This window comes from Chryseobacterium sp. HNCC26DJ241 (assembly GCF_057180505.1).
Window position 1 is genome coordinate 1 of record NZ_JBXUGL010000005.1, and the last position, 57,671, is coordinate 57,671.

General features: G+C 33.0%; 54 protein-coding genes and 3 tRNA genes (1 of these 57 running past the window's edge). 37 read left to right on the forward strand and 20 right to left on the reverse strand.

What is annotated here, in order from left to right:
- Positions 1–509: shikimate kinase (locus tag AC2A1C_RS04615; RefSeq protein ID WP_484023879.1), on the reverse strand; the 509-nt coding region annotated here is incomplete at its 3' end.
- A 95-nt stretch (positions 510–604) separates the two neighbouring features.
- Here AC2A1C_RS04615 and AC2A1C_RS04620 point away from each other — a divergent pair.
- From AC2A1C_RS04620 to AC2A1C_RS04630, 3 genes are all read left to right on the forward strand, one after another.
- Positions 605–677, forward strand: a tRNA-Lys gene (locus tag AC2A1C_RS04620).
- A 38-nt stretch (positions 678–715) separates the two neighbouring features.
- Positions 716–798 (forward strand) — tRNA-Leu (locus AC2A1C_RS04625).
- 45 nt (positions 799–843) lie between these two features.
- Positions 844–916, forward strand: a tRNA-Lys gene (locus tag AC2A1C_RS04630).
- 146 nt (positions 917–1,062) lie between these two features.
- Here the strand turns inward: AC2A1C_RS04630 and panC are convergent.
- Entirely contained in the window at positions 1,063–1,911 is an 849-nt protein-coding gene (panC, locus tag AC2A1C_RS04635; RefSeq protein ID WP_484023881.1) for a pantoate--beta-alanine ligase, read from the reverse strand.
- 197 nt (positions 1,912–2,108) lie between these two features.
- On the opposite strand from panC, the gene AC2A1C_RS04640 reads away from it, so the two are divergent.
- From AC2A1C_RS04640 to AC2A1C_RS04680, 9 genes are all read left to right on the forward strand, one after another.
- Positions 2,109–2,900, forward strand: coding sequence for a glycogen/starch synthase (locus AC2A1C_RS04640; protein ID WP_484023883.1), 792 nt, complete (start codon positions 2,109–2,111; stop codon positions 2,898–2,900).
- Positions 2,900–4,462: a DUF4270 family protein gene (locus AC2A1C_RS04645; protein ID WP_484023885.1), complete on the forward strand. Its 1,563-nt coding sequence runs from the start codon at positions 2,900–2,902 to the stop codon at positions 4,460–4,462. The genes AC2A1C_RS04640 and AC2A1C_RS04645 overlap by 1 nt, the downstream gene beginning before the upstream one ends.
- 23 nt (positions 4,463–4,485) lie before the next feature.
- A complete protein-coding gene (gene glmS / locus AC2A1C_RS04650; RefSeq protein WP_484023887.1) occupies positions 4,486–6,339 on the forward strand; it encodes a glutamine--fructose-6-phosphate transaminase (isomerizing) in 1,854 nt (617 codons plus the stop codon).
- 107 nt (positions 6,340–6,446) lie between these two features.
- A complete protein-coding gene (porK, locus tag AC2A1C_RS04655) occupies positions 6,447–7,862 on the forward strand; it encodes a T9SS ring complex lipoprotein PorK/GldK (RefSeq protein ID WP_484023889.1) in 1,416 nt (471 codons plus the stop codon).
- Between the two features lie 46 nt (positions 7,863–7,908).
- Positions 7,909–8,592 carry a type IX secretion system motor protein PorL/GldL gene (porL, locus tag AC2A1C_RS04660; RefSeq protein WP_484023891.1) on the forward strand — a complete coding sequence of 228 codons (684 nt, stop codon included), beginning with the start codon at positions 7,909–7,911 and terminating at the stop codon, positions 8,590–8,592.
- Positions 8,593–8,639: 47 nt separating this feature from the next.
- Positions 8,640–10,214: a type IX secretion system motor protein PorM/GldM gene (gene porM, locus AC2A1C_RS04665; RefSeq protein WP_484023893.1), complete on the forward strand. Its 1,575-nt coding sequence runs from the start codon at positions 8,640–8,642 to the stop codon at positions 10,212–10,214.
- Positions 10,215–10,247: 33 nt separating this feature from the next.
- Positions 10,248–11,354, forward strand: coding sequence for a type IX secretion system ring subunit PorN/GldN (porN, locus tag AC2A1C_RS04670; RefSeq protein ID WP_484023894.1), 1,107 nt, complete (start codon positions 10,248–10,250; stop codon positions 11,352–11,354).
- Between the two features lie 53 nt (positions 11,355–11,407).
- Positions 11,408–12,442: an NAD(P)/FAD-dependent oxidoreductase gene (locus AC2A1C_RS04675; RefSeq protein ID WP_484023896.1), complete on the forward strand. Its 1,035-nt coding sequence runs from the start codon at positions 11,408–11,410 to the stop codon at positions 12,440–12,442.
- A gap of 154 nt (positions 12,443–12,596) precedes the next feature.
- Positions 12,597–12,773, forward strand: coding sequence for a histone H1 (locus tag AC2A1C_RS04680; RefSeq protein ID WP_484023897.1), 177 nt, complete (start codon positions 12,597–12,599; stop codon positions 12,771–12,773).
- A gap of 152 nt (positions 12,774–12,925) precedes the next feature.
- On the opposite strand, the gene AC2A1C_RS04685 is transcribed toward AC2A1C_RS04680, so the two are convergent.
- From AC2A1C_RS04685 to AC2A1C_RS04710, 6 genes are all read right to left on the reverse strand, one after another.
- On the reverse strand, positions 12,926–13,873 hold the full coding sequence (locus tag AC2A1C_RS04685) for a transketolase family protein (RefSeq protein WP_484023898.1): 948 nt from the start codon (positions 13,871–13,873) through the stop codon (positions 12,926–12,928).
- A gap of 15 nt (positions 13,874–13,888) precedes the next feature.
- Positions 13,889–14,740: a transketolase gene (locus AC2A1C_RS04690; protein ID WP_484023899.1), complete on the reverse strand. Its 852-nt coding sequence runs from the start codon at positions 14,738–14,740 to the stop codon at positions 13,889–13,891.
- 151 nt (positions 14,741–14,891) lie between these two features.
- Positions 14,892–16,328 (reverse strand): sodium:solute symporter, encoded by a 1,437-nt coding sequence (locus AC2A1C_RS04695; RefSeq protein WP_484023901.1) that lies wholly within the window; start codon positions 16,326–16,328, stop codon positions 14,892–14,894.
- Positions 16,329–16,521: 193 nt separating this feature from the next.
- Positions 16,522–17,097 carry a TMEM175 family protein gene (locus AC2A1C_RS04700; RefSeq protein WP_484023903.1) on the reverse strand — a complete coding sequence of 192 codons (576 nt, stop codon included), beginning with the start codon at positions 17,095–17,097 and terminating at the stop codon, positions 16,522–16,524.
- Positions 17,097–17,630: an NADPH-dependent FMN reductase gene (locus AC2A1C_RS04705; protein WP_484023905.1), complete on the reverse strand. Its 534-nt coding sequence runs from the start codon at positions 17,628–17,630 to the stop codon at positions 17,097–17,099. Before AC2A1C_RS04705 ends, AC2A1C_RS04700 begins: the two co-directional genes overlap by 1 nt.
- 76 nt (positions 17,631–17,706) lie before the next feature.
- Positions 17,707–18,606 (reverse strand): pirin family protein, encoded by a 900-nt coding sequence (locus AC2A1C_RS04710; RefSeq protein WP_484024052.1) that lies wholly within the window; start codon positions 18,604–18,606, stop codon positions 17,707–17,709.
- A 115-nt stretch (positions 18,607–18,721) separates the two neighbouring features.
- On the opposite strand from AC2A1C_RS04710, the gene AC2A1C_RS04715 reads away from it, so the two are divergent.
- Together AC2A1C_RS04715 and AC2A1C_RS04720 are read left to right on the forward strand one after the other, a co-directional pair.
- Positions 18,722–19,495, forward strand: coding sequence for a HipA family kinase (locus AC2A1C_RS04715; RefSeq protein WP_484023906.1), 774 nt, complete (start codon positions 18,722–18,724; stop codon positions 19,493–19,495).
- Entirely contained in the window at positions 19,482–19,865 is a 384-nt protein-coding gene (locus AC2A1C_RS04720) for a DUF3037 domain-containing protein (RefSeq protein ID WP_484023907.1), read from the forward strand. The genes AC2A1C_RS04715 and AC2A1C_RS04720 overlap by 14 nt, the downstream gene beginning before the upstream one ends.
- A 53-nt stretch (positions 19,866–19,918) precedes the next feature.
- Here AC2A1C_RS04720 and AC2A1C_RS04725 read toward each other — a convergent pair whose 3' ends face one another.
- A complete protein-coding gene (locus AC2A1C_RS04725) occupies positions 19,919–22,711 on the reverse strand; it encodes a TonB-dependent receptor plug domain-containing protein (protein WP_484023909.1) in 2,793 nt (930 codons plus the stop codon).
- A gap of 105 nt (positions 22,712–22,816) precedes the next feature.
- Positions 22,817–25,159 carry an ATP-dependent helicase gene (locus AC2A1C_RS04730; protein WP_484023910.1) on the reverse strand — a complete coding sequence of 781 codons (2,343 nt, stop codon included), beginning with the start codon at positions 25,157–25,159 and terminating at the stop codon, positions 22,817–22,819.
- A 118-nt stretch (positions 25,160–25,277) separates the two neighbouring features.
- On the opposite strand from AC2A1C_RS04730, the gene secG reads away from it, so the two are divergent.
- Entirely contained in the window at positions 25,278–25,628 is a 351-nt protein-coding gene (secG, locus tag AC2A1C_RS04735) for a preprotein translocase subunit SecG (RefSeq protein WP_484023912.1), read from the forward strand.
- A gap of 53 nt (positions 25,629–25,681) precedes the next feature.
- Here secG and AC2A1C_RS04740 read toward each other — a convergent pair whose 3' ends face one another.
- Positions 25,682–26,545: a glycosyltransferase family 2 protein gene (locus tag AC2A1C_RS04740; RefSeq protein ID WP_484023913.1), complete on the reverse strand. Its 864-nt coding sequence runs from the start codon at positions 26,543–26,545 to the stop codon at positions 25,682–25,684.
- Positions 26,529–27,140, reverse strand: coding sequence for a recombination mediator RecR (gene recR / locus AC2A1C_RS04745; RefSeq protein ID WP_484023915.1), 612 nt, complete (start codon positions 27,138–27,140; stop codon positions 26,529–26,531). The genes AC2A1C_RS04740 and recR overlap by 17 nt, the downstream gene beginning before the upstream one ends.
- A gap of 116 nt (positions 27,141–27,256) precedes the next feature.
- On the opposite strand from recR, the gene AC2A1C_RS04750 reads away from it, so the two are divergent.
- The 8 genes from AC2A1C_RS04750 (at position 27,257) to AC2A1C_RS04785 (ending at position 31,818) form a co-directional block, all read left to right on the forward strand.
- Entirely contained in the window at positions 27,257–27,583 is a 327-nt protein-coding gene (locus tag AC2A1C_RS04750) for an ArsR/SmtB family transcription factor (protein WP_484024054.1), read from the forward strand.
- A 52-nt stretch (positions 27,584–27,635) separates the two neighbouring features.
- Positions 27,636–28,091, forward strand: a complete 456-nt coding sequence (locus tag AC2A1C_RS04755; RefSeq protein ID WP_484023916.1) for a DUF6428 family protein — start codon at positions 27,636–27,638, stop codon at positions 28,089–28,091.
- Position 28,092: 1 nt separating this feature from the next.
- A complete protein-coding gene (locus tag AC2A1C_RS04760) occupies positions 28,093–28,221 on the forward strand; it encodes a hypothetical protein (RefSeq protein ID WP_484023918.1) in 129 nt (42 codons plus the stop codon).
- 3 nt (positions 28,222–28,224) lie between these two features.
- Positions 28,225–28,647 carry an arsenate reductase ArsC gene (locus tag AC2A1C_RS04765; RefSeq protein WP_484023920.1) on the forward strand — a complete coding sequence of 141 codons (423 nt, stop codon included), beginning with the start codon at positions 28,225–28,227 and terminating at the stop codon, positions 28,645–28,647.
- Positions 28,648–28,725: 78 nt separating this feature from the next.
- On the forward strand, positions 28,726–29,331 hold the full coding sequence (locus AC2A1C_RS04770) for an LURP-one-related family protein (RefSeq protein WP_484023921.1): 606 nt from the start codon (positions 28,726–28,728) through the stop codon (positions 29,329–29,331).
- A gap of 78 nt (positions 29,332–29,409) precedes the next feature.
- On the forward strand, positions 29,410–30,852 hold the full coding sequence (locus AC2A1C_RS04775) for an aminoacyl-histidine dipeptidase (protein ID WP_484024055.1): 1,443 nt from the start codon (positions 29,410–29,412) through the stop codon (positions 30,850–30,852).
- 26 nt (positions 30,853–30,878) lie between these two features.
- Positions 30,879–31,541 carry a hypothetical protein gene (locus AC2A1C_RS04780; protein WP_484023923.1) on the forward strand — a complete coding sequence of 221 codons (663 nt, stop codon included), beginning with the start codon at positions 30,879–30,881 and terminating at the stop codon, positions 31,539–31,541.
- Positions 31,525–31,818, forward strand: coding sequence for a hypothetical protein (locus AC2A1C_RS04785; protein WP_484023924.1), 294 nt, complete (start codon positions 31,525–31,527; stop codon positions 31,816–31,818). The genes AC2A1C_RS04780 and AC2A1C_RS04785 overlap by 17 nt, the downstream gene beginning before the upstream one ends.
- Before the next feature lie 27 nt (positions 31,819–31,845).
- On the opposite strand, the gene AC2A1C_RS04790 is transcribed toward AC2A1C_RS04785, so the two are convergent.
- A complete protein-coding gene (locus AC2A1C_RS04790) occupies positions 31,846–32,178 on the reverse strand; it encodes a 2Fe-2S iron-sulfur cluster-binding protein (RefSeq protein WP_484023926.1) in 333 nt (110 codons plus the stop codon).
- Positions 32,179–32,201: 23 nt separating this feature from the next.
- Entirely contained in the window at positions 32,202–33,254 is a 1,053-nt protein-coding gene (locus AC2A1C_RS04795; protein WP_484023928.1) for an NAD(P)/FAD-dependent oxidoreductase, read from the reverse strand.
- 151 nt (positions 33,255–33,405) lie between these two features.
- On the opposite strand from AC2A1C_RS04795, the gene AC2A1C_RS04800 reads away from it, so the two are divergent.
- Positions 33,406–34,176 carry a DUF3108 domain-containing protein gene (locus tag AC2A1C_RS04800; RefSeq protein ID WP_484023930.1) on the forward strand — a complete coding sequence of 257 codons (771 nt, stop codon included), beginning with the start codon at positions 33,406–33,408 and terminating at the stop codon, positions 34,174–34,176.
- A 106-nt stretch (positions 34,177–34,282) separates the two neighbouring features.
- On the forward strand, positions 34,283–36,724 hold the full coding sequence (locus AC2A1C_RS04805) for a DUF5916 domain-containing protein (RefSeq protein WP_484023931.1): 2,442 nt from the start codon (positions 34,283–34,285) through the stop codon (positions 36,722–36,724).
- Between the two features lie 238 nt (positions 36,725–36,962).
- Here AC2A1C_RS04805 and AC2A1C_RS04810 read toward each other — a convergent pair whose 3' ends face one another.
- The 4 genes from AC2A1C_RS04810 to AC2A1C_RS04825 form a co-directional block, all read right to left on the reverse strand.
- Positions 36,963–37,601 (reverse strand): response regulator, encoded by a 639-nt coding sequence (locus AC2A1C_RS04810; RefSeq protein WP_484023933.1) that lies wholly within the window; start codon positions 37,599–37,601, stop codon positions 36,963–36,965.
- Positions 37,598–39,172: a sensor histidine kinase gene (locus tag AC2A1C_RS04815; protein WP_484023934.1), complete on the reverse strand. Its 1,575-nt coding sequence runs from the start codon at positions 39,170–39,172 to the stop codon at positions 37,598–37,600. The genes AC2A1C_RS04810 and AC2A1C_RS04815 overlap by 4 nt, the downstream gene beginning before the upstream one ends.
- A gap of 237 nt (positions 39,173–39,409) precedes the next feature.
- On the reverse strand, positions 39,410–40,420 hold the full coding sequence (gene pheS / locus AC2A1C_RS04820; protein ID WP_484023936.1) for a phenylalanine--tRNA ligase subunit alpha: 1,011 nt from the start codon (positions 40,418–40,420) through the stop codon (positions 39,410–39,412).
- Positions 40,421–40,636: 216 nt separating this feature from the next.
- A complete protein-coding gene (locus AC2A1C_RS04825) occupies positions 40,637–41,287 on the reverse strand; it encodes a YceI family protein (RefSeq protein ID WP_484023938.1) in 651 nt (216 codons plus the stop codon).
- Positions 41,288–41,367: 80 nt separating this feature from the next.
- On the opposite strand from AC2A1C_RS04825, the gene AC2A1C_RS04830 reads away from it, so the two are divergent.
- Positions 41,368–42,306, forward strand: a complete 939-nt coding sequence (locus tag AC2A1C_RS04830; protein WP_484023939.1) for a sulfate/molybdate ABC transporter ATP-binding protein — start codon at positions 41,368–41,370, stop codon at positions 42,304–42,306.
- A 244-nt stretch (positions 42,307–42,550) separates the two neighbouring features.
- On the opposite strand, the gene AC2A1C_RS04835 is transcribed toward AC2A1C_RS04830, so the two are convergent.
- A complete protein-coding gene (locus AC2A1C_RS04835; protein ID WP_484023941.1) occupies positions 42,551–42,883 on the reverse strand; it encodes a zinc ribbon domain-containing protein YjdM in 333 nt (110 codons plus the stop codon).
- A 100-nt stretch (positions 42,884–42,983) separates the two neighbouring features.
- Between AC2A1C_RS04835 and AC2A1C_RS04840 the strand changes: the two genes are divergently transcribed.
- The 11 genes from AC2A1C_RS04840 to AC2A1C_RS04890 all read left to right on the forward strand — a co-directional run bounded on the left by AC2A1C_RS04840 (position 42,984) and on the right by AC2A1C_RS04890 (position 57,104).
- Complete coding sequence (locus AC2A1C_RS04840; RefSeq protein ID WP_484023943.1) at positions 42,984–44,189, forward strand: RsmB/NOP family class I SAM-dependent RNA methyltransferase; 1,206 nt, start codon at positions 42,984–42,986, stop codon at positions 44,187–44,189.
- 387 nt (positions 44,190–44,576) lie between these two features.
- Positions 44,577–46,247 carry an asparagine synthase B gene (gene asnB, locus AC2A1C_RS04845; protein ID WP_484023944.1) on the forward strand — a complete coding sequence of 557 codons (1,671 nt, stop codon included), beginning with the start codon at positions 44,577–44,579 and terminating at the stop codon, positions 46,245–46,247.
- Positions 46,248–46,390: 143 nt separating this feature from the next.
- Positions 46,391–47,266, forward strand: coding sequence for a carbon-nitrogen hydrolase (locus AC2A1C_RS04850; protein ID WP_484023946.1), 876 nt, complete (start codon positions 46,391–46,393; stop codon positions 47,264–47,266).
- Between the two features lie 41 nt (positions 47,267–47,307).
- Positions 47,308–47,679, forward strand: coding sequence for a four helix bundle protein (locus AC2A1C_RS04855; protein ID WP_484023947.1), 372 nt, complete (start codon positions 47,308–47,310; stop codon positions 47,677–47,679).
- The gene (locus AC2A1C_RS04860; protein ID WP_484023949.1) at positions 47,663–48,751 is read left to right on the forward strand and encodes an agmatine deiminase family protein; all 1,089 of its coding nucleotides are present in this window, start codon (positions 47,663–47,665) and stop codon (positions 48,749–48,751) included. Before AC2A1C_RS04855 ends, AC2A1C_RS04860 begins: the two co-directional genes overlap by 17 nt.
- Positions 48,752–49,026: 275 nt before the next feature.
- On the forward strand, positions 49,027–51,858 hold the full coding sequence (gene polA / locus AC2A1C_RS04865) for a DNA polymerase I (protein ID WP_484023950.1): 2,832 nt from the start codon (positions 49,027–49,029) through the stop codon (positions 51,856–51,858).
- Between the two features lie 39 nt (positions 51,859–51,897).
- Positions 51,898–53,223, forward strand: a complete 1,326-nt coding sequence (locus tag AC2A1C_RS04870) for an AbiH family protein (protein WP_484023952.1) — start codon at positions 51,898–51,900, stop codon at positions 53,221–53,223.
- Between the two features lie 61 nt (positions 53,224–53,284).
- On the forward strand, positions 53,285–53,557 hold the full coding sequence (locus AC2A1C_RS04875) for a YciI family protein (RefSeq protein ID WP_484023954.1): 273 nt from the start codon (positions 53,285–53,287) through the stop codon (positions 53,555–53,557).
- On the forward strand, positions 53,558–54,421 hold the full coding sequence (locus AC2A1C_RS04880) for a glycosyltransferase family 2 protein (RefSeq protein ID WP_484023956.1): 864 nt from the start codon (positions 53,558–53,560) through the stop codon (positions 54,419–54,421).
- The gene (locus AC2A1C_RS04885; protein WP_484023957.1) at positions 54,406–56,064 is read left to right on the forward strand and encodes an amidohydrolase; all 1,659 of its coding nucleotides are present in this window, start codon (positions 54,406–54,408) and stop codon (positions 56,062–56,064) included. The genes AC2A1C_RS04880 and AC2A1C_RS04885 overlap by 16 nt, the downstream gene beginning before the upstream one ends.
- The gene (locus AC2A1C_RS04890) at positions 56,061–57,104 is read left to right on the forward strand and encodes a hypothetical protein (protein ID WP_484023958.1); all 1,044 of its coding nucleotides are present in this window, start codon (positions 56,061–56,063) and stop codon (positions 57,102–57,104) included. Before AC2A1C_RS04885 ends, AC2A1C_RS04890 begins: the two co-directional genes overlap by 4 nt.
- 181 nt (positions 57,105–57,285) lie before the next feature.
- Here the strand turns inward: AC2A1C_RS04890 and AC2A1C_RS04895 are convergent, their stop codons facing one another.
- On the reverse strand, positions 57,286–57,671 hold the end of the coding sequence (locus AC2A1C_RS04895; protein ID WP_484023960.1) for a lipopolysaccharide biosynthesis protein. The gene runs 1,093 nt beyond the window's last position; the window shows 386 of its 1,479 coding nt (coding positions 1,094–1,479); its start codon lies beyond the right edge, outside the window; the stop codon is at positions 57,286–57,288.

Genomic DNA, 57,671 nt, shown 5'->3' on the forward strand with positions numbered 1-57,671 from the left:
GGAAGTTTAGAAATAATTTCCTCTACAATTTCTTCTGGAGTTTTATTATCTGTGTCGATAATGATTTTTGCTTGATTATAAAAAACGTTTCTTTCAAAGAGATGTTTTGCTACAAATTCAGGAAGTTGGTCATTTTCAATATGAGCAATGAGTGGTCTTTTTGCCTTTTGTCTAAGAAGCCTTTCCGTCAGTGTCATAACAGAGGCTCTTAGAAATATGCTTATAGAATTTTCGTTGATTAGTTGGATATTATCATAATAAACAGGAGTGCCACCACCTACACTGATTACAGTTGATTTTTCATTTTTCAAAATCTCTTCCAGCAAGTCTTTTTCTTGCTTTCTAAAGTAGATTTCTCCTTTTTTTTGGAAAATTTCTGTGATACTTAGCTGATGTTTATCAGTTATTGCTTTATCCAGATCAATTAATTTAAAATCGAGCTCTTTGCTTAAAATTTTGGAAATGTGGGATTTACCACTTCCCATGTATCCAATAAGAGAAATAAGCATGTTTATTTTTTTTTACAAATTTCTAAAAAAATTTTGAGAATTTAAAAAAAGCCTTATCTTTGCACCACTTTAAAACAAAGCATAATTGTTTTGGAGACCTGGTAGCTCAGCTGGTAGAGCAATACACTTTTAATGTATGGGTCCTGGGTTCGAATCCCAGCCAGGTCACATAAAGAAAAATCCGTAAATCTTTACGGTTTTTTTTTGCCTGCGTGGTGAAATTGGTAGACACGCCATCTTGAGGGGGTGGTTTCCTAAGGATGTGCTGGTTCGAGTCCAGTCGCAGGCACGATAAAATATATTTTAATTATTAATTTTTAATTACTAATTAGAAGACCTGGTAGCTCAGCTGGTAGAGCAATACACTTTTAATGTATGGGTCCTGGGTTCGAATCCCAGCCAGGTCACTTTCAAAAAATTTTTCATATTAATATTTTGTGATTTGGTGTTCGAAGATTTTCTTTTAAAGGAAATCTTCGATTTTTTTTTAGGAAAAAGCTAAAAAAAGACTGTCTCACCTTGGAAACAGTCTATAGTTTTTGGAATTTCTTTATTAGTCTAGATGTATATTATCAATAAGACGCACTTCATTTACAAAAACAGCTATGAATGCGCAATAGTTCTGATCTTTGTAAAAGAAATCGGTTTCTTTTAGATCCTTTTCGTTGGCAATAATAAAATATTCAAGTTCCATATCTTTTAGATCTTTGAAAATTTCATTCACCCTTTTATTAATTTCAGGAATTGTAATAATTCTAAACCAATCGTTTACTTTATTTAAAGTTTCATGGATTATTTTTGCCGCCTTTCGTTGGTCTTTTGAAAGTCTTTCATTTCTGGAGCTCATTGCAAGCCCGTTTTCTTCACGATAAATGGCAACTCCGTGTATTTTTATTGGAAGACGAAGTTTTTCTACCATTTTTTTGATAATAGCCAACTGCTGAAAATCTTTTTCTCCGAAATAAGCATTGTCTGGTTTTACTTGTCGGAATAATTCTTCTACTACAGTTCCAACTCCATTAAAATGTCCCGGACGAAATTTTCCTTCCATTTCGTTTTCCAAACCATCAAAATCATATTCTTTACTTTTTAATCCATCCGGATAAATATCGGAAACCTTTGGAATATATACAGCATCTACAAGTCCTGACTTTTCAAGAATTTTAAGATCTGTTTCCACATCGCGCGGATATTTTTCAAAATCCTGACTGTTGTTGAACTGGGTAGGATTTACAAATATGGAAGAAATGACCAAATCATTTTCTTTTCGGGCATTTTCGTAAAGAGAAATATGTCCCTGATGAAGAGCACCCATTGTTGGAGCAAATCCGATTTTTTTACCCATTTCCTTATTTCTTTCAATGTAATCCTGCAGAGGTTTTTTACTTCTGAATACTTCCATAAACTAAAACATTATCTGATGACGTAAAAGTATAAAAAATCCTTTCAGATTTTAAAAGTGAATCGAAAATAATTTTTGAATCTATGCTGTAACTCATAAAAATTGTTAATTGGAAAATAATATTGTAAATTTTTGTAATTTTGCAATCCTAAAGCGTTTGCATATTAAGATGTAAACATAGAAGAAAAATACAATCTATGCCGAATCAGAAGATTTTATACATCACCACCGAGATGTTTCCGTATCAGGAAGAAAGTAATATGGCGAAAATGGTGAATAAAATGGCTCTAAAAATGCATCAGGAAGGTAACGATGTGAGAGTTTTTATGCCGAAGTTTGGACAAATCAGTGAAAGAAAGTTCCAGCTTCATGAAGTAATACGCCTTTCCGGAATGAATATTATTATTAATGATCTGGATCAGCCATTAATTATTAAAGTAGCTTCTCTTCCGGGCGAAAGACTTCAGGTCTATTTTATTGATAACGAAGAATATTTTAAAAGAAAGCAATATTATAGAGATGAAGAAGGAAACCTTTTTGAAGATAATGCTGAAAGAGCTGTATTTTTTGCAAGAGGTGTTTTGGAAACAATCAAAAAATTGAACTGGGTTCCGGATATTATTCACCTTAATGGATGGATGTCTTCTTTTATCCCGGTCTATCTAAAAAAATTCTATAAAAACGATTATTATTTTAATAATACAAAACTTGTATTATCGGTATACAATGAAGAAGATGCACAACTTGATGAAAAAATTGCGGAAATTCTAAAGTTTGATAATATTGAGGATATTCAGGCGTTAAGTAATCCGGGATTTAGAAGTTTTGTCTCAGAAAGCATGGATCTGGTAGATGCTATTGTGAAAGGCGATGAGTTTTTGGAAAAAGAGTTGGATGAATCGTATAAAAATGCAGATGTTCCAAAATTTGAATATAAAGATGCAGATTCTATCGGGCAAGTGTATAATACAATAGAACAATTAAATTAATGATAAAAAATATTAAAAATTTCTTCAATATTACTTCTGCCCTTGTTTTAGGTAGTATTATGTTGTTGAACTGTGAACCGGATGCAGATACTCTCGGTTCTCAATTTTTTACGGGTGCTGAAGGTGTAGATGCATCATATCCACTTATTGCTTATAATTTTGATAATCACGATTCCATTCGCTCAGATGCGGCTAGATTGGACAGTGTAGTTTTAGGAGCTTTTACTGAACCACGGTTCGGGATGCAAAAGGCAGATTATGTTACTCAGGTTCGTCTTTCTGCTTATGATCCGGATTTTGGGGATAATCCTGTTTTGGATTCTGCTGTAATGGTAATAAAGCCATCTTATTATACAGCTGCGGATTCTATTACTACAACTACTACAGAAGATTATACTTATAATGATGCATCCAATACAAATGTGGCTGCTAAAAAAGTAGTAACTAACTATAAAGTTAAGAAATATGGGAAAGCCAAGATAGGTGGAAACGCTACGGTTTTCAATATTAAAGTAAATGAAGTAAATGACTTTCTTGGTGCAGCTACTGATAAAGTATTATCAAATAAAACTGTGACAGTTGGAAATGTAATCGGATCCAAACAATTTAAAGGAAGTATTACCTCGGTTAAAATTACAAAAGATTCTGATGGTTCTGAACTTTATAATAGAGATGCTAATTTGAGAATCCCATTAGATTCTACTTTCTTTCAAAATAAGATCATAAAAAAAGAAGATGCTCCGGAATTGGCAGATGCGGCATCTTTTATCAGATATTTTAAAGGTTTGAAAATTTCTGTTCAGGAAAATGATGGATATTTGTTTAAATATACTCCTAATTCTGTAGAAATTAATTTGTATTACAAACAAGATAAAGTAGAAGGTACAACTACAACCCGTGTTTCAAAGGTTTATGCCTTGAGTTTGGGATCTTCTAACACGCACTTTTCTCAATTTACTTATGACAGACCAGCATCATTTTTACCTACTAATGATGTCGTAAATGGAGATGATAAATTATTCCTGCAAGGAATGGGTGGTCCAGGTGCAGGTTTTAGAATTCCGGCTACTACAATTGCTTCTTTGAAAAGTAAATTCCAAAATGATAAAATCGGAATTATTTCTGGAAAAATCAGAATTTATACTGACGAAAATCCTTTGAATACTACTTATGCTAAACCTAATTACTTTGTAGTTCGACAAAAAGATTTATATACTTTCCTTACGGATATGTCGACTTTGGCTAGTTCCGGTTTGTATAATTTGATAAAGTCATATAATTTGAGCAGCAATCAAACATATTACGATATAGGGATTACCCAGACATTGAAAAATATTATTGAAAAAAATGAAGAAAACAAAGATATTATTATCAATGTAGGGAATTATACCTATGATAATGCAGGTAATCTATTGGGAGGTTATTTCCCTAATATTGCCCAAAATTATAATACAAGATCTTATACGCCGAATAGAGCAGTATTTTTAGGCACAATTACTAATACTGGAGATCCTTTATATAGTAAAGGAGCAAAACTTTTAATTACATACGGACAAAAATAAAATAACAAATACAGAATATAAATATGTGTGGAATAGTTGGTTACACAGGTTTTCAGGATGCTTATGAAGTGGTAATTAATGGATTGAGAAGGTTAGAATATAGAGGATATGACAGTGCAGGAATTGTACTGGATAAAGAAAATAGTGATTTTAAAGTTGCCAAAACAAAAGGTAAAGTAGATGATTTAGTCGCTATTTCCAAAGATATGAAAGGAACAGCTCATGTCGGAATGGGGCATACAAGATGGGCTACACATGGAGTTCCGAGTGACAGAAATTCGCACCCGCATATCTCCAATAATGGAAAGATAGCATTGGTACATAATGGTATTATCGAAAATTACGACACCATTAAAATCATGCTTACAGAAAAAGGGTATACTTTCAAATCTGAAACGGATACTGAAATTCTCGTAAATCTTATTGAATATTTTATGGATGTTAATCAGGAAACTGATTTCCCATCTGCTGTAAGATATGCATTGAATGAAGTATATGGAGCTTACGCTATTACTGTGATGCATGATGATTTCCCGGGAGTTTTGGTTGTTGGGAGATTAGGCTCTCCTTTAGCAATAGGTTTGGGCGATAAAGAATATTTTATTGCTTCAGATGCTTCTCCTTTTGTAGAATTTACAAAAGAAGCTGTTTATCTGGAAGAAGGACACATGGCTACGATCTCTTTAGAAAATGGTGTAGATATCCGAACGATTAAAGATAATGAAAAGATAGTCCCTGAAGTTCAGGAATTGAAATTTAGCTTGGAGCAAATTGAAAAAGGAGGCTATGAGCATTTCATGTTAAAAGAAATTTTTGAGCAGTCAAAATCTATTCATGACACATTGAGAGGAAGATTATTAGTAGATGAAGGTATTATTAAAATGGCCGGAATCTGGGATCACCTTGAAAAAATAAATAATGCTAAAAGGATTATCATAATTGCATGTGGAACTTCTTGGCACGCAGGTTTGATAGGAGAGTACCTTATTGAAGAATTTGCAAGAATTCCGGTGGAGGTAGAATATGCTTCGGAATTCCGATACAGAAATCCAATTATTACAGACAAAGATGTAGTGATTGCTATTTCACAATCTGGAGAAACAGCAGATACAATGGCGGCTCTAAAATTAGCCAAAGAAAAAGGAGCATTCATTTACGGAATTTGTAATGTTGTAGATTCTTCAATTGCAAGAATTACAGATGCAGGTTCTTATACACATGCCGGTCCTGAAATCGGAGTAGCTTCTACAAAAGCATTCACAGCACAGCTTACAATTTTATCTCTTATAGCACTTAAATTAGGAAAGCATAATGGAAATTTGAGTAATCAAGAGTTTATGAGATTGATTACAGAATTAGATAATATTCCTAAAAAGGTAGAAGAAGTTCTAAATGCAACGCATGAAATCACCAAAGAAATTGCAAAAGATTTTATAAATGCTCAGAATTTCCTTTATTTAGGAAGAGGCTATAATTTTCCTGCAGCATTAGAAGGTGCATTAAAGCTTAAAGAGATTTCATATATCCACGCAGAAGGATATCCTGCAGCAGAAATGAAGCATGGTCCAATTGCTTTAATTGATGAGAATATGCCAATTGTTATTATTGCTCCTAAACAAGGACATTATGACAAAATTGTGAGTAATGTTCAGGAGATCAAAGCCAGAAAAGGAAAAGTAATAGCAGTAGTTAATAAAGGAGATGAGCAGGTAGCTTCTATGGCAGATTATGTGATTGAGTTTCCTGAAACATCAGAATGCTTTTCACCAATATTAGCTTCTATTCCATTACAATTGTTAGCATATTACATTGCAGTATATAGAGGAGCCAATGTAGATCAGCCGAGAAACTTAGCAAAATCAGTTACTGTGGAATAATTTTTCTGCTAAAACAAAATAATTTAAAAAAAAATACGTTTTGCAAAAAAAATGACATTTGTTCATTGAAAAAATTATATATTTACCGCTTAATTTCAAAAATCAGCATGAAAAGGATATTTCTTGTAGTATTATCAGCCGCTTTTTTAGTATCATGTTCCAAAGGTGGAAAGTCCGGATCTGGAAAACCGGGCTCTAAAGGAGAGCTAATTCCCAGAAAAAAATCAAAGTCTTTTGTAGCCGAAAGACCTTACGGTATGGTTGCAATTCCGGCAGGATCATTTGTTATGGGGATGGCAGACACAGACTTTACCAATACCCCGGAAAAAGCAAATCTTAAAACTGTTACTGTTTCTTCATTTTTTATGGATGAAAGTGAAACTACTAATGCTGAGTATCGCTTATTTGTAGAATATGTAAGAGACTCCATAGCTAGATCTCTTTTAGCTGAAGCAGCAGGAGATGGAGGTTCTGATGGAAATGGGACTGGAATTGGTGACTACGCTTATGCTTCTAAAAAAGCTGGAGAAGAGAAAAATGCTTACCAGGAATTTATGGAGAGCAAAGGAGGAAGAGATGGTTATGACCCCTCTAAGAAATTGGATTGGAGTGTTCCTTTGAAATGGAAAACTTCTGATTATCCTGATGTTCAGTATGCAGAAATTTTAGAATCCATGTATTTGCCTTCTGATCAAAGAATTAATAATGAAAGAGTTATAGATTCACGTAAGCTATTATATTCTTATCAATGGGAAGATGTAGAAACTGCCGTTAAAGATAAATCAAGAGGTACAAACTATCTGAAAAAAGAAAGTATTGCTGTATATCCGGATACTACGGTTTGGGTTAAAGATTTTAATTATGCATATAACGAGCCTCTTTACGATGGATATTTCTGGCATAGCGCTTATAATAATTATCCTGTTGTAGGAGTTACTTGGGATCAGGCAAGAGCATATTGTAATTTTAGATCAAAACTAAAATCTGATTATAATGAATCTCTGAAAAAGAAAAAGCAAAAACCAATGGCTTTCCGTCTACCAACAGAAGCTGAATGGGAATATGCGGCAAGAGGTGGTAAAGAAAATGCAACTTATCCATGGGGCGGACCTTATTTACAAGATGACAGAGGTTGCTATCTCGCAAACTTTAAGCCTAAAAGAGGAAATTATATAGAAGATGATAAAAAAGGAACGTATACCTACACATCTCCTATAAGATCTTTCCCTAAAAATGGATATGGTTTATATGATATGGCTGGAAATGTAGCAGAATGGACAGAATCTCCATACAATAATTCAACTTATGAGTTTTCTTCTACACTTAATCCATATCTTTCAAATCAAGCATATAGAGATCCTAAGAAAAGTGTAAGAGGTGGTTCTTGGAAAGATGTAGGATATCTTTTAATGACGGGTTACAGAGATTACGAAATGAAAGATTCTGCAAGAAGCTATATCGGTTTCAGAACTGTACAGGATATTCCTGAAGGATCTGCAAAATTAAAAAGAAGAACAAAATAAAAAAGACTATATAAAATAATTATTAACGATTTAAAAAATTTAAAACATGTTTAAAACTAAAGAGGCGTGGATGAATTTCGCGTATTCCTTCGGAGCAGCTATTGTAATTCTTGGTGCACTTTTCAAACTTACACACTGGCATTTCGGATTCATTACTGGTAACGTTGCACTTGCAGCAGGTCTTATCACAGAAGCAATTATTTTCTTAATTTTTGCCTTCGATCCACCAAAAACCGAGGAATCTTATGCTTGGGAAAATGTTTACCCTGAGCTTTTAGACAAAGATGCTAAACCAAATCCAAGACATTCTACTAGTATGCAAATTGCTGAAGTGAAAGAAGTGGAAAGCTCTTTATCAGATAAATTAGATAAAATGTTAGAAGATGCAAAACTTGATGTAGGTTTATTTGAAAGACTTAGAACAGGAATTGATAAATTTTCAAACTCAGTAGATCAGATCAATCAAACAGTAGATGTTTCTGCAACTACCCATAAATATAATGAGCAATTGAATAAAGCTGCTCAGCAAATGGAAAACATCAATGCATTGTATGCTTTACAGTTAGAGCATGGAAAAGCTCAATCTGAATATAGCAAAAAATATGTAGAAGATCTTCAAAAATCTGCATCTCAGTCAGAAAAATTCAATGAGGAACTTCTAGGTTTAACTTCTAACCTCAATAATCTTAATAGAGTTTACGGCGGTATGTTGAACGCGATGAAGTCTTAATTTCCGGACATTTTAAATATTTATAATTATTAAAAAAATTTATTAGAATGGCACAAGGAAAACAGACACCACGTCAGAAGATGATCAACCTGATGTATCTCGTCTTCATTGCAATGCTTGCAATGCAGATCGACCAGGAGATCATCCGTTCATATAACGATACCAATCAGTCTCTTACAGATACCAGACAATTGGTAGAATTTAAAAATGACAAAATTTTTGAAAGAACTTTACAGGCTAAAGCTCAATCTTCTCCAGATACTTATGCAACACCATTGCAAAATTATGGAGTTTTGAAGCAAAAAACGAATGACTTAATTAGCTTTATTGAAGGAATCAAAGGCAACCTTAAAAAAGGTGCAGAATACGATGATAAATTAAATGTAGAAGATAATTTTGCAGCATTAAACAATACTGAACCTTCTTCATCTACATTCTTTAATGATTCTAATGAAAACTCTCCATCTAAAACTTCGTTAGACCTGAAAAAGAAAGTTGAAGATTTGAGAAAATATATTGCAGATACATTCGGACCTCAACCTGAAATGAAAGACGTTGTTAAAAGAGCAAATGCAACATTAGTTACAGATTTTCCAAAAGGTGAAAAAAGAAATAATAAAGACTGGCTTCAGTATAAATTTTACGGTCAGCCTCTTATTGCGGCTTTGTCTAACCTTGAGGTAATAGAATCAAGTGCAAGAAACGTACAATCCGATGCATTGGTAATGATGCTTCAGGAAAAAGTGGATGCAGATATTAAATTTAACGCGTTTGAAGCTATTGTTTCTGCTCCAACTGTTACACTTCAAGGAGAACCAGCATTAGCTAAAGTTGTAATTGGTACGTATGCAAGTACAATTCCTGGATTATCTATTTCTGGAGTTGATAAAGTTGAAAATGGAATGGGATATAAAACGCTTAATACTTCTGGTATTGGTGCACAAACATTTAGTGGTAATATTACATTTAGCGATGCTAATGGTAAACCAATTAGTTTACCGTTTACTCACACCTATAATGTAATTGCCGGTAAAGAAACGGTTGCATTTGAAAGTGGGGCTCTTCTTTCTGCAGATAAGATGCAGGTTTTATATAGAGGATTACCAAACCCAATTTCCGGATCTATTTTAGGTGCTGATAATACACAAACATCACTTTCTGCTTCAGGTGCATCAGTTTCCAAAGCAGGAAATGGTAAATGGACGGTAACTCCTGGAGCTGGAGCAACTTCTACTCTTACTATTTCAGGAAAAGGACCTAAAGGTCAGGCGATATCTCAAGCGTTTACATTCAGAATCAAAAATGTACCACCACCAGTTGGACAAATTAGAGGAGAATCTGTTGTAAGTATGCCTGCTTCTTCTGTTCCTAATCAAACTGTAACAGTTGCAATGCCTGATTTCGACTTCCCGGTATCATTTACAGTTAATAGCTTTATGTTTAAAGTTCCAGGTAGAGCAGCAATGGTTGTAAATGGAAGTTCTATGAGTTCTGTAGCTCCATTGATGAAGAATGTAAGAAGTGGAGATATTGTATCTGTATACAATATTAGTGCAACGGCAACCGGTCTTGGAAATCAAGTTTTAAAAAGAATACCACCGATTGTAATAAACGTTCAATAATTACGTTATAATCATATTTAAGTTTCTATAAAGATGAAAAAGATATTAATTCTGTTTTTGGCTTTAAGTTTTTTAGGAGCTAATGCTCAAACTAAAAAGAAAAAATCTAGAAAGAAAAAAGCAAAGACGACAAAAACTGTTAATGCAGCAGCTGAAAATACAGATGCTAATGCCGCTAATACGACAAATGTAGACGCTCTGGTTGATGCATATGCAAAACCTGCTGTTGAGGAAGATCCAGGTGAACCTATTAATTCTCTATCTATTTTGAATGCAAAATCGCCTTCATCTTTTAGAAAATATAGAGATATGAACGTAATCAAAAAAGGAGATTCTTTGGTTTCTGTTAAAACAAAACCATTAGATTATGGATTCATTAATGATAAAGATATTTTGAAGAGTATTGTAGTTTGGGAAATTATTGATTTGAATGATAAAATCAATCAGCCTATTTATCATAATGAGGATGGTTTGGTTTCCCAAAATAAATCTCTATATCAGACTCTTTTTGATGCAATTATGGATGGAAGAATTAAGGAGGTTTATGATGATGAATTATTCCAAATTAAAATTGCTCCAGATCAAATATCAAAAAGAATTGTTTATGAAACCATGAACAATGCGGGAGTTGATAAAAGAAATGAATTAGGTAGAGAATTGACTCCGGATGAAGCAAAAGAGTATATTGATCGATATGAGGTAAAGACTGAAAATGTAAAACTCATCAAAGTGAAAGGTCTTTGGTATATTGATAGGAGAGATGGACAAATGAAGTACAGACTTTTAGGAATTGCTGCAATGGGTAAAGATCCTACAACAATGGGACAAGTTGGACCTGATGGACAACCTCTATTCACAGATGATGCTATGATTGATCTTTTCTGGGTTTGGTATCCTAGTGCAAGAGAAGTATTAGCAAATACTGTGGTTTTCAACAGCAAAAACCTAGCTTCTGATATTACATTTGATGATATTCTTAATGCAAGAAGATTTTCATCCATCATTTATAAATCTGATAATGGTTTGGGTAATGGTGTTATTAAGGATTATATTCCTAGTGACGCAGATGCGCAGCTTGAAGAGAGTGATCGTATCAAGAATCAAATTCTTCAGATGGAAAATGATATGTGGAACTATTAAAAATTATTTTGATAATATCCTAAATCCTGAGTATTTTTACTCAGGATTTTTTTATGAAACATATAGATTACATTATTGTAGGTGATGGCTATGCAGGATATTTTTTTGCTCATCAACTTATCAAGAACCGAAAAACTTTTCTTCTATTTTCCGGAACATCAAGATCAGCTTCTCGTGTTTCGGCGGGGATTATCAATCCGGTTGTTCTAAAGAAGTTTACTACTTTTTGGCTTGCTCAGGAGCAGCTTGATTTTTTGAAAAAAACTCTTTCTGAGATTGAGGTGTATACACACAGAAATTATTTGATTTCTGAGACTGTTCATAGGGTTTTCCATGATGAGAATGAAAAAAAATTGTGGTTGAAGAAATCTTACGATGAAAAATTGTCTCCATTTTTGAGTGACGAATTTCAATCATTTTCTACTATTAATAATCCATTTGGTACAGGAGAAGTAAAGCAATCGGCGAGATTGGATGTGCAGAATTTTTTTAAGGATTTTGAATTTTTTCTAAATGAAAATGGCTTATTAATTAAGGAAGATTTTAATTATGAATTTTTGCAACCATTAGAGAATGTCTATAAAGATATACATTTTGAAAAAGTGGTATTTTGTGAAGGAATAAATGTAATACAGAATCCATTTTTTTCGGATATTCAGTTGAGTCCAAATAAAGGTCATCATTTAAAATTAAAACTCTCAGAAAAATTAGAAAATAATGTTACTTTTAAAAAGAAACATTTTCTTTTTCCGCTTGACGATGAAACTTATTATTATGGAGGAACTTATGATCGTGAAAAAACAGATAATGGTATAGATGAATCTGCTGTAGAACAATTGCTGAATGGTTTGTCCGAAATATACTCACCATCATTTGAAGTAGCTTCTATTGAATATGGTTTCCGCCCTACAGTGAAAGATAGAAGACCAATTTTAGGAGAACATTCTCAATTTAAAAATTTGTATGTATTTAATGGTTTGGGAGCAAGAGGGATTTTAAATGGTTGTTACTTTTCTAAAGAACTTTTTGATCTTATTGAATATGGAAAATCTTTATCACCGGAAGTAGATATTAGAAGATTTAATTAGATAATTCCAATGATAAAGTTTATTTTTGTCTGGTATTTTTTTTCATTTTTAAATATTAGAAAAAATATGAAAGTTTAGTGTATATTTATGAATGAAATTCTATATAATAGTTTATATTTGCAACCTATTTTTATCAATTTAAATAATAAAATTTATGAAAGAACTAGTCGAAAAAATCAACGCAGAATTTGAAGCTTTTACAAAAGAAGCTTCTCAACAGGCAGAAAAAGGAAATAAAGCTGCCGGAACAAGAGCAAGAAAATCAGCTTTGGAATTAAGCAAATTGTTTAAAGAATTCCGAAAAGTGTCTGTAGAAGAAGCTAAGAAATAATTTTAATCCCTGTTTCCAAGAAGCAGGGATTATTTTTTACAATAAAATATGTGAGAGAATAAAAATTGAACATTATAGTTTCAGTTGCTTTCAGATAACATACAAAAAAATCCTCAAAAAGAGGATTTATTATATTTCTCATTAAAGAATCATTACTTTTCCAAAATTCTTTTAACAGCATCTTTCACTGCAAAAGAATCTATTTTATATTTGTGCATCAATTCTTCAGGAGTTCCGGATTCACCAAAAGTATCTTGAACTGCTACAAATTCCTGTTTTGCAGGATGTTTTCTTGCCAGTAATCCTGAAACAGATTCTCCTAAACCTCCAATATAGTTATGTTCTTCTGCTGTTACTACTTTTCCGGTTTTAGCTACAGATTTTAAAATAATTTCTTCATCTAAAGGTTTAATGGTATGAATATTTATCACTTCACAAGAAATACCTTCTTTTTCCAATTCATCGGCTGCGACTAAAGACTCCCAAACCAAGTGTCCTGTTGCTATAACTGTTACATCATTTCCTTCCTGAAGCAATATACCTTTACCTATTTCAAAAGGCATATCTTCCGGAATAAAAACCGGAACTACCGGTCTTCCAAAACGAAGATAAACCGGGCCTTCAAATTCTGCTATAGCTAATGTTGCCGCTTTTGTCTGATTATAATCACAAGTATTGATAACCGTCATTCCCGGAAGCATTTTCATAAGTCCGATGTCTTCCAAAGTTTGGTGCGTTGCTCCATCCTCACCCAAAGTAAGACCGGCATGAGAAGCACAAATTTTTACATTTTTTCCAGAATATGCTATAGATTGACGAATCTGATCATAAACACGACAAGTAGAAAAATTAGCGAATGTTCCGGTGAAAGGAATTTTTCCATTGATGGTTAATCCGGCTGCAATTCCCATCATATTGGCTTCTGCAATTCCCACCTGAATGAAACGTTCCGGAGCTTTTTCAATAAATTTCTCCATTTTCAGAGAACCGATTAGGTCAGCACAAAGAGCCACTACATTAGGGTTTTTATCGGCAAGTTCAGCAAGTCCTGCTCCAAAACCACTTCTTGTATCTTTTTTTTCAGTATATGTATATTTCATTTTTTTGCTTTAAGATTAGTAATCATCCGGAGCTTCCAGATAAAGTTGCTTCAATCCATTTTCCAATTGCTCTGCATTAGGCGCTTTTCCGTGCCAAGCATGAGTTCCCATCATATAATCTACACCAAATCCCATTTCGGTATGAAGAATAATGGCAACTGGTTTTCCGTTTCCGCTTTCTGATTTTGCCTTTTCCAGAATCGCGATTACTGCTTCCAGATCATTTCCATTTTTCTCTTCCAGAACTTTCCATCCGAATGCTTCCAGCTTAGCGTGAAGATCACCTAAAGAAAGAACCTTATCTACATCTCCGTCTATTTGACGATTGTTATAATCTATGGTTGAAATGAGATTGTCTACTTTATTGTGAGCTGCGAACATTAACGCTTCCCAAATTTGCCCTTCTTGTAATTCTCCATCGCCATGAAGTGAAAATACAAGATTTTTGTCTCCATTCAATTTTTTTCCAAGAGCAGCACCTATAGCAACGGATAAACCTTGTCCCAAAGATCCGGATGCAATACGAACTCCAGGTAAACCTTCATGCGTAGTTGGATGTCCTTGAAGTCTGGTATTTAATTTTCTGAATGTTTTCAGTTCTTCCACAGGAAAAAATCCGAAACGTGCAAGAGTGGAATAGAAGACAGGCGAAATATGCCCGTTGGAAAGAAAGAATAAATCTTCGTTTTTACCTTCCATTGCAAATGGAAGTTTATATTCCATCACTTTTCCATAGAGTGCTGTAAAGTATTCTGTACAGCCAAGACTTCCACCAGGATGTCCCGAATTTACAGCGTTTACCATTCTTAAAATGTCCCTTCGGATTTGCTTTGTAAGGGATTTCAGCTCTTCAATATTTTTACTCATTAAATTTGATTTAAGGTTTCGCGAAAATACAATTTTTTGGTGGTTTTATAAAATGAAAAATTTCGTTATAAATTGTCGAAATCATTAGCAATCATATCTATAGTGTTGTAAATATCTCATAAAAATAAATCCGGCATTTAGCCGGATTTGCTTATTTTTTTCTGATAAGCCAAAGACCTATAAATGTGAGTAAACCATTCACGATCAATAGTTCCAAACCTATTTTAAAATTTCCGAAGATATTTTCCTGATATTTATCTATAAAGAAAGAAATTACAGGTGCAGTAATACAAACAAAAGGAACCAGCTTATCATGGATATTATATTTTGTAAATATTCCAAAAGCAAAAAGCCCGAGAAGAGGCCCGTATGTAAATCCGGCAAGTTTCAGAATCAGTCCGATCATGGAATTATCATTGATAATTTTAAAAATAATAACCATAACCAGGAATGAAAGAGCGACTATCAAATGTACATTTTTTCTGAATTTTTCCTTTTTCTTATCACTCCATTCTTTTTCTTTTAATCCAAAGACGTCAATACAAAGAGACGAAGTAAGTGCTGTCATTGCTCCATCTGCACTTGGAAATAAAGCGGAGATCAAAGCAATAATAAAAATAATGGAAATGAAAGGAGGCATATGATTTAATGCAATATCAGGAAAAAGTTGATCTCCGGAACTTGCTACATTTTCACGTACTCCGTATAAATGTAATAATCCTCCCATATAAAGGAAAAGTGAAATCACACCTAATAAAATAAATCCGAGAGTGACCATATTTTTTTGGGAATCTTTCAATTTTGTTACAGAAAGACTTTTTTGCATCATTTCCTGATCAATCCCTGTCATAGTAATAGTGATAAAAGCTCCAGCCAAAACTTGCTTAATAAAAAAACTTTTATCGTTAAAGTCTGTTCCGAAAATTTTGGTGTACCCTTTTTCGCTCATTGCGGTTATGCTTTCTCCCACATTCAGGTCAAGATGATTCAGCATATAGAAAGTACAAATAATAAGACCTAAAAGCATACAACTGGTCTGCAAAGTATCTGTCCATACAATGGTTTTTACACCGCCTTCATAGGTGTAAAGAATGATCATTGCAAGGATAACTAATGTTGTGATAATAAAAGGAACACCTAAACTTTCCAGTATTGTTGTTTGCAAAATATTTACTACCAAATATAATCTTGCAGTTGCACCTATCAATCTGGAAACGATAAAAATCCATGCTCCGGATTTGTAGGACAGTAATCCCATTCTTTGTCGCAAATATCCATAAATTGAAGTAAGCTGTAAGCGATAATAAAGAGGAAGAAGAATATAAGCAATGGTAAAATATCCGATTAAATATCCGATAGTAACCTGCAAATATCCAAAATTGTCTTTTCCTACAGCTCCAGGAACTGATACAAATGTAACCCCCGAAAGCGAGGTTCCGATCATTCCAAATGCTACCAACATCCAGTTGCTTTTCCTGTTTCCTATAAAGAAACTATCATTGTTACTGTTTTTTCCGGTTCTAAAGGCTACCAAAAGTAAAAGACCAAAATAAGCAAGGATAATCAACAATAACAAGACTGGAGACATAATTTATGATTTTTTAAAATTTCACAAATATAGTTTTTTTATTGAAAGATGGATACAGAACATAAGAAGATGAACGTATTTCTTTTTTTATTCTAATTGGTACAATTTCTATCAAATGAGGCTCAAAATTTCTATTTTTTTCATTATTGTACTGAATTATTTTTATCCATTTGAAAAAGTTTTTGTTGTTATTTTATTCATCTAATACTTTTTCAATTCTTTGGTCAGGAATTAGCCAGATCAAAGCAACTATATAATAAAAAGCAACAGCAATATAAGGATAAAAGAATGAGGTAATTACTCCTAAAATATATAATATAAGGGATGCATACTCTTTGAATTTGGATCCAAGTGCTTCTTTCAATTTAGATTGTTTGCCTTCATTTCTGATGGCCACATGTTCCAAAATTGTATACGCTATTGCGCACATTATCAGTCCAATTCCATATGTAGCAACAGGATTTTTTGCAAAATGAGTTTCGCCCATCCATTCCGTTGCAACAGGCATTAAAGAAAGCCAAAATAATAAATTTAAATTTGCCCAAAGTACACTACCATTTACCTTTTTTATAACTTGAAAAAGATGGTGATGATTATTCCAATAGATTCCTATATAAATGAAACTGAAAATATAAGCTAAAAATTTAGGAACAAGGGGTTTAAGATTTTCCCAACTATTTCCTTCAGGCATTTTTAATTCTAAAACCATTATGGTAATAATAATGGCTATAACCCCATCACTAAAGGCCTCTAATCTTCCTTTAGTCATTAACTTTTCATTTGATTTTTAAAATTCGCAATTTTTTCGTTCAGTTCGTTTAGAAGATCTTGATTGGTAATGCCTTTTTCGGAATCAAAATTTTCGTAAAATTTTGGAAGAGAAAATGTTTCCTTTATGTCAGCATCAAATTGTGGGAAAAAAGTTTTTGCTGTATTCATCACATTTCCACCGCCAAAACCACCGGGAGAAGTACTCATCAGAAACATCTTTTTGCCTTGCCATACTTTTACATTAATCCTTGAAGCCCAATCAAAAATATTTTTAAAAGCTGCCGAGTAAGATCGGTTATGTTCTGCAAGAGAACAAATAATGGCTTCACATTCTTCAATATCTTTCAGAAATTGGTATGCTTGATCCGGAAACCCACTTTTTTCAAGGTCTACCGAAAATACAGGCATGGAATAATCATTTAGATCAATTAAATTGATGTCATCCTCTGTAAAACTTTTCAAAACAAATTTTACTAATTCTCTATTTATAGAAGTAGAAGATGTACTACCTGCAAATGCTAAAATTTTCATAATAATTTTTTTTGCAAATCTAATGAATAACCAAAATAAATAAGGTTTATTTGATTTTCTTTTACAGATTTTAAAGTTATTTTCTGTTTAGAATAGCTTTCGGAAGCGGTACATATTCTTTATCATCATCAGGAATTTTTGGGAAAGCATCTGTATTCTGATCATGCCAGTTTACTTTTGCTTCTTCTATTTTTTCTTTGTCTGAACTTACAAAATTCCAGAAAATATAACGTTCTTCAGAAAAAGGTTCACCTCCGAATAGATAAATTGTAGTATCGTCATTTATTTCAAACTCGCAAAGAGAAGTATTTTTAGAGATTAAAAGCTGTTTCGTTCCGTAGGTATTTCCTTCAATATTTACACTTCCGTTCAGTACATACATTCCCACTTCTCCAAAAAGTTCACTTCCAATATTTATTTTCTGTTTGCTTTTGGTTTTGATTTCAACAAAATACAATTTACTATGAACAGGAACCGGAGATTTTTTTCCGAAAACTTCTCCAGCAATCAGTTTAAACTGAACTTCACCATCTTTCCAAACCGGAATTTCGTCTGTTTCGATATGAAAAAAAGAAGGCTCACTTTGTTCCAATTCTTTCGGAAGTGCAATCCAAATTTGAAATCCGTGAAGACAACGTTCGGAATTTCGTAAATATTCCGGCGTTCTTTCAGAATGTACAACGCCTTTTCCGGCCGTCATCCAATTGACAGCACCGGGTTTTATTTCAACAGCGCTTCCCAAACTGTCCCGATGAAAAATAGAACCTTCAAATAAATACGTCAAAGTGGAAAGTCCGATATGTGGATGCGGCGGAACATCAAAATTTTGATATTCCTTTAAACAAGTCGGTCCCATATGATCGATAAATATAAAAGGTCCTACTGAACGCTTTTCACGAAACGGAAGTAATCTTCCCACTAAAAAATTTCCTATATCTGCGGCTCTTTCTTCAATGATCAAGCCAATATTTGACATCATTTTATACTAATTAATTTATTTCAAAAATAGTAAATTTAAACTTTCATGTACTTGATGCAAGGTAATAACCGGTGTTCTATTTTTTTTGCAGATAAAAAACTATTTTTGTTGAATGTTGGATATACGAACAGTTACGGTAATGCGTTATATTCTGCCTTTGCGTGAAGGAGGTTCGCTTCCTGCATTGGCAGAAGCAGATGATGATTTCAAATATGTTTTGAAATTTCGAGGAGCGGGTCATGGAGTGAAAATGCTAATTTCAGAACTTTTAGGTGGAAAAATTGCAGAAGTTTTAGGATTAAAAATTCCTGAAATTGTTTTTGCCAATTTGGATGTCGATTTTGGAAGAACAGAAGGTGATGAGGAAATTCAGGATTTATTGAAATTTTCAGAAGGGTTGAATTTAGGATTGCACTATCTTTCCGAAGCAATTGCTTATGATACAAGTGTGAAAGTTGATCCGCTTTTGGCTTCGAAAATTGTTTGGCTGGACGCATTCATTACCAATATAGACCGTACTTTTAAAAATACCAATCTTCTGATGTGGCATAAAGAATTGTGGATTATTGATAATGGTGCTTCTTTTTACTTTCATCATTCTTGGCAAAATTTTGATGCGGCGGCAAAAACTCCTTTCAAATATGTGAAAGATCATGTTCTGCTTCCTCAAGCTAAAATGTTGGATGAAGCCGATGCATTTGCTCATGAAATTTTGAATGATGCTTTTTTTAGGGAAATTGTAAATTTAATTCCTGAAAATTGGCTTAATTGGAACGATGCAGATGAAACGCCCGATGAAATCCGTGAGGTGTATTTTCAATTTATGAAAACACGATTGGAAAATTCTAAAATTTTTGTAAACGAAGCCAAAAATGCAAGAGGATAAACTATACGAATACGCTGTAATACGCTTGGTTCCGAAGGTTGAAAGAGAAGAATTTTTCAACATAGGATTGGTGATGTTTTCAAAGAAGGAAAAATATATCCGTGTGGAATTTTATTTGTGTCCTGATAAATTCCGACTGATGCACAGCAAACTGGATTATGATGATATTATTCAGAACCTGGAAAGTTTTCAAAAAATTGCAAACGGAGAAAAAGAAGGTGGCCCAATTGCTCAATTGGAAATTCCTGAACGCTTCCGTTGGCTGACTGCTATTAGAAGTTCAGTGGTTCAAACTTCAAGACCTCATCCCGGAAAATCGAAAAATCTTGATAAAACATTTGAAAAACTGTTTGAAGAATTGGTGAAATAAAAAAAACGGACTCAAAAAAAATGAATCCGTTTTGAAATAAACAATAAAAAACCCTAAAAATTAAAATTAAGCCTAGAAAATACATATCTTCCGTTGAGTCCAAACTGAGCGGTTGCTCTTGCATACACAAATTGGTCGTTATTGGAATTGGCTTTTACGTACTCTGTCGGATAAATATCAAATAAATTATTTGCTCCCAATGTTAAACCAACAGATTTTGAAAATTGGTAAGAAAATGAAAGATCGGTTATCAATTTTCCATCGATTTGCTGATGTTCATTTTTCACTCCGTTGCTATCTGTATTGATTATTCCGTCTCCATTTACATCCACAACATTATAATCCACTGCTTTTCCGAAATATGTATTTCTTAAATAGACAGTAGCTTTTCCAAAAGTCAGTTCATTGGATAAACTTGCTTTCAATTGTGGAGTAGCACTTTCCAACAATGTTTTAGATCCTTCTCCGAAATAAGAATTTGTTAAACCGGCATTTATCAGTTTTGGAGAAGCGTGTATTTCACCAACTTTTTTAGTTTCCCCGATATTCAATGCAAAAGTATTCTGAAGTTTGAATGAAGATCTCGTTAAAGTATGAGCAGCAACAAAATCAATTCCTTTGGTTTCGGTATCTATCGCATTGGCAAAAAATCGCGCTCCTGTGATACCCAATTCATTATAGATATTTTGTACTTCTCCCGCAGTTGTAGGTTTACTAAAAGTGTCTGTTAAAATAATTCTGTCATCAATTCTTACAAAGTATGAATCTAAAGTAAATGTCAAATTAGCAGAAGGAATTTTATAGGTAAATCCTACACTTGCTGATTTTGAAGTTTCCTGCTTCAGATCACCAATTCCCAATTTTTGTGCAAGTTGAGAATCATTACTGAAAGTACCTTGTTCGGTAAGCGCTCCGTTGGTGTAAAATGTGCTGGTCTGGTTAAAATAAATTTGAGCCATAGATGGCGCTCTGAAACCTGTAGAACCTGCAAATCTGAAATTAAGATCGTTAGTAAGTTTAATTCTTGAAGCTAATTTATAATTGAATGTAGAACCAAAATCTGAGTAATTTTCATATCTCAAAGCAGCATCTACTAAAAGCCAGTTTGTAAAATTAAATTCTACATCTCCATATAATGCAACTGAATTTCTATGTTTGTTTACAGCATTTCCCGGACGGAATCCTCCGAAAACTTGTGAATTTCCAGAAAGTGCAGTTCCAAAGAAATCAGTTGGTCTTGGTGTAGTTCCAGCCCATACATTTCCAAAAACATCGTAAATAGAGTACGATGCTTCTTCACCGGCATTCAATTTATAATTTTCGTATCGGTGTTCTGCTCCGAAAGCTACGTTTATTCCCTCAAAAACATTAAAAGGTTTAGAGAAATCTAAATTGATGGTATTTTGTAAAAATGAAAATCCACCTGCGTCGAATTCATTAGGAGAATTAAATCTTAAAGAAGTATTCCCGGAATTTTTTACAGTATAATCAAAACTGTTTCTTCCAAGTGTATTGCTCAAATCTACATTCCAGCCATCCCATTTTCCTTTCACACCTGCTGCCAAAGAAACATCCTGAATATTAGAACCAATATGTGGAAGATAACCATTTATATGAAGTCCTGTAAAAGTTCTGGCTTCTCTTGGTCTTCTGTAAAAGCCTCCGGAATCTCCGTTTCTGTTACTGTATCCGCCAAATGAATACACTTTCCAGTTATCATTAATAGGAAGCTCAAAATTGGCAAAAAATTGATGATTATTTGCTTTGGACTGACCAACAATCATGTTATAATCTTTTCTGGTTTGTCCTCTGTAAGCTAATTCCTGATTTGAAACATCAGCGGTAAGAATTTTTTGTAATGAGTTTTCACCAGCTGTAATAGACGTAGATTCTTGAATCCAATCGTAAATCGATTTGGTAACATCTTGTCCTCCAATTTTTAAAGTTTGAGTAACATTCTTAAAATAATCAATTTGAGAACCGTATTGTTTAATATAATTGAAAATTTCATTTTGATTTGGAGTAGTGCCAATATTATTAAAAAGCGAAGAAAGATTTACACCGTTTTCCAAAGCTCTTTTTTCAATAGCGTTATAAGCATTAAAAATAGCTCCGCTTTCCGTTCCTGCTCTGGAAGTCGGATCTCTGAATTGTGAAGACCATGTCAGATTCAAAAAACCACCTTTGTTTCCAATTTTTGTTCCGTAATTTAAATCTATCTGAATATTTTGCCCATCGAAATCTCCGGTATGATCTTTTGCTTTTGGAGTTAAGTTTCCACCATAAGTTACTTGTCCGGAAAGTCCGTTGGTATCTTTTTTCAATCCTAAATTGATAACTCCAGCAATAGCATCTGAGCCATATTGTGCAGCCGCACCATCTCTTAAAATTTCAATTTTTGTAAGTGCAAATGAAGGAATTGCATTTAGGTCAGTTCCTACTGTTCCTCTTCCCGGTGATCCGTTTACATTTACTAAAGAAGAATTGTGTCTTCTTTTTTCATTTATCAAAACCAAAACTTGATCCGGACCTAAACCACGAAGTTGTGCAGGATCTACGTGATCGGTTCCGTCTGCTGCAACTTGTGGCTGTGAAGCAAAAGACGGAGCAACTGCATTGAGAATGGAAGATAAATTAGTTTGTGGTAAAACAACAGATTGTTGCTTCAAATTGAAAACATCTACTGGAACCGGAGAATCCACTTTTGATCTTGTTCCACCTCTGGAACCTAAAATCACCACTTCTTCTACATCATTAGTTTTTACGGTATCTGCTTGTTGAGCATTAGCAAAAATTCCCAAAAAAAACAAAGCTGAGACCGATAAAATAGCATTCTTATTTTTCATACATTATTTTTAGAAGCGACAAAAGTATAATATAATCTATAAGTCTACAAATTTGATAGACTAATAAAATATGAAATATGATAAATGTCAGGTTTCTGTTTTGCTTTAAATTTTAGTCAGTTTCGCAAATTTTAGGATAAGATTCTTTTCGCCTTCGTGTTGGAAAATGATTTTTGCTTTTATATTTTGTGGGTCGGTTCCGTCAAGGAAAGTAACTTCACCAATTCCAAAACGGTCATGCCGAACTTTGTCTCCTACTTCAATATCCTGAGAAGAACTTCCGCTTGCATTTTTAATTTTTGCAGAAGAAATAGGTGTTAGTTTTAGTGGTTCAGATTTAGGTTGGGATTCTGATTTTTCTTCTAAACTCAGTTTTTTCTTGGGTTCTAATTTTTTGAAATTTCTCGGAATAGAAGGTGTATCATCAAATAAATTGGATTTTAAACCGGAATGATTTACAAAACGGCTTTCTATTGCCGGATTGATGAAATCAATAAATTTGGAATCTACTTCGCTCAAAAAACGGGAAGGTTCTGCATCCGTGATTTTTCCCCACTGAAATCTGGAAACGGCATACGTAAAGAAAACCTGCTTTTCGGCTCTGGTTAAAGCTACATAAAATAAACGTCGTTCTTCTTCCAATTCTTCTCGAGTGGACGAACTCATAAAACTTGGGAAGAGGTTTTCTTCCAAGCCTACTACATTTACAACAGGAAATTCCAAACCTTTGGAAAGGTGAATGGTCATTAATGAAACTTTGTCGCCTTCGTTTTTATCTTTATTATCCTGATCGGTAGAAAGAGCAATATTTTCAAGGAAATTGGAAAGGGAAGGATCTCCGTCCTCCAACTGTTGCTGCTCTTCAATAAAACCTTGCATAGAATTCATCAATTCCTGAACGTTTTCTACACGGGAAATTCCTTCCGGAGTTTGGTCGTCTTTTAGAAATTTTATTAATCCGCTTCGTTTTGCCACTTCCATAGCAACTGCATACGCATTTTCGGTTTTCAACAATACCTGAAATGCTTTTATCATACTCCAAAAATCGGAAAGTTTGGTCAAAACTCCATTGTTAAAGCCTAATTGAGGAGCATAAAATCCAATATTGTCCAAAACTTTGGCTACAGAAATATTTTGGGAATCGGCAAATACGATTAATTTGTTTTGAGTGGTTTCGCCAATTCCACGAGTTGGATAATTAATAATTCTGGATAATGCTTCGGAATCATTTTCATTGATTAAAAGTCGTAAATACGCAACCAGATCTTTCACTTCCTTCCTTTGATAGAAAGACAGACCGCCATAAACCCGATACGGAATATTTTTTCTTCTTAATGCATCTTCAAAAGCACGGGTTTGCGAATTGGTTCGGTAAAGAATAGCAAAATCATTAAACTTTCTTTGATCCCGATTGTGAAGTTCCCAAATATTGGAAGCAACAAAATTGGCTTCGTCCGCATCGGAAAGTGCACGATATACTTTTATCTTTTCTCCCACTTCATTATCGCTGAAAACATTTTTTTTGAATTGCTGTATATTTTTGGAAATAACCACATTTGCTGCATCTACAATAGTTTGTGTAGAACGATAATTCTGTTCCAAAGAAACCGTTACAGCATCAGGATAATCTTTTTTAAAATTCAAAATATTGTAAATATTCGCGCCACGAAATGAATAAATGGATTGTGCATCATCTCCAACCACACAAATATTTTCAAATTTTGAAGCCAATGCTTTTACAATAAGATATTGAGAATGGTTTGTATCCTGATACTCATCTACTAAAATATACCGAAATTTATCCTGATATTTAGCTAAAACTTCTGGAAATCGGGTTAGTAATTCATTGGTTTTCAATAATAAGTCATCGAAATCCATTGCTCCGTTCCGGAAACAGGCTTCTACATATTTTTGATAAATAGTTCCCACTTGTTTCATATTGGCTCGTTCATCGGCTTCCATCAGTTCAGGATTATTGAAATAGGCTTTTACCGTAATGAGATTATTTTTATAAGTAGAAATACGGGCAAGAACTTTTTTAGGTTTATAAAGTTCTGCATCAATATTCAGATCTTTTAAAACTTTTTTCAGAACATTGAGTGCATCTTGTGTATCATAAATGGTAAAATTGGAAGGAAAGCCAAGATAATGAGCTTCACTTCTCAAAATTCTTGCAAAAACGGAGTGGAAAGTCCCCATCCAAATACTTCTTGCATTGCTGTCTCCAACTACTTTTGCAATACGGTCTTTCATTTCTCTTGCCGCTTTATTGGTAAAAGTAAGCGCCAAAATATTGAAAGGATCAACTCCATTGGAAATGAGATGAGCAATTCTCATAGTAAGAACACGCGTTTTACCGGAACCTGCTCCTGCAAGTACCATTAGTGGTCCAGTGATGGTGGTTACAGCTTCATATTGTGCTTCATTCAATCCTTTCAGGTAATCCATTGAAATCTAAAAATTAAGAACAGCAAATTTAAAAATTTTCAAGCGATTTTTTATTATAGAAGAAATACAGGATTTTCAAAAAAATGACTATATTTGCAACTCAAATTTTTAAAACAGAATGGGTACGATATTTACATTATTCATGGTTTTGATCATGATTGCGAGCATACTTCTTGTTATTATCATTATGGCACAGAATCCAAAAGGAGGTGGTCTTTCCGGGACTTTCGGAGGTGCATCTTCTGCACAATTTGGTGTTCAGAGAACTAATGATTTTATGGAAAAATCTACTTGGATTTTAGGTGGAACCATTATTGTTCTTATCATTTTAAGTATTGTTCTTACAGGAAAACCTTCTCAGAACTTACCACAAAATGCTCCTGCTAAAAAAGAAGCTCCAGCCAGTCAATCAAAAAGTGAAAGTCCGGCTAAAACAACAACAAGCGGAACAACACCTGCTCAAAAATAATTTTTAAGCATACAATATAACATAAAAACGGTCTGATATTCAGACCGTTTTTTTTATTTTATTTTAGATTTTTCAATGAAATGTTTCATTTTCAGTCCAACAGATAAAATGAAATAATGTATCGGTTTTTTTCTGTAATATTTGCTTACGAAAATTTGCATAGCTCCATAGAAACGCTCAAGATAAATTTCATTTTTCACGGTGCTTTCTCCTTTGTAATGAAGAAGTGAAGCCTTTCCATAATAAAAATTTTGATAGCCATTTCTTAAAAGTGTATAGCAAAGATCAATATCTTCTCCGTACATAAAATATTTTTCGTCCAATCCGCCAACTTTTTCATACACTTCTTTTTTGGTCAGAAAAAAAGCACCTGTAATTACTTCAGTTTCGGCAATTTCATATTCATCGATATCGTTTCGGTAATAAGATTTGGAATTATTCTTTCTGAAATTTGTAAAAAGTTTTTCAAAAGAATTGAACATATCAGGAACAGAACGCTTACTTTCCGGAAGAAAAACTCCGTCTGCATCATGCATTCGGATTCCTAAACATCCGAAATTCTTTTGTCGATCGGCAAAATCCAGAATTTCTTTCATATAAAATCCTTCCAGCTCTGTGTCCGGATTTAATATTAAAAGGTATTCTCCTTTAGCTTGTTTTATGGCTTTATTATTGGCAATAGCAAAACCTTCATTTTTTGAATTGGCTATGAAAAGATATTCCGGAAATTCAGAAATGAGGCTTTTCCAAGTATTATCGGGAGAACAATTGTCAATTACGATCACTTCATATTTTACATCCCTCACAAATTTTTGAATGGATAGCAAACACTTTCTCAAAAGTTCTGTAACATTGTAGTTAAGGATAATAATGGATAGCTTCATTTTTACTTCTTTGCTTTTATCTTGATTCATCATAAGGAAGCCTGTTCAGAATAGAACGTCCCAAAGAAATTTCATCTGCATATTCCAGCTCATCACCTACGGAAATTCCTCTTGCGATGGACGAAAATTTTACAGAAAAATGTTTGAATTTTTTATAAATATAATAAGCGGTGGTATCTCCTTCCATAGTCGCACTTAAAGCAAATATGAGTTCTTTTATTTCCCCTGATTCTAATTTTTTCTGAATTTCCAAAATATTTAACTGATTTGGCCCAATTCCTTCCATCGGAGAAATTTTCCCTCCTAAAACTAAGTATTTTCCGAGATATTTTGAAGTATTTTCAATGGCCATCACATCACGCACATCTTCTACCACACAGAGAAGTTCCGGATTTCTTTTCGGATTAGAGCAAATCTCACAGATCTCAAGATCTGAAAAATTGTAACATTCTTTGCAATAGCGGATCTCAGTAACCAGTTTTTTTAATGCGTCACCTAAAACAATAGCTTGACTTTCTGGTTGTTTCAGTAGATAAAGAGCCAAACGTAAAGCAGATTTTTTTCCAATTCCCGGAAGTCCGGAAATTTCTTCTACAGCTTTTGCCAAAACTTTACTTGGATAGTCCATTCTGCAAATATAAATCTTTGATAGAAAAGGAAAGATATATTAATTTCTAAAAAAATAACAGAATGTATTTTGCAATTAAAAATATTATCGTAATATTGCAATATAAAGATAAAATAATGGGAGCTTCAAAAACCGAATTTTTTACAGAAGAGCAAAATAAGGTTGCACAAATTGCAAAAGCATTGGGGCATCCTGCAAGAATTGCGATTTTGGAATATCTGATGAAGGTAAACAAATGCATTTGTGGAGATATCGTAAATGAACTTCCTCTTGCGCAACCTACAATTTCGCAGCATCTTAAAGAACTTAAAAATGCAGGTCTAATAAAAGGGAATATAGAGGGAAATTCTATTTGCTACTGTATTAATGAAGAAACCGTAAAATTCATCAACAGCTACTTTTTAACTATTTTTGAAAAATTGAGAAAAGGAAATTGTTGTTAATATTTTTTTAAACTCATATATCGTAATATAGCAATATTAAAATAAAATAAATATGAAACTATCTCAAATCAAAGAAATTTTACCAACATTAGATAATGTTGAATTTCAACTGGAAAACGGAGCTTTTGTTCCTGAACATTTTCATGTTACCGAAATCGGTATGATTACCAAAAAATTCATCGATTGTGGTGGAACAATCAGAAGTGAAAAGAAAATTAATTTCCAACTTTGGAATGCCAATGATTTTGAACATAAGCTAAAACCGGGAAAACTTCTAAAAATCATCCAGCTTTCTGAGGAAAAACTTGGATTGGAAGATGCGGAAATTGATGTAGAATATCAGACTGAGACTATCGGAAGTTTTGATCTGGATTTCAATGGAAACAATTTTATCCTAAAAAATAAACATACCACTTGTTTAGCCAACGAATCCTGCGGAATCCCACAAAATGCCGAAGTTTTAGAAACTCAAAGTAAGTGTTGTTCACCTAATTCCGGATGTTGCTAAAATGAAAAAAAATTTTATTAAGTATAAAAAACCAATTATCATCATTGCATCGGTAGTAGGATTGCAACTGGCATTTGGTTTTGATGCTAAATTTTGTATTATCAATTTGGTTTGGCTTTTAGTAAATTAAAAAATGAAAAAAAAGATATTGGTGCTTTGTACAGGAAATAGCTGTAGAAGCCAGATTGCAGAAGGTTATCTCAGATATTTTGCCAATAATAAAGCAGAAATTTATAGTGCAGGAATTGAAACACATGGTGTAAATCCCAAAGCAATTGAAACCATGAAGGAGGATGGAATTGATATTTCGTATCAAACATCCAATAATATAAGTGAATATCAGGATATTGAGTTTGATTTTGTAATTACTGTTTGCGATAATGCTAAAGAAAATTGCCCATTTTTTCCTTCAAAAGCTATAAAAATCCACCATAATTTTTCTGATCCTTCAAAAATGCAGGGAAAAGAGGCGGAAATAAAAGAAGAATTTGGAAGAGTAAGAAACGAGATTAAAGAGTATTGCAAAAATTTCATTGATGAGAATATCCTTGCATAACGAATTTTTTTTATCAATTTTTTTCGATTGTTAATGGTAAAGATTTAAAAATCTCTATATTTGAAAAAAACAAAATGTATGGTACTTAAAAATCTGAATTACCCTCTTGATTTTAAATTCAAAATCACAACGCTTTCCAGCGATTTTAACATTACGGACAAAAATGGAAATTATGTGGCTTATGTTCGCCAAAAAATGTTCAAGCTGAAAGAAGACGTAATTGTTTTTAATGACGAAAGCAAATCTCAGGAGCTATTCCGAATTAAGGCTGACCGTTGGTTGGATTTTAATTCTTCTTACAGGATGACGGATATTGTCAATAATAAAAATTTTGGACGACTTGCAAGAAAAGGAATGCGTTCCATCTGGAAATCGACGTATGATATTGTTGATGAAAATGATGTGGTAAAATTTACAATTACTGAAGATAATGCTTGGGTGAAAGTTTTTGATAGTTTAGTTGGTGAAATTCCTATTATCGGAATGTTTACGGGATATTTTCTTAATCCTTCTTATACAGTAAAAGATGCTTCCGGAAAAGAATATTTCAGATTGAAAAAAATGCCTTCCATGATTGGGAGAAGATTTCAATTGGACAGATTGGTAGATATTGATGATGAGGATGAAAGCCTTATCGTGCTTTCTTATCTTATGATGGTGCTTCTGGAAAGAGCAAGAGGATAAAAATCAAAAATAATAAAAATGCTTCCTGAATTCTGGGAGCATTTTTTATTTTGTACATTTGAAAAAAACAAATTATTTATGGAACTTACCAATATAGAACCTCAAATTATCTGGAAAAATTTTTCTGCCCTGAATGCAGTTCCAAGACCTTCAAAAAAGGAAGGACAAGTAATAGAGTTTATTGAAAAATTCGGAGAAAATCTTGGATTAGAAACAAAAGTAGATGAAGTAGGAAATGTGATTATAAAAAAACCTGCAACTGCGGGAATGGAAGATAGAAAATCCATTATTCTGCAATCGCATTTGGATATGGTTTGTCAGAAAAATGCCGATACCAATTTTAATTTTGAAACGGAAGGAATCCAAATGGAAATTGATGGAGATTGGGTAAAAGCAAAAGGAACAACTTTAGGAGCAGACAATGGACTTGGAGTTGCAGCAATTATGAGTATTCTCGAAAGTTCTGATATTCCGCATCCTGCTTTGGAAGCACTTTTTACTATTGATGAAGAAACAGGAATGACAGGAGCTTTAGGTATAAAACCGGGACAACTTTCAGGAGATATTTTGCTAAATCTGGATACGGAAGAAGATGATGAAATAGATATTGGTTGTGCTGGTGGAATAGATGTAACAGCTACGCATAACTACGCTTTGGAAACGGTGCAAGGACAAATTGTAAAAATTTCCGTAAAAGGTTTGCAAGGTGGACATTCCGGAATGGATATCCATAAAGGTTTCGGAAACGCAAATGTGATATTGGGAAGACTTTTGTACACCGGAATTGATAATGAGAATATCCGATTGATTTCCATTGACGGAGGTGGATTGCGAAATGCAATTCCGCGTGAAGCGTTTGCCGTATTTTCGGTGAGAAACGCACCTGAATTTATTGAAAGAGTAGTAGTGTTGAAAGAGGAAATTTTAGAAGAATTTGCAACTGTAGAAAAGGATTTGCATATTTTGGTAGAAAATTTTTCAACGGGAGAGAAAGCTCTTTCAATAGAAGATTCTAAAAAAATAATCCTTGCCTTGAAAGCTGCACATAATGGAGTTTACAGAATGAGTCCGGATGTTGCAGATCTGGTAGAATCGTCCAACAATGTTGCGAGAGTAGAACTGAAAGACGGAAGTTTAAAAATTTTATGCCTTTCTCGTTCATCTGTAGATTCAACGAAATTTGCAGTGGCAGAACAATTGAAATCCACATTTGAGCTTGCAGGAATGAAAGTCGAATTTAGTGGTTCATATCCTGGCTGGAAACCGAAACCGGGCTCTGAAATCGTAAAATTAATGGAAAAAATTTATGAAAGAGATTTCGGTAGCAAACCTCATGTAGTGGCTTGTCATGCCGGTTTGGAATGCGGAATAATCGGTGCTAATTATCCCGAAATGGAAATGGTAAGTTTTGGGCCCACCATTCGTGGTGCGCATTCTCCGGATGAAAAAGCAAATATTCCTTCAACGCAAAAATTCTGGAAATTTTTGAAAGAAATTCTAGCCAATATTCCTAAAAAATAAGTGAAACAATATCTAAATTTTTTTGATTGAAAACGATAGTTTTTATTGCTATAGCACTAGTGATAATTGCATTTTTGGTAATTTTCTTCTTAAAGCAAAATCAGAAAAAACTTACTGAAAATGCAAAAAGCGATGCCATTCCTTCCAAGGAAGAAGAAAAAACTGCAGCAATATCCAAAGTTTTTACTGAAAAGAAACCCAACAAAAACGATAAAATCATTATTGTAGAAGGAGCGAATTATCTGAATATCAAAAAAGCTGTACAACAATTTTGTGATCTTTATCGTAAAGAAAATCCTAATCTTTCAATTATTTTTTCTGTATTTTCGGAAGATATAGTGGTATTAACATTTCCTGAAGATATTCATTTTTCTACATTTTCTTTTCTTGTGAATTATCTGTATTATCCTAATGATGTTTTTTATAGTGCAGATATTAAAGGTTGGACAACCGTAAAATCAGATAATCTCACTGAACCAGAATTGGCGAATCAATCGGTAATGCTTTTTATTCCGTTTGATGATGAAGAATATGACAATGTCTATATCACAACACAAGATAATAAAGGCTACAAGCTAAATTTTTCCCATAAAAATTTTGAAAAACTAAATACAACAAGGCAAAAATTTGTCGAGAATAAATTTACTATTGAAGAAACGGAGTATAAGCCAAGTGAAGAAATCCAATGAAACTATTGAATCAATAGAAATAGAAAGAGAACACTGGAAATATATTGTATATGAATCTTATAATAAGGATTTGTATATTGATGTTGTATATAATCCTGTTAGTTTTGTTGATGCATGTATGCTGATTAAACTTAATGAAAGTGAAAAAGATAATTATGTCAAAGACAATAAGTTCATAAAAGAATTGGCTGAAAAAATATCATATAATTTTAGAGATTATCTGCCTCTCTCATTAAACCAAAATAATTTCAATTTTATACATAAAAAAAACTCCTGAAATTTGATTTTCAGGAGTTTATATTTTCTAAGGATAAGGAGCAATTTCCACCTCGAGACCATCCAGTTCCTCCGTAATATGAAGCTGACAACCCAATCTGCTATTGTCTTTTACATGAAAAGCTTCTCCTAACATTGCATCTTCATCATCTTGCATTTCCAGAAGTTTTTCAGCACCTTCCAAAACATAAACCTGACACGAAGCGCACATTGCCATTCCTCCGCAAACTCCAATTGTTCCTTCTTCTGCAAGTTCATAAGAACGAATTACTTCCATCAAATTCATGGACATATCTGTTGGTGCAATTACTTCGTGAGTAATACCTTCTCTATCCTTTATTTTTATAGTAATATCGTTCATTTTTTATAAAAATTTTATTTTTTTTAGTCAATCTTTTTTACTACCGCTTTTTCAGCTTCTTTTCGGCTTCCGTCAAAACCATCAACACCACTTACTGTAGTATATTTAAGAACATATTTTTTACCGGGATTTAATCTTTGGTAAACACTTTGACACATCAAAGTTGCTTCATGAAAACCGCAAAGAATCAACTTTAATTTTCCGGGATAGGTATTGATATCTCCAATTGCATAAACTCCTTCAATATTGGTTTGATAATCCAGAGCATTGTTTACTTTAATGGCATTTTTTTCAATTTCCAGTCCCCAATTTGCCAATTCTCCCAATTTTGGAGTAAGTCCGAAAAGCGGAATGAAGAAATCTGTCTCGATATCGAATTGTTCCCCGTCTTTTTCTATAGTTATAGCTTCAATTTTTCCGTTTCCTTTTAAGGCTGTTACTTCCGCTGGTGTGATAAGATTTATTTTTCCTTGATTTTTCAGTTCCTGTACTTTTTCTACAGAATCCAAAGCTCCACGGAATTCATTTCTTCTATGAATCAAGGTTACTTCACTTGCAATATCAGAAAGAAAAATACTCCAGTCCAAAGCAGAATCTCCGCCACCACCAATTACAATTTTTTTGTTTCGGAAATGTTCTGGTTCTTTTACAAAATATTCAACACCTTTTTCTTCAAAATCGGAAACATTGGAAATTTCTGGTTTTCTTGGCTCAAAAGTCCCGAGTCCGCCTGCAATTGCTACTGCTTTTGCTCTATGGATGGTTCCTTTATTTGTTACTACTTCAAACCATTCATCATCAATTTTGGTAAGCGAAATAGCGGTTTCTGCTAATGTAAAACCCGGCTGAAACTGTTTTATTTGTTCCATTAGATTGTCCACCAGTTCACCTGCATTTATACTCGGATATCCCGGAATATCGAAAATAGGTTTTTTAGGATAAAGTTCTGCCAATTGACCACCCGGTTGTGGAAGAGCATCAATAATATGGCATTTCATTTTTAGTAACCCTGCTTCAAAAACAGCAAAAAGTCCGGTAGGTCCGGCTCCGATTATAAGTAAATCTGTTGTAATCATTTTTTAATAGAATTGAGAATCAGATGTATAATTCCGAATGCAAAAGTAAGAAAATTAAAAAAAACTTATGTGAGATATATCACATAAACTGCTAAATTTGCAGTTTAAAATACAAAAAATATTTTGGCAAAATTTTTGTAAAAATGTAAGAATGAAAAATTTTATTTCTTTTATAGCATTACTGTGCTTTGGTTTAAGTTGGTCTCAAAAGCTGGACAATATTCAGTCCGGTGAAACTTTAAATTATAGAATTCATTACGGATTCTTAAATGCAGGAACTGCAACTTTAACGACTTTAAAAACCAATTATCAAGGACAACCTCACTTTTATGTAAAAGGTGTAGGAAAAACTACAGGTGCAGTACGTGCATTTTTTAAAGTAGATGATGTCTATGAAAGTTTTATTAATTATGACAATGGTTTGCCAAGTTTTTATGTAAGAAATGTACGGGAAGGAAGCTATCGACAACATTATGAAACAGTATTTAATCACTCCGATCAAACTTTGATACTGACTGATAAGAAAGATGTTAAAAATGGTTCTAAAGTGTTGAAATCTGTAAAAGGAGTTCAGGATATGCTTTCTGCATTTTACTATTTAAGAAGTTTCGATATCGGAAAACTAAAAGTAGGAGACATAATGAATCTGAATGTTTGGATAGATGATGAAATGTTTCCTTTTCGATTAAAAGTTACAGGAACTGAAGATGTAAAAACAAAATTTGGAAAAGTAAGCTGCCTCAGAATAATTCCTTCCGTAATAAGCGGACGTGTTTTTAAGGATCAGGAAGGTGTAACACTTTGGGTAACAAATGATGGGAATCATATTCCGGTTTCCATAAAAGCTGAACTTGCGGTTGGTTCTCTGAAAGCAGATTTAGATAGTTACAAAAATGTGAAAAATCCTATTGCTTTTAAATAATAGATTTAAAATAATGAATTGAAAAACAGGTAGTTGCCTGTTTTTTTCTTTTTAGATGTAACAAAAAGAAGTATTGAGATGTCTTATCACTAAACATTTAGTGAACATGAAACTCAGACTCACATTTTTTGCAATCCTTTTCTCAGGAATCATAATATTTGCTCAAAATAAAGAACAGGATAGCATTCCAAGAAAAAGACTTCAAGCTCTAAAAATTAATCAATCCATAAAAATTGACGGAATTTTTGATGAGGAAATATGGAATCAGGCTTCCAATGCTGCCGATTTTATAGAATTCCAACCTGAAAACGGAAAACAGGAACTATCCGAACAAAAATCCGTAGTGAAGGTTTTATATGATAATACTGCTGTGTACATCAGTGCACAACTTTTTGATAACGAGCCGGATAAAATTGCGAAACAGCTTACAGAAAGAGATGATCTGAATAATGATGATTTTTTTGGTGTTTTTATTAATGGATATAATGACAAACAGCAGAGTTACGAATTTATTGTAAGTGCAGCAGGAGTTCAGTTTGATGCAAAAGCAACCAGTGATGGTGAAGATACAACATGGAACGGAGTCTGGTACAGTGCTGTGAAAATTACAGATAAAGGTTGGAATGTGGAAATGAAAATTCCGTATTTCGAGCTTAGATTTCCAAAAAGTAATGTACAGGAATGGGGTGTGAATTTCTTTAGAAATATTCAAAGGCAAAGAAAAAAACTATCTTGGAACCGAATCAACAATAATAGAGGAAGTTTTACTTTTTATGATGGGATTCTCAATGGTATTGAAGATGTAAAAACGCCAACAAGACTTTCTTTTACGCCATATTTTTCCACCTATGTCAATAATTTTGACGGTAAAACTACAACAAATGTAAATGGAGGAATGGATTTGAAATACGGAATCAATGATGCTTTTACCTTTGATATGACGTTGATTCCGGATTTTGGGCAGGCAAATTTTGATAATTCAATTTTGAATTTAACACCTTTTGAACAACAATTTGCTGAACAGCGCTCATTTTTTATGGAAGGTACTGAACTTTTCAGTAAAGGAGATATGTTTTATTCCAGAAGAGTAGGAGGCGAACCTTCATTATATCCTTATGTAGGAGACGATGAAGTGGTAACCGAATATCCATCAAAAGTGAAACTTTTCAATGCATTTAAAATTTCAGGAAGAACAAAAAAAGGTTTAGGAATTGGAATTTTCAATGGAGTTACGGAAAAAATGGAAGCAACGATTCAGGATACCAAAACCGGAAATATAAGAAAAGAAGTAGTGGAACCATGGACTAACTTTAATGTTTTCGTTTTGGATCAGAGATTTAATGGAACTTCATCCGTTACCTTAGTAAATACCAATACGGTGAGATCAGGAAATTTTCGAGATGCCAATGCAACCGGATTATTATGGAATATAACCAATAAAGATAATACTTATACCTATTATGGAAATATAAAAGGAAGTTGGGTAATGAATGGAGATACAAGATTCGGAAGCAGAGGAACAGCCGGTTTTGGAAAATATTCGGGTAAAAATAGATTTGATATTAATGCGAATTTTGTAAATAAAGATTGGGATATCAATGATTTAGGATTTTCTACAGCCACTAATTATGCCAATTACAATACTTGGTACGGATATCGTATTTTGCAGCCGACGGAAAAATTCAATAATATTTATCTGAATTTTAATTTGAATTATGACCATCGTTTGGAACCTTTCCTTTTTACCAACTTAAGGTTTAATCATAATAATCAGTTTACAACGAAAAAATTCCAGAGTTTCGGAGGCGGAATTGAATTCACTCCTTTAGGAGAAAATGATATTTATGAACCGAGAGTTTTTGGAAAACACCTTAAAGTACCCGGATATTTTGATAGTTGGCTTTGGTTTGAAAGTGATAATCGTAAAAAAATTCAGTATCGTATAACAGTTGATTATTATGCCTATGATGAAGTTGGTAGAAACAGAGTGATTCCTGCTATGTTTCTTCGTTATCGTGCTTCGGATAAGTTGAATTTGATGTGGAATTTTGACCCTGTTTTCAGCAACAACGAAATAGGATTTATTAATTATAATCCAACAGATACTGAAAATATCTACATGAGCCGGAGACAAAGAAATACGTATGAAAATTCAATAACAGGGCAGTATACTTTTAATAACAAAATGGTATTGTCTTTAGCATTCCGTCACTATTTTTCAGATGTTACCAACAAGCAAGTTTATACATTGAACCAAGACGGAAGTGTATCAAGTTTCGATACTAATATTGAAAATATAAGCAAATTCAATAGAACTTACAATTCCTGGAATGTAGACTTACGTTATTCTTGGTGGTTTGCTCCGGGAAGCCAATTGACATTGCTTTACAGAAATGCCGCTCAAAATTATTTGGAAGTATCAAGAATGAAATTTAAAGACAATTTTAATGCTCTTTTTGATGAACCAATGATTAATAATTTCTCTTTGAGAGTCACCTACTTTTTAGATTATAACCGAATGAAAAACTGGACAAGAAAAAAATCATAGAAAGTCCGAACAAATCTTTTATAGCCCTATAAATACAAAAAACAAACCTCCGATTTCGGAGGTTTGTTTTTCTTGTTAGAAGCAATAAATTTTGCTTCATCATTTATGTTCGTTTTAATAGATATTTTTTGTTAAAAATTCTGGTGCAAAGATACTCCATCAATGTACATTATATTGACAAAACGTTTAGAAGTATATCGATATGGTTGTAGATATTTTTCTACAAGCCTAAACTTTTCTAACGATTATTTTTAATTGTTTCTATAAGTTCTACAATGTTTTCAATTTTCAATTTTTCAAAAATTCTTTTTTTAATAGTACTTACAGTATTTTGTTTAATGTCCAGCTTATTTGCAATCTCAAGATTACCAAAGCCTTCTGCATACATTTCTGCAATTTGGAGTTCTCTTTCCGTTAAAGACGATAATGGATTTATCAGATTCCGATTATGCATGGAGTGTAGCAATAATGCCTGTGTTGTAGGTGAGATATATTCTCCATGATTAAGCATTTTCAGAATGGCTTGTTTTATTTCTTCTTCATCATTCAGTTTGCTTAAAAATCCGTTTGCACCGGCATTAATAAATTTTAGAGAGTGTTTATCTTCTTCAATTCCGGTAAAGATTAGAACTTTAATTTCCGGTCTTATATTTTTAATTTCGGGTAAAATGGTCAGGCTGTTTCCATCAGGAAAATGAGCATCTATGATAGCAATATTTATGGGATGCTTTTTTAAAAATTCCAAAATTTGCTGCAAATTGGATGCATGATAAACATCACAATCCAGCTCAATATCTTCCAATATAAAAACGATACCTTGTCTTATAAGGCTATGGTCGTCCGCAAGCAGTATCGAAATATGACCTAAATGGTTCATGCTTTATTAATATTTAAATTGATACGGAATGTTACGGAAGTACCTTTATTTATTTCACTGGAAACAGAGATTTCCCCGGAATAAAGTTCTATGATTTCTTTGCATAAGCTCAATCCCAAACCAGCACCGAGATTTTCCACATCTTCCGATAATACTCCCTGATAATATGGTTCAAATATTTTTTCTAAATCGGATTTGGAAATTCCTACACCAGTATCATTTATTTCTGTAATTAAAGAAATTGTATTTTCATTTATAGATTTCGTTTTTGTGGTCACACTGACTTGTCCATTTTCGGTGAATTTATTAGCATTTCCAAGAATATTCATAAAAATTTGATTGATCTTAGTATTATCGGAATAAACAACAATATCGGGATCTATATTTTCATTAATGACAAATTTGTTATTTCTCGTTTCTATATAAGGTTCAATTGAATTTAATATTGATCTTATTTCATTTTTAAGATTGAAAACAACAGGAATTAGTTTGTTTTCGACTTGTTGGTTTTTAGTGTATTCCAGAATTTGATTCGCTTGTATCAATAAAGTACTATTGGTAAAACGAATTGATTTTAGATATTCCTTTATACTTTCGTCTTGTGTTTTTTTACTGATTCTGCTGATGAAGATGTCGATAATTTTTAAAGGCGATCTGAATTCGTGACTTACCATTCCTAAGATCCTGTTTTTAAAATTGAGATTTTCATTTATTTGTTCATTGGCGATGCTCAGTTTTCGCTCATAAAGAAAGGCAATTCTGGTAAGAATCATAATTAAAATAGATACAATAAACATCAGGATTATCGATCCAAAAATCAGATAATTTCTCATCCTGCTGTTTTTAGAATTTTGCTTTTTGTATTCTTTTTCCAGATCTGATTTAGAATCTTTAATGGCCAATTCATAGATATTCATCAGATCGTTGCTGTAAGTCAAAAGATTATTAAAAATTTTGTAAAGCCTGTTATTGTCGTTATGTTTTTTGGTGATATTTACTTCTATTTTTTTTACTTCACCGGAGTAGTGTTTATTAGCAGCATTTAGGATGCTTTCCATTTCTGTTTTTATTGTAGAAGTATTTGGTTCTTTCCCTTGTTTCATGGTGATTACGGTGCTGTCTTTTCGAACACTTTCTTTTCCGGAGATAGCATCTCCCAATCGCCCGAATAGTCCTTTTTTCTTTACAGAATCAGAATAGGTTTTCTTTTCTATATTAAATTTGTCAAAATTATAGTCTAAATTGAATTTTTGTAATTTCGGAAAATCGTTGTTGGTATTGAAGTTTGGTCTGGCAGAAAAATGATGAGTAGAATCAATTAGCACTTTTAATTTTTTTACTTCTAAAGAGTCTTTCTTCTGCGGTGTTAAAATATTTTTTAGTTTCGGATATTTGTATTGATAATGACTTATATTTTCTAAATTTCCCCCAAGTTTGTTTAAAGATTTGAAGTAGGATTCTAAATAGGTATTGTCTTCAGTAATGATATATTTCTGAAAATAAGTTTGTGCGTTTAAAAGTTCCTTCCTGGAATTGTCTGTTAAGTTTTCTAATGAGTGTAGTTCTTTCAATTTTTTTTCAATGAAAGCTAAATTTTTGTTATTAATAAACTCATTATAAAAATAGCCTGCAATTATCAATTGTATCAGTAAAATACATACAATCAAAGAATAATGAACAATTTTTCTTAACCTAAAATTTAACAATTTCAACATCTTTCTCTGTAATTGTATAAAAGTAATAAAAAATCCTGTAAAGTCATTTTTTACAGGATTAGAATTTATATAAAAATTTTAAATATAATAAATTTATAATTTTTTAAACTGTTTTAGCATTCTTATATCATTTTCAAAAAACATACGGATATCGCTCATCTGATAAAGCAACATGACAATTCTTTCAATTCCCATTCCGAATGCGTATCCGGAATATTTATCAGGATCAATATTTACATTTTTCAAAACCGCAGGATCTACCATTCCGCAACCCATGATTTCCAGCCAGCCGGTTCCTTTTGTTATTCTATAATCGGTTTCAGAATTCAGTCCCCAATAGACATCCACTTCTGCACTTGGTTCTGTGAAAGGAAAATAAGAAGGACGCATTCTGATTTTGGATTTTCCGAAAAGTTCGGTAGTAAAAAATTGAATGGTTTGTTTCAGATCTGCAAAACTTACATTCTCATCAATATACAAACCTTCGATTTGATGGAAAATGCAGTGTGATCTTGAAGATACAGCTTCATTCCTGAATACTCTTCCCGGTGAAAGAATTCTGATAGGAGGCTGATTTTGCTCCATATAACGAATCTGAACAGAAGAAGTATGAGTTCTCAGTAAAATATCCGGATTTTGCTCAATAAAAAAAGTATCTTGCATATCTCTTGCAGGATGATATTCCGGTAAATTCAGGGCGGTGAAATTATGCCAGTCGTCTTCAATTTCTGGTCCGTCTGCAACAGCAAAACCTATGGATTTGAAAATTTCGATGATTTTGTTTTTCACCAGATTTATCGGATGTCTGGAACCCAACTCCAAAGGAAAAGCCGGTTTTGTAAGATCTTCTTTCTCAATGATGATATTGGAAGAAGAGGCTTCTTTCAGCTCGTCCAGTTTTGTAGCAACAGCCTGTTTTAGAGAATTGATTTTTTGCCCGAATTCTTTCTTCTGCTCATTTGGAACTTCCTTGAATTTTTCAAAAAAATCATTCAGAATTCCTTTTTTTCCGCTGTATTTTATACGGAATTGTTCAATCTCTTCTTTTTGGGAAGAATTGAAACCATTTACTTCTACTAATAATTCGTCAATTTTTTCTAACATTGTCTTCAATCTGAGAATGTGCAAAATTACAAAAATTTGGGTGATCTTCTGTGAGAAATATTAGTAAAAATAAATCTGTATTCCTGGCAGACTATTTATCTTTGTTTTTTGTGAAATATTTTATTAAAAAATAAATGGTTATTACAATTATTCCTAAAACAATAACTTTCGCCATTATTTGTCCCTTAAAATATCCAACATCGTAAGCATTCATTTTTATTTCTTTTCCGTAGCTTTTATAAAAACCTGAAGCGTTACTTCATTTTTCAGAATTCCATTCTGAACAGGCATTGCGAATTTTACCCCGAAATCTTCACGATTAATATCGGTAGGTTCTGTAGCAATACTTACATTATTATCTTTTACAGAAACATTCGCATTGAATTGTACAGGTTTGGTAATTCCTTTAATTGTAAGATTTCCGTCTAAAATTGTATTGTAATCGCCTCCGTTTGTAGCATCTGATACTTTTGTGATTTCGTAGGAAGCGGTTGGGAATTTTTCTGTTTCAAAAAAATCACCACTTTTCAGGTGTCCTTCCAGTTTTCCTTTTTGTTCTGCATTGTCTTTCAAATCTATATTTTCAAGAGAATTGATATCAGCTACAAATTTTCCGCTTTCCAGTTTTCCGTCTTTTAAAGTGAGATCACCGCTTTCAAATTTTATAATTCCAAGATGACTGGTATTGTCGGATTTTACCACTTTGTATCCTTTCCATTCAATTTTGCTGTTTGATGTGTCTAAGGTGTAAACAGTACCATTTTTTGTGGTATTGATTTCATTAGACTTGCTTTCAAGAGGCTTATCCTTTCCGCACGAAGTCAGTATCAAAATAGAAAAAAGTGCCGGAAAAATAGAGTTTTTCATTGTGATGAATATGTGTTTTTGATTTGGTGTCAAAATTATGAAAATTACTTCAATAAAAAACAAATCCTTATTTTTGCCGCATGCTTTTGGATATTAACGGATTATTTTTTTCGCATCGGCCGGAAAAACCACTTTTTAAAAATCTGAATCTGAAAATCGGCGAAGGTAAAATTATCGCTCTTGCCGGAGAAAGCGGCTGTGGAAAATCTACGCTTCTGAATCTGATCTACGGACTTTTAGATTGGGAAAATGGTGAAATTCTTTTTCAGGGAAAAAAACTTTTAGGGCCAAAAGGAAATCTTGTTCCCGGTGAAGAAGAAATGAAATTTGTAGCACAAAATTACGATCTGATGCCGTATTCTACAGTTTACGATAATGTGGGAAAATTTATTTCCAATATCAATCTGCAAGAAAAAAAAGATAAAGTGAATGAGCTTCTGGATGTAGTGGGAATGAAAGAATATGCGGATGTTTTGCCCAAAAATCTGAGTGGTGGACAACAGCAAAGAGTGGCAATTGCACGTGCTCTTTCCGTAACTCCGAAACTTTTGCTTTTGGATGAACCATTTAGTAATTTGGACTTTTCCAGAAAAATTGAACTTCGGGAAAAACTGTTCAATTATGTGAAAAAAGAAAATCTTTCATTGATTATTTCAACCCATGAATTGTTGGAAGTGATGCCTTGGTTGGATCAGATTATTATTCTGCAAGACGGAAGGCTTATCCAGAATGATTCTCCTGAAGAAACATATAAAAATCCTTATAATGAATACGTTGCAAAACTTTTTGGGGAAGTGAATGTGTTTTCGGATGAGGAAAAAATACACTTTGAGATTGATAAAAATTTTTACTATCCTTCAGAAATCACTATTTCTGAAAATGGAGAAGATGCAAAAGTTTTGGAAAGTCGTTTTTCAGGTAGCTATTATTGGAATAAGTTAGATTTCAAAGGGAAAAAAATAATCATGTATTCTCAACAAAAACTTACGGATTCTGTAAAAATTGTGTTCGTAAGATAAAGATAAAATTGTTGAATTATCGTATGATTTTTTCTGTTTTTGTTAGTTTGTTGATAAAAATTGAGTGAAAAAGTATAAGAGATTGAAAATTTTATTATACTTTTGTTTACCCTATTACAAAACAAGGAAATTTTTGGTTAATTCTCTTTCTGTCTTTATGAGGCCAAAATTAGCAATCCATTTGCAATTAGGCTTTTTGAAAGATTACCCTGCCAAATTTTTCCTTTTTTCGTTTTTTAAAAATTTAGGCTTTCTTCACAAACTCAGATTTTAGAGCCATTGCTCCAAAACCATCAATTTTGCAATCAATATTGTGATCGCTGTCAAAATTTAGGCGGATATTTTTTACTTTCGTTCCGGCTTTTACAGGTTTTGGTGCACCTTTTACAGGTAAATCTTTAATGACAACTACAGAATCTCCGTTTTGAAGTTCATTCCCATTAGAATCGAAAATTTTGTTTTCATTTTCAGCTTCCGAAGGATTCCACTCATGGAAACATTGGGAACATACCATCATATTATCTTGTTCATAGGTAAATTCAGAATCGCATTTTGGACAATGTAAAGTATCGTTCATCTCTTTATTTTTTTGCAAAAATATAATTTTAGAATATAAAATAAGGTGAAAGAATTAAAAACTGTAATTTTGCATCGCCAAAACTAAAGGCATTAAAAAAATGGAACTCATTCACCGAAATCTTTTGATAGGAATACACGACGCACTTCAGGAAACTTTTTTTGAAAAAAATAAATATGCAGATAAAGTCATAGAAAGACTTCTGAAAGCTCATAAAAAATGGGGAAGCCAAGACAGAGCCGTAGTTTCGGAGATTTTTTACAATATCATCCGTTGGAAAAAGCGACTGGAATATTACATGGGAGAAGGTGTAAAACCTGGAAATATTTACAAACTGATTCTTGCATATTTGCTTTGGAGTAAAACGCATTACAAAAAATTTGAGGAATTTGACGGGATCAAGATTGGAGATATTCTCAAAAAATTGGAGAAAAATACTGTTCCTACAAAAGCAATTGAATATTCTGTTCCAGAATGGTTGGCTGAAACTTTAGAAAAAGAACTCGGAAAAAATTGGGAGAAAGAAATGAAGGCTTTGAATGAGCAGGCTCCGACAGTTCTTCGTGCAAATACGCTGAAAACGTCTGTTAAAGAGCTTATTTCGGATTTGAAAGATGAAAATGTGGAGTCTTTTCCGATCAGAAATTATCCTGATGCGGTTCAGTTGGAAGAAAAGAAAAATGTTTTTCTAACTTCTGCTTTCAAGGATGGTTTGTTTGAAGTTCAAGATGCAAGTTCTCAGAAAATTGGCGAATTCCTGGACGTAAAAGAAGGAATGCGTGTTGTGGATGCTTGTGCAGGAGCGGGTGGAAAAACACTTCATCTTGCTGCTTTGATGAAAAATAAAGGTCAGATTATCGCGTTAGATATTTTTGAATGGAAACTGGCAGAACTGAAACGACGTGCAAAAAGAGCAGGAGCTCATAATATTGAAACTCGTCTGATTTCCGATAATAAAGTCATAAAACGTCTACACGAAAAAGCAGACCGTTTGTTAATTGATGCACCATGTTCCGGACTTGGAGTTTTGAAAAGAAATCCTGATAGTAAATGGAAGATAGATGCAGAGTTTATTGAAAGAATTAAAAAAGAGCAGCAGCAGATTTTGCAAGATTATTCTAAAATTATAAAAAAAGGTGGAAAAATGATCTATGCAACGTGTTCTATTTTGCCTTCGGAAAATAATTTGCAAGTGGAAGATTTTTTGAAAAACAATCCTGATTTTAAACTTGTTAAAGACGAAAAAATAATGCCAAGTGAAGGTTACGATGGTTTTTATATGGCACTTATTGAAAGGCAAAAATAAAAAACCTTCTTGCACTATGAAGCAACAAGAAGGCTTAAAAAACACAAATGATGAAAATGTATTGCAAAGTAGCTGCAAAAAAAATTAGGAAATATTATCATATATCAATAAATACTTATTATTTTTTTTGTATAAGAGCTTCTACAGGCTGAAAAGTGCTATGCTATGAATATTTTTTATCTGTTTCAAATCTCTTAAAACTAATTTTTTTCGTAAAAATTCATATTTTTTCTCTCTTTGATTTAAAAATTACCGATTTATGGTTTTTATTTGTGTAAAAATTAACTGTTTGATATTTTTGTTTTCATTTTTTAAACACTAATTTCTACTTTTGTAAAATAAAATTAATTGTAAAATAAAATTAATCATTTTTTAAAATAAAAAATAATGTGCGGAATTGTATGCTTGTTTGATGCAAAACAAAAAACTGAGATTTTACGACCTCAGGTTTTAGAAATGTCTAAAAAAATTCGTCATCGTGGTCCGGATTGGAGCGGTGTTTTCCAAAGTGAAGATGTTATATTTTCTCATGAAAGATTAGCAATCGTAGATCCTACTTCCGGAAAACAGCCACTTTTTACAAAAGATGGAAAAGTAGTTCTTGCAGTGAATGGCGAAATCTATAATCACCAAGAATTGCGTAAAGAATTTCCAGATTACGAATTTCTTACTCAATCAGATTGCGAAGTGATCTTGGCTTTGTACAGAAAATACGGAAGCAATTTTATTGAAAAACTGAATGGGATTTTCGCATTTTCTCTTTATGATACAGAAAATAATGTTTATCTCATTGCTCGTGATCACATGGGAATTTGCCCACTTTATCAAGGTTGGGATAAAAACGGGAATTATTATATAGCTTCAGAATTAAAATCTTTGGAAGGAGTTTGTAATGTAATTGAAACATTTTTGCCGGGACATTTTTTATGCAGCAAAGACGGTCACGAACTTCAGCAATGGTATAAAAGAGACTGGGAAAACTACGATAGTGTAAAAGATAATGTAACCGATATTTCAGCAATAAGAAAAGGTTTGGAAGATGCTGTTCACAGACAATTGATGAGTGATGTTCCTTATGGAGTTTTACTTTCCGGAGGTTTGGATTCTTCTATTATTGCGGCAGTTACAGCAAAATATGCAAGACAAAGAATAGAAAGTGGTGATACTCAGGAAGCCTGGTATCCAAGATTGCACAGTTTTGCGGTAGGTTTGGAAGGTTCACCGGATTTGGCAGCAGCACAAAAAGCAGCAGATCATATTGGTTCTGTTCACCACGAAATTCATTTTACGGTTCAGGAAGGTTTGGATGCAGTTCGTGATGTTATTTATCATTTGGAAACGTATGATGTAACCACAGTTCGTGCTTCTACTCCGATGTATCTTTTAGCAAGAGTAATCAAATCTATGGGAATAAAAATGGTGCTTTCAGGAGAAGGCTCTGATGAATTATTCGGAGGATATTTGTATTTCCATAAAGCTCCGAATGCAAAAGAATTCCATGATGAAACGGTACGAAAATTAGGAAAACTTCACCTTTACGATTGTTTAAGAGCCAATAAAGCATTAATGAGTTGGGGAATTGAAGGAAGAGTTCCGTTTTTGGATAAAGAATTTATGGATGTTGCAATGACAGTGAATCCGAAAGATAAAATGGTGAACAAAGCTGAAGGAAAAATGGAAAAATGGGTGTTGAGAAAAGCGTTTGAAGACTTGTTGCCGGAAAGTATCGCTTGGAGACAAAAAGAACAATTTTCGGACGGAGTTGGATATTCTTGGATTGATACCTTGAAAGAAGTAGCAGAAAAAGAAGTAACGGATGAAATGATGGCAAATGCTAAATTCCGTTTTCCTCTCAATACTCCTCAAAATAAAGAAGAATATCGCTACAGAACTATTTTTGAAGAACATTTCCCAAGTGAAACAGCAGCCGCTACAGTTCCGTCTGTTCCATCAGTTGCTTGTTCTACACCAATTGCTTTAGAATGGGACGAAGCCTTCAAAAAAATGAATGATCCGAGTGGAAGAGCTGTTATCAGTGTTCACGAAGATTCATACTAAATAATTTGATTTTTCATCATTTGTGTTTTTTTTAGCCTGCCAATGTATTTTGGCAGGTTTTGTTTTTGATGTCAATTTTTCTATGAAAAATGAAAATCAAAAACATTTTAAAAATCCTATTTTTGCAAAATAAATTAAAACCAATGTCAAAAGTAAAAATTGGAACTGTTCAGATGTCTTGTGTACAAGACAAGCAAACCAATCTGAATAAAGCCATTGAAAAAATAAAAGAAGCTGCTGCAAAAGGAGCTCAGATCGTATGCTTGCAGGAATTATTCACATCTTTATATTTCTGTGACGTAGAAGATTATGATAATTTTGATCTTGCAGAACCAATTCCGGGTCCTTCTACAAATGCTTTGTCCGAAGTAGCAAAAGAATTAGGTGTTGTAATTATTGCCTCACTTTTTGAAAAAAGAGCAGAAGGTTTGTACCATAATACAACTGCGGTTATTGATGCTGACGGAACCTATTTAGGAAAATATAGAAAAATGCATATTCCGGACGATCCAGCTTTTTATGAAAAATTCTATTTTACACCGGGAGATTTAGGCTACAAAATTTTTAAAACTAAATTCGGAAAAGTAGGCGTTTTGATTTGTTGGGATCAGTGGTATCCGGAAGCTTCCAGAATTACTGCCTTGATGGGAGCCGATATTTTATTTTATCCTACCGCAATTGGTTGGGCAACAGATCAGGATGAAGAAACGAATAAAGACCAATATAATGCTTGGCAAACGATACAAAGAAGCCATGCAGTTGCAAACGGGCTTCCAGTAGTTTCCGTAAATAGAGTAGGTTTTGAACAAGACGGAGCAATGAAATTCTGGGGTGGAAGTTTTGTAACCAATGGACAAGGAAAATTATTATATCTCGCTTCTCACGAAAATGAAGAAGTGGAAGTAACAGAAGTGGATCTTTCCCAAACGGATTATTTCAGAAAACACTGGCCTTTCCTTCGTGACAGAAGAATTGAAACGTATTCTCCAATTACAAAGAGGTTTATTGACGAGGAGTAGTCGGAAAGTCAGAATGTCCGTAAGACCGTAAGAAATATTCTATGAGTTTTAAATTTGAAAAGTTATTGGTTTGGCAGAAAGCAGTAGATTTATCTTCCGAATTTCATTTACTAACTAAAAATTTTCCAAAAGAAGAATTATTTATTCTTACTTCGCAGATAAAAAGAGCAGCAGATTCTATTTCATTGAATATTGCTGAAGGTTCTACCGGACAAACAAATCCCGAATTCAAAAGATTTCTTTCCATTGCATTTCGTTCTGTGATTGAAGTTGTAGGTTGTTTGCACCTTGCTTATCGGAGAAATATTGTTACGGAAGAATTGTTACTGGATTTTTCACAAAAATGTGAAGAAATTGTAGTCATGATAAATGCTTTAAAAAAATCATTAGATAAAAATGAATCAAGAAAATAAATTTTCCGACTTCCGGACTTCCGACTTCGGACTTTCAACACCAAAACAATTAGGCTACCGTTTTCCCGCAGAATGGGAAGAGCACGAAGCAACTTGGTTAAGTTGGCCTCACAAAGAAGAATCTTGGCCGGATAAAATTCAGGAAATTTATCCGTATTATGCTCAGTTTATCAAAATTCTTTCACAAGATGAGTTTGTCAGAATTAATGTGAAAGATGAAAAAATGAGAACATTTGCAATGGATTGCATTATGCAGGCAGGCGCAAATTTAGAAAATATCGAATTTTATTTCAATCCTACCAATGATGCTTGGTGTAGAGATCATGGACCTGCTTTTTTAATAAATCCTGATGCGGAAGAAAAAAAAGTAATTGTAGATTGGGGATTCAATGCTTGGGGCGGAAAATATCCTCCGTTTGATCTGGACGATGTCATTCCTACAAGAATTGGAAAAGAATTTGAAATTCCTGTTTTTCTTCCAGGAATTATTATGGAAGGCGGTTCTGTGGAATTTAACGGAAAAGGAACTATTCTGACTTCAAAATCCTGTTTGCTCAATAAAAACAGAAATCCACATTTGTCTCAGGAAGAAGTGGAGCAATATTTAAAAGATTTTTATTGTGTCGAACAAATTCTTTGGGTAGACGATGGAATTATTGGTGATGATACAGACGGACATGTAGATGATACCATTCGTTTTGTAAATGAGAATACGGTTTTGACGGTCATTGAAGACAATCCGGAAGATGAAAACTATGAAATTCTGCAAAATAATTTTAAACAATTAAAAGAAATGCGACTTTTAGATGGAACTCCGTTAAATATTATTGAACTTCCAATGCCCGATCCTGTAGTTTGGGAAGATCAGCGTTTGCCGGCTTCTTATGCCAATTTTTATATTTCCAATCATCATGTTATAGTTCCGACGTATCGTTGCGAAAAAGATGAAAAAGCACTGGAAATTATTCAAAAATGCTTCCCTGAACGAAAAGTAGTAGGTATAGATTCTACAGAAATTATTTGGGGATTAGGAAGTTTCCATTGTTTAAGCCAGCAAGAACCTTTGGTATAATAGTTAAAGCCTGCAATTTGCAGGTTTTATTTTTTGTATAGAATTTTAAAAATCGGGGCAATTCCCTCACAGCCGCAAAAGCCAACAACTCGGGTCGGGCTATCCACTACTATCTTTTTGTTTTTCCTACACCAATTCCGAACGCGCCTCATGGCGCGTTCCTACAAAAAACAAAAAGGATATCCGTTTCTATCCCTATTGCAAAAATCCAAAATTTAAAAATCCGGAAAAGATCAACCGATAACTGACAACTAAAATTTCCTATCTTTGTTTCTATGACAGGAACAGCAGACAAAAGACTTTTTCTCATCGATGCTTATGCGATGATTTTTCGTGGATACTATGCACTTATCCGAAATCCGAGACTTACAAGTAAGGGATTGGATACTTCCGCAATTTTTGGATTTACCAATTCCTTGATAGAACTTATAAGAAGGGAAAAACCAACACATTTGGCGGTGGTTTTTGATGTAGGACAAGCCAGCGTGAGAACGGATGATTTTGCCGATTATAAAGCGAACAGAAGCGAAACACCCGAAGCTATAAAAATTGCTGTTCCGTATATTCACAGAATTTTGGAGGCTATGCATATTCCTATTTTGGGGGTGGAAGGTTACGAAGCAGATGATGTGATAGGAACTATTGCTTGCAAAGCAGAAAAAGAAGGATACACTATTTTTATGGTTACTCCGGATAAAGATTTTGCACAATTGGTTACCGATAAGATTAAAATTTACAAACCCGGTTTGAAAGGAGGAGATGTAGAAATTTTAGGAGTTGATGAGGTCAAAGCCAAATATGAAATTCAAGATCCAAAGCAAGTCATCGATTTTCTTGCAATGATGGGAGATGCAGTAGACAATATTCCCGGATTGGAAGGAGTAGGAGAGAAAACCGCTATGAAATTTCTGAAAGAATACGGAAGCATAGAAAATCTTTTAGCCAATACAGATCAGTTAAAAGGAAAGTTGAAAGAAAAAATAGAAAACTCGGCAGAACGAGGTATTTTATCAAAAAAATTAGCGACAATTTTGTGCGATGCTCCTATAGAATTCCATCAAGAACAATACGATTTGGAAACACCGGATTTTGAAAAAGTAAAAGAAGTTTTTGAAGAAATAGAGTTTCGGAGACTTTATGAAAATTTGTATCGAGCATTTCAGAAGTCGGAAGACGGAAGTCCCAAGTCTGAAGAAGGGGAATCTTCTAAAAACCAACAACCAACAACCAACAACCAACAACCAATACAGTTAGATTTATTTGCCAATTTCGAAGAATTGGAACAAGCTACTTCTACAAAATCTACCATTGAGCAAAACGATCATCTCTATCAGTTTATTGATACACCAAAAGCCCAGAAAATCTTAGTTGAAAATCTTTTGAAACAATCTGTTGTCTGTTTCGATACAGAAACCACTTCTCTTAATGAATTGGAAGCAGAATTGGTGGGAATGAGTTTTTCTTACCGAAAAGGTTTGGCGTATTATATTCCATTGTCAGAAAAAAGAGAGGAAGTTTTGGAAACGTTGGAAATTTTCAAACCATTTTTTGAAAAGAAAGATATTTTGAAAATTGCCCATAATCTTAAATTCGATTATAAAGTCTTAAAACAATACGATGTCAATATAAAAGGGGCGATGTTCGATACGATGATTGCACATTACCTTTTGAATCCTGATGGAAGACACGGAATGGATTATCTTTCAGAGGTTTATCTTAATTATAAGCCGGTTTCTATTGAAACTATTATTGGGAAAAAAGGAAAAAATCAAGGAAATTTCCGTGATGCCGATTTATTGACACAAACCGAATATGCTGCGGAAGATGCCGATGTTACTTTTCAATTGTATGAACTCTTTGCACCACAACTGAAAAAAGAAAACTTGGAAGAACTATTCTACAAAGTAGAAATGCCATTGATGGAAGTTCTTGCAAAAATGGAACTTGCCGGAATTTCTCTTGATGAAAACTGGCTGAAAAAAGAAAGCAAAGATCTAGAAAATGATCTTAAAAACCTGGAAATCAAAATTTTTGAACTTTCGGGTGAAGAGTTTAATATGAATTCTCCACGACAATTAGGCGAAATTTTATTTGAAAAATTGCAGCTTGATCCGAAAGCTAAAAAAACCAAAACCGGACAATACGCTACTTCCGAAGATGTTCTTCAGAAATTGGCTTCAAAGCATGAAATTATAAAATATATTCTTGAATACAGAACGTATCAGAAATTAAAATCAACGTATGTAGATGCATTGCCTTCACAGATTGAAAGAGACAATCGCGTTCATACGAATTTTTCTCAAACTACGGCTGCAACAGGACGTTTAGCCAGTGTGAATCCCAATTTGCAGAATATTCCGATCAGAACTTTGAGAGGGCAACAAATTCGAGGAGCATTTGTTCCTACTGAAGGAAAAAAACTGATTTCTGCCGATTATTCCCAGATTGAACTTCGCCTGATTGCAGAAATTTCGGATGAAGAAAACATGATAAAAGCATTTGAAAATGGAGAAGATATTCACGCATCTACAGCTTCCAAATTATTTAAAGTTCCTTTGGATGAGGTTTCAAAAATTCAGAGAAGTCAGGCAAAAACGGTAAATTTCGGAATTATTTATGGACAAGGCGCTTTTGGTTTAGCAGAACAAACCGGACTTTCCAGAACGGAAGCAAAACAAATGATTGATGCCTATTTTGAAACCTATCCGAAACTGAAACAATATATGGCTGAACAAGTTCAGAAAGCAAGAGAATTGGGATATGTAGAAACGATTTTGGGAAGAAAACGCCATTTGAAAGATATCAATTCCAATAATTTTGTAGTGAAAGGTCACGCTGAAAGAAATGCGATAAATGCGCCCATTCAGGGAAGTGCGGCAGATATTATCAAATTGGCAATGATAAAAATTGATGAAGAACTGGAAACTCAAAAATTGCAAACGAAAATGTTGCTTCAGGTTCATGACGAATTGATTTTTGAATCTCCAATTGAAGAAATAGAAATCGCCAAAAATTTAATAAAAACCGAAATGGAATCTGCCATTAAAACCAGAGTTCCGCTTTTGGTAGAAGTCGGAGTTGGAGATAATTGGTTGGAAGCGCACTAAAGTTGTTGGTTGATGGTTATCAGTTGATAGATTAAAATTATGAGCGAAAAAATTGTAATTATTGGAAATGGTTTTGATTTGAGGCATTTTTTGCCTACAAAATATAATCATTTGATTACAATTTTGCGGGTTATTGAAAACATAAATTTTGGTAACGAAAGAGAAAATGACTTTGATGAACTTTTTGGAACTTTATTTAAGGAAAAGGATGAATGGTTTTTTGAAAAAATTAATGAATATTACGAAACTAAAAATATTTATTTTGAAACTGAAAAATTAAAATCAATACAAGAACGAATAAAAACTAATAGCTGGTTTCAATATTTAAAATCTGTTGAAGATAACAAAATTGAAACTTGGATTGATTTTGAAACAGAAATAAATAGGATTCTAAAAATAATTACAGTTTTTTTTGAAAAATTTGACGAGAATAAAAATATTTTACATAAAAATCACCGTCAGTTTTCAAATTTTATATTAATGGAGAGTAATTACGATACTTTTTTCAAAAATAATGTTGAAAAAAATATTTTGACTAATTTTTTCTTCTTTGATTCTTTATCAGATAATAGGTTTCTTAAAATTAATGAAGATTTCTTTTTAATTATTGAAAAAAAAATTCAATATATTAAGGAGAAAGAATTTTTCGACTCAATATACAAATCGTTAGAGGAATTTATTGGAATTTTTAATGATTATATTATTTTCATTGTCAATAAATTTTATAGACATTTTAGAGAAGAGAAAAGAGAAAATTTTATTTTATTGAAATATTCATATCTATTTGATAAAGTGAAGCATATTTATTCTTTTAATTATACAAATACGTATCAAAATTTATATAAAAATAAAGAAGATATTCCCGAAAATTTTAGAGCTGTACTTGGTACAGATTTTTTTAAAAATGTTGATTTTTTACATGGTTCTTCAATTGAAAACTGGAATAATAATGTTGGAAATTTAAAAATGGTTTTAGGTGTAAATGATATTGATCCATTACTAAAAAATCATAAACTTTTTCAGTTTACAAAATATTTTCAAAAATTACATAAAGGCACAGACTATTTATTTTTAGATGAACAAATCCAAAACATAGAGGATGGAATGGTTTACAATGATTTTGAGTTTTATTTTTGGGGGCATTCACTTGATGTTTCAGATAAAGAATATATAAAAGACGTATTTAAGATTGTTAAAAAAAACAAAAGCTGTATTAAAATTTTCTATCACGATGTTTCAGGAAAAGCAGACCAATTAAAAAATCTTCTCAATATTATTGACAAAAATATCATTGAAAGTATGATGAAAAAAAAGACGCTGGTTTTTATTGAATCAACACCGGAAAACTTATTTAAAGAATTATGATAATCAAAACACCAAACACCAAACACCAAAAACTAACAACAATCAACCAATAATTAAAAATATGAAAGCAGTACTATTTTACGAGCACGCAACAGACAAAACAATGGAAGAATTTATGGAAGTTTTTCCAAGACATGAAGCATTTGAGAATGAATTCTTAAAAACAGGAAAAATTTTGGGAATTGGTGCATTTGCAATTCCGGGAGAAGGAGCAATGGCTATTTTCACAGACAAAGCTGCTGCTGAAGAATTTTCAAAAAACGACCCTTTCGTTTTGGAAGGTTGTATTGCAAAAGTAACCATCAAAGAATGGATGGATGAATTGGCGAAATAAATGAAATTTCTAATTATTATTCCTACTCACAACGAGGAACAAAATATTCTTTTCTGCTTGAAATCCTTGGAAAATCAAACTTTCAGGGATTTTAAAGTTGTGGTGGTAAACGATGGTTCTATCGACAAAACTCAGGAGATTGTAGAAGATTTTAAATTAAGATCAATCATCAATCATCAATTATCCATTATTAATTTAGAAAGATCTCAGCATCAGCCTGGTGCAAAAGTAGTTCGCACCTTTAAGAAAGGTTTGGAATCGGAAAATTTTGAAAATTTTGATGTCATTTGCAAATTCGATGCAGATATTATTTTTCCTGAAAATTATCTTCAAAAAATTTCCGAATTGTTCCAAAATGATCCGAAATGCGGTTTAGCAGGAGGTTTATTGTATATTGAAAAAAATGGAGAATGGATCTATGAAGGCAATTCCAACAAGCATCATGTTCGTGGTCCTTTGAAAGCGTATAGAAAAGAATGCTTTAAGGAAATTGGCGGTTTGAGGGAGACTTTAGGTTGGGACAATATTGATTCCACACTTCTTAAAAATCTTGGATGGAAAGAAACCGTATTGCCCGAATTGCATACAAAATTGTTGAAATATAAAGGAAAAGATTATTCTGTAAAGCCCTCGGAATACTACGGAAGATATTTTTATTTTTTGGGACTGAATCGTTTTCTCACCTACGTTTCAGCCTTAAAAGAAGCGATGCGAAATAAATCGTTTTCATTTTTCATCAAAATTGTATCGGAATATGAAAGATGCAAAAAGCAAAAATTAGAACTGAAAATAACCAAAAAAGAACAAGCTGTAATCAATGAATTTCGCTGGAAATTATTCAGGGAAAAATGGCTGAAATTTTAAACATAATGAAATTAAAACCAATATTTCTTTTTCTCTTCATATTGACATTTTCTGCTTTGTTTGCTCAGAAAAATGCAGATGCAATTATTTACAATGCAAAAATTTATACGGTAAACCGAAAGTTTGACATTGCGGAAGCCATGGCTATTTCTAAGGGCAAAATAATTGCGATTGGAAAAAAATCAGAGATTCTGAAAAAATTTGCTTCTAAAAATCAAATTGATGCAAAACAAAAATTCATATTTCCCGGATTTATCGATGCACATTGTCATTTTACAGGTTTTGCTTTGGACGGTTGGAAATGCGAACTTTGGGGAACAAAATCTTGGGACGAAATTCTGAAAAAATTGGAAGAATATTCTAAAAATGCTCCAATGGAATGGCTCTACGGAAGAAGTTGGGATCAAAATGATTGGGCTGTAAAAGAATTTCCAAGCAAAGAAAAACTGGACGAAATGTTTCCGAATCGTCCGGTTTATCTGAAAAGAATTGACGGACATGCTGCAATTGCCAATCAAAGAGCTTTGGAAATTGCAGGAATTACAACTGATATAAAAATGGAAGGAGGCGAAATCGAAAAGAAAAACGGAAAACTTACCGGAATTCTTATTGATAATGCCATGCTTTTAGTGGAAAAACACATTCCTGAAATTGATGAAGATTTAGCAGAAAAATACATTGCAAATTTGCAGAAAGATTGTTTGGGAAATGGTTTGACATCGCTTCACGATTGCGGAATTTCGGAATCTATGTTTGATCTTTTGTTTAAAGTTCAGGATGAAAATATTTTGAAAATTAAGATTTTTGCTTTGATGGAAAACAATCCGAAAACGTATGAAAAATGGATTTCCAAAGGAAGATTTACCAATGGAAGAATTACTTTTGGCGGATACAAAATATATTCGGATGGAGCGCTTGGTTCCAGAGGAGCTTGCCTTTTGCACGACTATTCGGATAAAAAAAATTGGAAAGGTTTTCTTTTAAGCGATCAAAAACAATTTCGTGAAATTGCCAATGAACTGATTAAAAGTAATTTGCAGATGTGTACACACGCAATCGGAGATTCTGCAAACCGAACAATGCTCAATATTTATGGCGAAGTTTTGAAAGGAAAAAACGACAGAAGGTGGAGAATTGAGCATGCACAAGTAATAGATGAAAAAGATTTTGATTTATTTGGAAAATTTTCAATAATTCCTTCTGTTCAGCCAACACATGCAACTTCTGATATGTATTGGGCAGAACAAAGATTGGGAAAAGAACGATTGAAAAATTCGTATGCTTATGAAAAACTTTTGCAGGAAAACGGTTGGCTTCCTTTGGGAACAGATTTTCCGGTGGAAGAAATCAATCCGTTGAAAACTTTTTATGCGGCTGTTTCAAGAAAAGATGCTTCCGGATTTCCGGAAAATGGCTTCCAAAAAGAGAATGCTTTAACGAGAGAACAAGCACTTCGTGGAATGACTATTTGGGCAGCAAAAGCAAGTTTTGACGAGAAAGAAAAAGGGAGTCTTGAGGTTGGAAAATCTGCGGATTTTGTAATTTTGGATCAAGATATTATGACAATTCCTGAAAATGAAATTTTAAAATCTAAAGTTTTGGAAACGTGGATTAACGGAGAAAAAGTTTTTGAAAAGCATTGAGAAAAATAGCTTACATAGAAATCGATACACACTCCGAAACCGCTTCCAATTTTATGGAGTTGATGGACGGTTCGCAAAAATTTGAAATCGATTATTTCTTTTCTCCGAAAATTTATAAAATCATTGGTAAGCAAAAACCGAATATTCATTATGTAGAGCCAAATTCAATACTTGAAAAACTCAAAACTGAAAAATATGATTTGATTATTATTGGAACAGTTCACCGGTATTTTCATATTTTTAAAGCCATTTGTGAGAAGTACAAAACGGCGATTTTGGTTCACAATCTCAATTTTTCCAAAGCATCAAAATTTAATTTATTTAAAAGTATTTTTAAAAAAGACCGAGTGTATCGATTGAAACTTTTGTTGAAAGAAGATTTGCTTTCCGTTTCCAAAGTTTATCAAAAAGCCTCAAAACTTTTGGTTTTAGACAAGTCGTTTGAATCAGAAAAATTCAATTATTTTCCATTATTTTTTACTAAATTTTCACAGGAAAATTCTTTAGCAAAAATCAAAATTGTAATTCCCGGAGCTGTTTCCCAACAAAGAAGAAATTATCTTTATGTTTTGGAAAAAATTAAAAATTTCAAAAATGAAATCGAAATTGTTTTTCTTGGAAAAGCTCAAGAGGAAGAATTAAATTGGCTAAAAAATGCAGAATCTCAGCTCCCGAAAAATGTTTCCATACAGTATTTTACAGAAAGAGTAAATTCCGAAAATTTTGATGGAATTATGAAAAATGCTTCACTTCTTTGGTGTCCTGTTCAGGAAAAAACGGAGTTTTTTAGCATGGAAGAAATATATGGAAAGACCAAAATCAGCGGAAATGTTGGAGATGCAATCCGGTTTTCAAAAAGAGCTATTTTTCCTAAAAGTTATCAATCTGATTTTCCTTTTATTATCAATGAAAATGAAGAAAATTTTGAAGGACAAATTTTGCAATTAACAAAAGAAAAATACAATTTTCAGGATTCTTTTTCCAAAGAAAAAATTTTAAAAGATATAGAAAACGTTTTGGAAAATCTTCTTGAAAATTAATGGCTATTCTAATTTTTTTTAACATTGATATTCAGTAATCTTCAGGATGCTTCGACTTCGCTCAGCATGACACTGCAAAAATAAAACAGTTAGTATTAGAAATGTCATGCTGAGCGAAGTCGAAGCATCTTTACACAATTCAAGAAGTTTTAGCAGTTTTTCAAATTAATTATAATTATCACTAAAATCTAAAAATACTTTTTATAAAATCTTTATTAATATAATCTTCTATCGGAAAGATATTCAGAAAATAATTTCCCACTAAAAAGAAAATCAAAACTACGGAAGGTTTGTAAATCAAATTCAGAAAGCTGTTGTGAAAATTGGGAAGAATAATAGCTACTGTAATAGCCAAAGTTCCGATAATCAAAGCATAAACCATCTCTATCGATAGAGGGAAAATCCGAAATTTCCAATAATTGAAAATAATTTTGGCAAGATTGAATAAAGTAAGGGAAATGGAAGTAGCCAAAGCAATTCCTATCAGTTCCAATTTTGTATTATGAAGAAAATAGAAATTCAGAACAATAGTAGTAATTGCTAAAAACATCATGATCACAATATTGA

Coding starts and splice junctions, on each gene's coding strand:
- AC2A1C_RS04800 (WP_484023930.1), top strand. CDS start 33,406: ATGAAAAATTTTATTTCTTTTATAGCATTACTGTGCTTTGGTTTAAGT.
- porK (WP_484023889.1), top strand. CDS start 6,447: ATGAAAAGGATATTTCTTGTAGTATTATCAGCCGCTTTTTTAGTATCA.
- porN (WP_484023894.1), top strand. CDS start 10,248: ATGAAAAAGATATTAATTCTGTTTTTGGCTTTAAGTTTTTTAGGAGCT.
- AC2A1C_RS04715 (WP_484023906.1), top strand. CDS start 18,722: ATGTTGGATATACGAACAGTTACGGTAATGCGTTATATTCTGCCTTTG.
- AC2A1C_RS04770 (WP_484023921.1), top strand. CDS start 28,726: ATGGTACTTAAAAATCTGAATTACCCTCTTGATTTTAAATTCAAAATC.
- AC2A1C_RS04685 (WP_484023898.1), bottom strand. CDS start 13,873: ATGAAATATACATATACTGAAAAAAAAGATACAAGAAGTGGTTTTGGA.
- AC2A1C_RS04835 (WP_484023941.1), bottom strand. CDS start 42,883: ATGAACGATACTTTACATTGTCCAAAATGCGATTCTGAATTTACCTAT.
- AC2A1C_RS04795 (WP_484023928.1), bottom strand. CDS start 33,254: ATGATTACAACAGATTTACTTATAATCGGAGCCGGACCTACCGGACTT.
- AC2A1C_RS04775 (WP_484024055.1), top strand. CDS start 29,410: ATGGAACTTACCAATATAGAACCTCAAATTATCTGGAAAAATTTTTCT.
- AC2A1C_RS04725 (WP_484023909.1), bottom strand. CDS start 22,711: ATGAAAAATAAGAATGCTATTTTATCGGTCTCAGCTTTGTTTTTTTTG.
- AC2A1C_RS04645 (WP_484023885.1), top strand. CDS start 2,900: ATGATAAAAAATATTAAAAATTTCTTCAATATTACTTCTGCCCTTGTT.
- AC2A1C_RS04740 (WP_484023913.1), bottom strand. CDS start 26,545: ATGATGAATCAAGATAAAAGCAAAGAAGTAAAAATGAAGCTATCCATT.
- AC2A1C_RS04640 (WP_484023883.1), top strand. CDS start 2,109: ATGCCGAATCAGAAGATTTTATACATCACCACCGAGATGTTTCCGTAT.
- AC2A1C_RS04855 (WP_484023947.1), top strand. CDS start 47,308: ATGAGTTTTAAATTTGAAAAGTTATTGGTTTGGCAGAAAGCAGTAGAT.
- asnB (WP_484023944.1), top strand. CDS start 44,577: ATGTGCGGAATTGTATGCTTGTTTGATGCAAAACAAAAAACTGAGATT.
- AC2A1C_RS04760 (WP_484023918.1), top strand. CDS start 28,093: ATGAAAAAAAATTTTATTAAGTATAAAAAACCAATTATCATCATTGCA.
- AC2A1C_RS04840 (WP_484023943.1), top strand. CDS start 42,984: ATGGAACTCATTCACCGAAATCTTTTGATAGGAATACACGACGCACTT.
- AC2A1C_RS04720 (WP_484023907.1), top strand. CDS start 19,482: ATGCAAGAGGATAAACTATACGAATACGCTGTAATACGCTTGGTTCCG.
- AC2A1C_RS04710 (WP_484024052.1), bottom strand. CDS start 18,606: ATGTCAAATATTGGCTTGATCATTGAAGAAAGAGCCGCAGATATAGGA.
- AC2A1C_RS04830 (WP_484023939.1), top strand. CDS start 41,368: ATGCTTTTGGATATTAACGGATTATTTTTTTCGCATCGGCCGGAAAAA.
- AC2A1C_RS04755 (WP_484023916.1), top strand. CDS start 27,636: ATGAAACTATCTCAAATCAAAGAAATTTTACCAACATTAGATAATGTT.
- AC2A1C_RS04870 (WP_484023952.1), top strand. CDS start 51,898: ATGAGCGAAAAAATTGTAATTATTGGAAATGGTTTTGATTTGAGGCAT.
- AC2A1C_RS04750 (WP_484024054.1), top strand. CDS start 27,257: ATGGGAGCTTCAAAAACCGAATTTTTTACAGAAGAGCAAAATAAGGTT.
- AC2A1C_RS04700 (WP_484023903.1), bottom strand. CDS start 17,097: ATGACTAAAGGAAGATTAGAGGCCTTTAGTGATGGGGTTATAGCCATT.
- AC2A1C_RS04850 (WP_484023946.1), top strand. CDS start 46,391: ATGTCAAAAGTAAAAATTGGAACTGTTCAGATGTCTTGTGTACAAGAC.
- pheS (WP_484023936.1), bottom strand. CDS start 40,420: ATGTTAGAAAAAATTGACGAATTATTAGTAGAAGTAAATGGTTTCAAT.
- AC2A1C_RS04690 (WP_484023899.1), bottom strand. CDS start 14,740: ATGAGTAAAAATATTGAAGAGCTGAAATCCCTTACAAAGCAAATCCGA.
- AC2A1C_RS04765 (WP_484023920.1), top strand. CDS start 28,225: ATGAAAAAAAAGATATTGGTGCTTTGTACAGGAAATAGCTGTAGAAGC.
- AC2A1C_RS04705 (WP_484023905.1), bottom strand. CDS start 17,630: ATGAAAATTTTAGCATTTGCAGGTAGTACATCTTCTACTTCTATAAAT.
- secG (WP_484023912.1), top strand. CDS start 25,278: ATGGGTACGATATTTACATTATTCATGGTTTTGATCATGATTGCGAGC.
- porL (WP_484023891.1), top strand. CDS start 7,909: ATGTTTAAAACTAAAGAGGCGTGGATGAATTTCGCGTATTCCTTCGGA.
- polA (WP_484023950.1), top strand. CDS start 49,027: ATGACAGGAACAGCAGACAAAAGACTTTTTCTCATCGATGCTTATGCG.
- recR (WP_484023915.1), bottom strand. CDS start 27,140: ATGGACTATCCAAGTAAAGTTTTGGCAAAAGCTGTAGAAGAAATTTCC.
- AC2A1C_RS04790 (WP_484023926.1), bottom strand. CDS start 32,178: ATGAACGATATTACTATAAAAATAAAGGATAGAGAAGGTATTACTCAC.
- AC2A1C_RS04810 (WP_484023933.1), bottom strand. CDS start 37,601: ATGAACCATTTAGGTCATATTTCGATACTGCTTGCGGACGACCATAGC.
- AC2A1C_RS04880 (WP_484023956.1), top strand. CDS start 53,558: ATGAAATTTCTAATTATTATTCCTACTCACAACGAGGAACAAAATATT.
- AC2A1C_RS04825 (WP_484023938.1), bottom strand. CDS start 41,287: ATGAAAAACTCTATTTTTCCGGCACTTTTTTCTATTTTGATACTGACT.
- AC2A1C_RS04680 (WP_484023897.1), top strand. CDS start 12,597: ATGAAAGAACTAGTCGAAAAAATCAACGCAGAATTTGAAGCTTTTACA.
- AC2A1C_RS04885 (WP_484023957.1), top strand. CDS start 54,406: ATGGCTGAAATTTTAAACATAATGAAATTAAAACCAATATTTCTTTTT.
- AC2A1C_RS04695 (WP_484023901.1), bottom strand. CDS start 16,328: ATGTCTCCAGTCTTGTTATTGTTGATTATCCTTGCTTATTTTGGTCTT.
- glmS (WP_484023887.1), top strand. CDS start 4,486: ATGTGTGGAATAGTTGGTTACACAGGTTTTCAGGATGCTTATGAAGTG.
- panC (WP_484023881.1), bottom strand. CDS start 1,911: ATGGAAGTATTCAGAAGTAAAAAACCTCTGCAGGATTACATTGAAAGA.
- AC2A1C_RS04875 (WP_484023954.1), top strand. CDS start 53,285: ATGAAAGCAGTACTATTTTACGAGCACGCAACAGACAAAACAATGGAA.
- AC2A1C_RS04675 (WP_484023896.1), top strand. CDS start 11,408: ATGAAACATATAGATTACATTATTGTAGGTGATGGCTATGCAGGATAT.
- porM (WP_484023893.1), top strand. CDS start 8,640: ATGGCACAAGGAAAACAGACACCACGTCAGAAGATGATCAACCTGATG.
- AC2A1C_RS04805 (WP_484023931.1), top strand. CDS start 34,283: ATGAAACTCAGACTCACATTTTTTGCAATCCTTTTCTCAGGAATCATA.
- AC2A1C_RS04730 (WP_484023910.1), bottom strand. CDS start 25,159: ATGGATTACCTGAAAGGATTGAATGAAGCACAATATGAAGCTGTAACC.
- AC2A1C_RS04860 (WP_484023949.1), top strand. CDS start 47,663: ATGAATCAAGAAAATAAATTTTCCGACTTCCGGACTTCCGACTTCGGA.